This is a genomic window from Pseudoalteromonas sp. D15MCD-2, from assembly GCF_038562745.1.
Lineage (GTDB): Bacteria > Pseudomonadota > Gammaproteobacteria > Enterobacterales > Alteromonadaceae > Pseudoalteromonas.
This window is the reverse complement of sequence record NZ_JBCFQE010000002.1, coordinates 575,365-633,035: the sequence shown is the minus strand read 5'-3', so window position 1 is coordinate 633,035 and position 57,671 is coordinate 575,365. Positions and strand designations below refer to the sequence as shown.

General features: G+C 41.1%; 58 protein-coding genes (2 of these 58 only partly in view). 42 read left to right on the top strand and 16 right to left on the bottom strand.

Annotated elements, in window-relative coordinates; all coding sequences use genetic code 11:
- Nucleotides 1-675: the 3' portion of an AraC family transcriptional regulator gene (locus tag AADY36_RS19585; RefSeq protein ID WP_054552042.1), read on the top strand. The gene continues 51 nt to the left of window position 1, outside the view; only the last 675 of its 726 coding nucleotides appear in the window; its start codon lies off the left edge, out of view; it ends in the stop codon at nucleotides 673-675.
- Here AADY36_RS19585 and AADY36_RS19580 read toward each other — a convergent pair.
- Nucleotides 672-1,541, bottom strand: a complete 870-nt coding sequence (locus AADY36_RS19580; protein WP_055021673.1) for a BadF/BadG/BcrA/BcrD ATPase family protein — start codon at nucleotides 1,539-1,541, stop codon at nucleotides 672-674. The two genes, AADY36_RS19585 and AADY36_RS19580, sit on opposite strands and share 4 nt — an antisense overlap.
- 2 nt (nucleotides 1,542-1,543) lie before the next feature.
- The gene (locus AADY36_RS19575; RefSeq protein ID WP_342409542.1) at nucleotides 1,544-2,272 is read right to left on the bottom strand and encodes a copper homeostasis protein CutC; all 729 of its coding nucleotides are present in this window, start codon (nucleotides 2,270-2,272) and stop codon (nucleotides 1,544-1,546) included.
- 390 nt (nucleotides 2,273-2,662) lie between these two features.
- Between AADY36_RS19575 and AADY36_RS19570 the strand changes: the two genes are divergently transcribed.
- A complete protein-coding gene (locus AADY36_RS19570) occupies nucleotides 2,663-5,452 on the top strand; it encodes a TonB-dependent receptor (RefSeq protein WP_342409541.1) in 2,790 nt (929 codons plus the stop codon).
- A gap of 73 nt (nucleotides 5,453-5,525) precedes the next feature.
- Nucleotides 5,526-5,942: a GNAT family N-acetyltransferase gene (locus tag AADY36_RS19565; protein WP_342409540.1), complete on the top strand. Its 417-nt coding sequence runs from the start codon at nucleotides 5,526-5,528 to the stop codon at nucleotides 5,940-5,942.
- Nucleotides 5,943-5,980: 38 nt separating this feature from the next.
- Here AADY36_RS19565 and minE read toward each other — a convergent pair whose 3' ends face one another.
- From minE to minC, 3 genes are read right to left on the bottom strand one after another with little or no spacing between them, the layout of a single operon-like run.
- Nucleotides 5,981-6,244 carry a cell division topological specificity factor MinE gene (gene minE, locus AADY36_RS19560; RefSeq protein ID WP_054552047.1) on the bottom strand — a complete coding sequence of 88 codons (264 nt, stop codon included), beginning with the start codon at nucleotides 6,242-6,244 and terminating at the stop codon, nucleotides 5,981-5,983.
- Nucleotide 6,245: 1 nt separating this feature from the next.
- Entirely contained in the window at nucleotides 6,246-7,055 is an 810-nt protein-coding gene (gene minD / locus AADY36_RS19555; protein ID WP_054552048.1) for a septum site-determining protein MinD, read from the bottom strand.
- Between the two features lie 5 nt (nucleotides 7,056-7,060).
- On the bottom strand, nucleotides 7,061-7,765 hold the full coding sequence (gene minC / locus AADY36_RS19550) for a septum site-determining protein MinC (protein ID WP_054552049.1): 705 nt from the start codon (nucleotides 7,763-7,765) through the stop codon (nucleotides 7,061-7,063).
- A 156-nt stretch (nucleotides 7,766-7,921) separates the two neighbouring features.
- On the opposite strand from minC, the gene AADY36_RS19545 reads away from it, so the two are divergent.
- Nucleotides 7,922-8,203 (top strand): YcgL domain-containing protein, encoded by a 282-nt coding sequence (locus AADY36_RS19545; protein WP_054552050.1) that lies wholly within the window; start codon nucleotides 7,922-7,924, stop codon nucleotides 8,201-8,203.
- The gene (locus tag AADY36_RS19540) at nucleotides 8,196-9,221 is read left to right on the top strand and encodes a lytic murein transglycosylase (RefSeq protein WP_062565624.1); all 1,026 of its coding nucleotides are present in this window, start codon (nucleotides 8,196-8,198) and stop codon (nucleotides 9,219-9,221) included. Before AADY36_RS19545 ends, AADY36_RS19540 begins: the two co-directional genes overlap by 8 nt.
- Nucleotides 9,222-9,459: 238 nt before the next feature.
- Here the strand turns inward: AADY36_RS19540 and AADY36_RS19535 are convergent, their stop codons facing one another.
- From AADY36_RS19535 to AADY36_RS19525, 3 genes are all read right to left on the bottom strand, one after another.
- Nucleotides 9,460-9,873: a hypothetical protein gene (locus AADY36_RS19535; protein ID WP_342409539.1), complete on the bottom strand. Its 414-nt coding sequence runs from the start codon at nucleotides 9,871-9,873 to the stop codon at nucleotides 9,460-9,462.
- A gap of 367 nt (nucleotides 9,874-10,240) precedes the next feature.
- Entirely contained in the window at nucleotides 10,241-10,630 is a 390-nt protein-coding gene (locus AADY36_RS19530; protein WP_342409538.1) for a hypothetical protein, read from the bottom strand.
- Nucleotides 10,631-10,935: 305 nt separating this feature from the next.
- Nucleotides 10,936-11,493, bottom strand: coding sequence for a GbsR/MarR family transcriptional regulator (locus AADY36_RS19525; RefSeq protein WP_055021667.1), 558 nt, complete (start codon nucleotides 11,491-11,493; stop codon nucleotides 10,936-10,938).
- Nucleotides 11,494-11,744: 251 nt separating this feature from the next.
- Here AADY36_RS19525 and adhP point away from each other — a divergent pair, with 251 nt between their 5' ends.
- The 7 genes from adhP to AADY36_RS19490 all read left to right on the top strand — a co-directional run bounded on the left by adhP (nucleotide 11,745) and on the right by AADY36_RS19490 (nucleotide 15,746).
- Nucleotides 11,745-12,755 (top strand): alcohol dehydrogenase AdhP, encoded by a 1,011-nt coding sequence (gene adhP / locus AADY36_RS19520; protein WP_054563854.1) that lies wholly within the window; start codon nucleotides 11,745-11,747, stop codon nucleotides 12,753-12,755.
- A 245-nt stretch (nucleotides 12,756-13,000) separates the two neighbouring features.
- A complete protein-coding gene (locus tag AADY36_RS19515) occupies nucleotides 13,001-13,459 on the top strand; it encodes an OmpA family protein (RefSeq protein ID WP_239964256.1) in 459 nt (152 codons plus the stop codon).
- A 55-nt stretch (nucleotides 13,460-13,514) separates the two neighbouring features.
- Nucleotides 13,515-13,871: a hypothetical protein gene (locus tag AADY36_RS19510; RefSeq protein WP_239964255.1), complete on the top strand. Its 357-nt coding sequence runs from the start codon at nucleotides 13,515-13,517 to the stop codon at nucleotides 13,869-13,871.
- A 122-nt stretch (nucleotides 13,872-13,993) separates the two neighbouring features.
- Nucleotides 13,994-14,296 carry a hypothetical protein gene (locus AADY36_RS19505; RefSeq protein ID WP_239964254.1) on the top strand — a complete coding sequence of 101 codons (303 nt, stop codon included), beginning with the start codon at nucleotides 13,994-13,996 and terminating at the stop codon, nucleotides 14,294-14,296.
- 129 nt (nucleotides 14,297-14,425) lie between these two features.
- Entirely contained in the window at nucleotides 14,426-14,824 is a 399-nt protein-coding gene (locus AADY36_RS19500) for a hypothetical protein (RefSeq protein WP_055021622.1), read from the top strand.
- Between the two features lie 107 nt (nucleotides 14,825-14,931).
- Complete coding sequence (locus AADY36_RS19495) at nucleotides 14,932-15,351, top strand: hypothetical protein (protein ID WP_055021623.1); 420 nt, start codon at nucleotides 14,932-14,934, stop codon at nucleotides 15,349-15,351.
- Between the two features lie 98 nt (nucleotides 15,352-15,449).
- Nucleotides 15,450-15,746 (top strand): energy transducer TonB, encoded by a 297-nt coding sequence (locus AADY36_RS19490; protein WP_055021624.1) that lies wholly within the window; start codon nucleotides 15,450-15,452, stop codon nucleotides 15,744-15,746.
- Between the two features lie 215 nt (nucleotides 15,747-15,961).
- Here AADY36_RS19490 and AADY36_RS19485 read toward each other — a convergent pair whose 3' ends face one another.
- From AADY36_RS19485 to AADY36_RS19470, 4 genes are all read right to left on the bottom strand, one after another.
- Nucleotides 15,962-16,258, bottom strand: coding sequence for a hypothetical protein (locus AADY36_RS19485; RefSeq protein ID WP_063529932.1), 297 nt, complete (start codon nucleotides 16,256-16,258; stop codon nucleotides 15,962-15,964).
- A 98-nt stretch (nucleotides 16,259-16,356) separates the two neighbouring features.
- The gene (locus AADY36_RS19480) at nucleotides 16,357-17,217 is read right to left on the bottom strand and encodes a ribonuclease E inhibitor RraB (protein ID WP_342409537.1); all 861 of its coding nucleotides are present in this window, start codon (nucleotides 17,215-17,217) and stop codon (nucleotides 16,357-16,359) included.
- A 172-nt stretch (nucleotides 17,218-17,389) separates the two neighbouring features.
- A complete protein-coding gene (locus AADY36_RS19475) occupies nucleotides 17,390-19,801 on the bottom strand; it encodes a TonB-dependent receptor (protein ID WP_342409536.1) in 2,412 nt (803 codons plus the stop codon).
- A gap of 195 nt (nucleotides 19,802-19,996) precedes the next feature.
- Entirely contained in the window at nucleotides 19,997-21,265 is a 1,269-nt protein-coding gene (locus AADY36_RS19470) for a Xaa-Pro dipeptidase (protein WP_239964246.1), read from the bottom strand.
- Between the two features lie 147 nt (nucleotides 21,266-21,412).
- Here AADY36_RS19470 and AADY36_RS19465 point away from each other — a divergent pair, with 147 nt between their 5' ends.
- The 3 genes from AADY36_RS19465 to AADY36_RS19455 all read left to right on the top strand — a co-directional run bounded on the left by AADY36_RS19465 (nucleotide 21,413) and on the right by AADY36_RS19455 (nucleotide 24,322).
- Nucleotides 21,413-23,236, top strand: a complete 1,824-nt coding sequence (locus tag AADY36_RS19465) for a DUF885 domain-containing protein (protein WP_342409535.1) — start codon at nucleotides 21,413-21,415, stop codon at nucleotides 23,234-23,236.
- A gap of 64 nt (nucleotides 23,237-23,300) precedes the next feature.
- Nucleotides 23,301-23,798 (top strand): YcgN family cysteine cluster protein, encoded by a 498-nt coding sequence (locus AADY36_RS19460; RefSeq protein ID WP_054552059.1) that lies wholly within the window; start codon nucleotides 23,301-23,303, stop codon nucleotides 23,796-23,798.
- Nucleotides 23,798-24,322 carry an RNA methyltransferase gene (locus AADY36_RS19455; protein WP_054563794.1) on the top strand — a complete coding sequence of 175 codons (525 nt, stop codon included), beginning with the start codon at nucleotides 23,798-23,800 and terminating at the stop codon, nucleotides 24,320-24,322. The genes AADY36_RS19460 and AADY36_RS19455 overlap by 1 nt, the downstream gene beginning before the upstream one ends.
- A 27-nt stretch (nucleotides 24,323-24,349) precedes the next feature.
- Here the strand turns inward: AADY36_RS19455 and AADY36_RS19450 are convergent, their stop codons facing one another.
- The 3 genes from AADY36_RS19450 to AADY36_RS19440 all read right to left on the bottom strand — a co-directional run bounded on the left by AADY36_RS19450 (nucleotide 24,350) and on the right by AADY36_RS19440 (nucleotide 28,357).
- On the bottom strand, nucleotides 24,350-26,086 hold the full coding sequence (locus AADY36_RS19450) for a hypothetical protein (RefSeq protein ID WP_342409534.1): 1,737 nt from the start codon (nucleotides 26,084-26,086) through the stop codon (nucleotides 24,350-24,352).
- 100 nt (nucleotides 26,087-26,186) lie between these two features.
- Nucleotides 26,187-27,140, bottom strand: coding sequence for a carbohydrate kinase family protein (locus AADY36_RS19445; protein WP_054563796.1), 954 nt, complete (start codon nucleotides 27,138-27,140; stop codon nucleotides 26,187-26,189).
- Complete coding sequence (locus AADY36_RS19440; protein ID WP_055021631.1) at nucleotides 27,140-28,357, bottom strand: AGE family epimerase/isomerase; 1,218 nt, start codon at nucleotides 28,355-28,357, stop codon at nucleotides 27,140-27,142. The genes AADY36_RS19445 and AADY36_RS19440 overlap by 1 nt, the downstream gene beginning before the upstream one ends.
- A 137-nt stretch (nucleotides 28,358-28,494) precedes the next feature.
- Here AADY36_RS19440 and fucP point away from each other — a divergent pair, with 137 nt between their 5' ends.
- The 20 genes from fucP (at nucleotide 28,495) to AADY36_RS19340 (ending at nucleotide 54,464) form a co-directional block, all read left to right on the top strand.
- The gene (gene fucP / locus AADY36_RS19435) at nucleotides 28,495-29,766 is read left to right on the top strand and encodes an L-fucose:H+ symporter permease (protein WP_054563798.1); all 1,272 of its coding nucleotides are present in this window, start codon (nucleotides 28,495-28,497) and stop codon (nucleotides 29,764-29,766) included.
- A gap of 346 nt (nucleotides 29,767-30,112) precedes the next feature.
- The gene (locus AADY36_RS19430) at nucleotides 30,113-32,002 is read left to right on the top strand and encodes a methyl-accepting chemotaxis protein (protein ID WP_054563799.1); all 1,890 of its coding nucleotides are present in this window, start codon (nucleotides 30,113-30,115) and stop codon (nucleotides 32,000-32,002) included.
- A gap of 19 nt (nucleotides 32,003-32,021) precedes the next feature.
- Nucleotides 32,022-33,101 carry a diguanylate cyclase gene (locus AADY36_RS19425; RefSeq protein WP_235575516.1) on the top strand — a complete coding sequence of 360 codons (1,080 nt, stop codon included), beginning with the start codon at nucleotides 32,022-32,024 and terminating at the stop codon, nucleotides 33,099-33,101.
- Entirely contained in the window at nucleotides 33,102-33,707 is a 606-nt protein-coding gene (locus AADY36_RS19420) for a DsbA family protein (protein ID WP_054563801.1), read from the top strand.
- Between the two features lie 176 nt (nucleotides 33,708-33,883).
- A complete protein-coding gene (locus AADY36_RS19415) occupies nucleotides 33,884-34,636 on the top strand; it encodes a DUF3450 domain-containing protein (RefSeq protein ID WP_054552068.1) in 753 nt (250 codons plus the stop codon).
- A gap of 10 nt (nucleotides 34,637-34,646) precedes the next feature.
- Nucleotides 34,647-36,014, top strand: coding sequence for a MotA/TolQ/ExbB proton channel family protein (locus AADY36_RS19410; protein WP_054563802.1), 1,368 nt, complete (start codon nucleotides 34,647-34,649; stop codon nucleotides 36,012-36,014).
- Between the two features lie 3 nt (nucleotides 36,015-36,017).
- Entirely contained in the window at nucleotides 36,018-36,545 is a 528-nt protein-coding gene (locus AADY36_RS19405; RefSeq protein ID WP_054552070.1) for a MotA/TolQ/ExbB proton channel family protein, read from the top strand.
- 45 nt (nucleotides 36,546-36,590) lie between these two features.
- The gene (locus tag AADY36_RS19400) at nucleotides 36,591-37,004 is read left to right on the top strand and encodes an ExbD/TolR family protein (protein WP_036971869.1); all 414 of its coding nucleotides are present in this window, start codon (nucleotides 36,591-36,593) and stop codon (nucleotides 37,002-37,004) included.
- Between the two features lie 12 nt (nucleotides 37,005-37,016).
- The gene (locus AADY36_RS19395) at nucleotides 37,017-37,622 is read left to right on the top strand and encodes an energy transducer TonB (RefSeq protein ID WP_054552071.1); all 606 of its coding nucleotides are present in this window, start codon (nucleotides 37,017-37,019) and stop codon (nucleotides 37,620-37,622) included.
- A 17-nt stretch (nucleotides 37,623-37,639) separates the two neighbouring features.
- A complete protein-coding gene (locus AADY36_RS19390; protein WP_342409533.1) occupies nucleotides 37,640-38,947 on the top strand; it encodes a tetratricopeptide repeat protein in 1,308 nt (435 codons plus the stop codon).
- A 291-nt stretch (nucleotides 38,948-39,238) separates the two neighbouring features.
- The gene (locus AADY36_RS19385; RefSeq protein WP_054563805.1) at nucleotides 39,239-41,992 is read left to right on the top strand and encodes a hypothetical protein; all 2,754 of its coding nucleotides are present in this window, start codon (nucleotides 39,239-39,241) and stop codon (nucleotides 41,990-41,992) included.
- A gap of 78 nt (nucleotides 41,993-42,070) precedes the next feature.
- Nucleotides 42,071-44,704 carry a TonB-dependent receptor domain-containing protein gene (locus AADY36_RS19380; protein WP_342409532.1) on the top strand — a complete coding sequence of 878 codons (2,634 nt, stop codon included), beginning with the start codon at nucleotides 42,071-42,073 and terminating at the stop codon, nucleotides 44,702-44,704.
- Between the two features lie 137 nt (nucleotides 44,705-44,841).
- Entirely contained in the window at nucleotides 44,842-45,753 is a 912-nt protein-coding gene (gene yegS, locus AADY36_RS19375) for a lipid kinase YegS (RefSeq protein ID WP_342409531.1), read from the top strand.
- A 378-nt stretch (nucleotides 45,754-46,131) separates the two neighbouring features.
- On the top strand, nucleotides 46,132-47,274 hold the full coding sequence (gene asd, locus AADY36_RS19370) for an aspartate-semialdehyde dehydrogenase (RefSeq protein ID WP_055021636.1): 1,143 nt from the start codon (nucleotides 46,132-46,134) through the stop codon (nucleotides 47,272-47,274).
- A gap of 61 nt (nucleotides 47,275-47,335) precedes the next feature.
- Nucleotides 47,336-47,947 carry an FMN-binding negative transcriptional regulator gene (locus AADY36_RS19365; RefSeq protein WP_342409530.1) on the top strand — a complete coding sequence of 204 codons (612 nt, stop codon included), beginning with the start codon at nucleotides 47,336-47,338 and terminating at the stop codon, nucleotides 47,945-47,947.
- Nucleotides 47,948-48,232: 285 nt separating this feature from the next.
- Complete coding sequence (locus tag AADY36_RS19360; protein ID WP_054563810.1) at nucleotides 48,233-50,191, top strand: methyl-accepting chemotaxis protein; 1,959 nt, start codon at nucleotides 48,233-48,235, stop codon at nucleotides 50,189-50,191.
- Nucleotides 50,192-50,429: 238 nt separating this feature from the next.
- A complete protein-coding gene (locus AADY36_RS19355; protein ID WP_342409529.1) occupies nucleotides 50,430-51,887 on the top strand; it encodes an EAL domain-containing protein in 1,458 nt (485 codons plus the stop codon).
- A 63-nt stretch (nucleotides 51,888-51,950) separates the two neighbouring features.
- Complete coding sequence (locus tag AADY36_RS19350) at nucleotides 51,951-52,385, top strand: GNAT family N-acetyltransferase (protein ID WP_287202949.1); 435 nt, start codon at nucleotides 51,951-51,953, stop codon at nucleotides 52,383-52,385.
- A 358-nt stretch (nucleotides 52,386-52,743) separates the two neighbouring features.
- On the top strand, nucleotides 52,744-53,427 hold the full coding sequence (locus AADY36_RS19345) for a hypothetical protein (RefSeq protein WP_342409528.1): 684 nt from the start codon (nucleotides 52,744-52,746) through the stop codon (nucleotides 53,425-53,427).
- Between the two features lie 656 nt (nucleotides 53,428-54,083).
- Nucleotides 54,084-54,464, top strand: coding sequence for a VOC family protein (locus tag AADY36_RS19340; RefSeq protein ID WP_342409527.1), 381 nt, complete (start codon nucleotides 54,084-54,086; stop codon nucleotides 54,462-54,464).
- 75 nt (nucleotides 54,465-54,539) lie between these two features.
- Here the strand turns inward: AADY36_RS19340 and AADY36_RS19335 are convergent, their stop codons facing one another.
- Nucleotides 54,540-55,343: an ion transporter gene (locus AADY36_RS19335; RefSeq protein ID WP_200907879.1), complete on the bottom strand. Its 804-nt coding sequence runs from the start codon at nucleotides 55,341-55,343 to the stop codon at nucleotides 54,540-54,542.
- 88 nt (nucleotides 55,344-55,431) lie between these two features.
- Here AADY36_RS19335 and AADY36_RS19330 point away from each other — a divergent pair, with 88 nt between their 5' ends.
- The 7 genes from AADY36_RS19330 to AADY36_RS19300 all read left to right on the top strand — a co-directional run.
- Nucleotides 55,432-55,638, top strand: coding sequence for a hypothetical protein (locus tag AADY36_RS19330; protein WP_054563817.1), 207 nt, complete (start codon nucleotides 55,432-55,434; stop codon nucleotides 55,636-55,638).
- Nucleotides 55,631-55,903, top strand: coding sequence for a hypothetical protein (locus tag AADY36_RS19325; protein ID WP_342409526.1), 273 nt, complete (start codon nucleotides 55,631-55,633; stop codon nucleotides 55,901-55,903). The genes AADY36_RS19330 and AADY36_RS19325 overlap by 8 nt, the downstream gene beginning before the upstream one ends.
- 2 nt (nucleotides 55,904-55,905) lie before the next feature.
- Nucleotides 55,906-56,352, top strand: coding sequence for a hypothetical protein (locus AADY36_RS19320; RefSeq protein WP_239964067.1), 447 nt, complete (start codon nucleotides 55,906-55,908; stop codon nucleotides 56,350-56,352).
- 59 nt (nucleotides 56,353-56,411) lie between these two features.
- On the top strand, nucleotides 56,412-56,606 hold the full coding sequence (locus AADY36_RS19315) for a YwbE family protein (protein WP_036971837.1): 195 nt from the start codon (nucleotides 56,412-56,414) through the stop codon (nucleotides 56,604-56,606).
- Nucleotides 56,603-57,130, top strand: coding sequence for a DUF4240 domain-containing protein (locus AADY36_RS19310; protein ID WP_062565591.1), 528 nt, complete (start codon nucleotides 56,603-56,605; stop codon nucleotides 57,128-57,130). Before AADY36_RS19315 ends, AADY36_RS19310 begins: the two co-directional genes overlap by 4 nt.
- Nucleotides 57,131-57,232: 102 nt before the next feature.
- Complete coding sequence (locus tag AADY36_RS19305) at nucleotides 57,233-57,475, top strand: hypothetical protein (RefSeq protein WP_054563821.1); 243 nt, start codon at nucleotides 57,233-57,235, stop codon at nucleotides 57,473-57,475.
- 15 nt (nucleotides 57,476-57,490) lie between these two features.
- Nucleotides 57,491-57,671, top strand: partial view of a hypothetical protein gene (locus AADY36_RS19300; protein ID WP_342409525.1) — the 5' portion only. Its footprint extends 278 nt past the window's final position; the window shows 181 of its 459 coding nt (coding positions 1-181); it begins with the start codon at nucleotides 57,491-57,493; its stop codon lies off the right edge, out of view.

Here is a 57,671-nt window from a genome sequence, read left to right as displayed (position 1 = left end):
GCATTTGATTTACTGCCAGATATCCTCTTTTGGGTAAAAGACACAGATAGTAGAATCTTGCATTGTAATCAGCATTTTATTGAGCATCAGGGTTATAAAACACTGGAGCAAATATTGCTAAAAACAGACTTCGATTTTTCACCAAAGCACCTCGCGTTTCAATACGTCAATGACGATAAACGGGTGATGGAAGGCTACATAGTGACTGACCGTTTAGAGCTTAACCAAACCCAACAAGGTGAGCTTGGTTGGTTTTCTACATCAAAGCATGCTTTAAAAGATCATGATGGCAATGTGATTGGCACTTATGGAGTGACCCGACATCTACAAAAAACCTCAAAAGCGCTTTCTCATGTTAGGGCAATTGAAGAGCCGGTAAAATTTATTCGCGAGCATTATCATCGTCAGATCAGCATTGATGAATTAGCAGAGCTTGCGCATTTGTCGGTAAGTGCTTTAGAGCGTCGTTTTAAAAAGCACTTAGCAAAAACACCCAATCAATTTATAAACGAAGTACGCCTCGAAAATGCCCGCAAGCTACTGATTGAAACGCAACTGCCAATTTCACAAGTAGCCTACCAGTGTGGGTTTTCTGAACCAAGTTACTTCAGCAAACAATTTCGGCGTTTGTTTGGCGAAATTCCCTCACAAATGCGCTCGCAATTAGGTGATTAAATTGCAGCTCTTGCCATTAAAATAGCCCCTTGCTCTGCACTGGCAAGGGCGGGGGTTAAACGCGCTTTACTGGCATCAGTTAAGTAAGGCGTGATAGCACTAGCAATACCGCCCATCAAAGTAACGTTTTCAATGCCTTGCTTTTCAAAGTAAGCGATATAGCGGGTAATGTATGCGCACGCTTCATTGATTAACTGCTGACAAAAAGCATCGTCAGAATGGCTAAAAACAAGCGGTGCAAATTTGGCAAGCTCAGCCGGGCGCGCCGATATTAAACGCTGACTTAACGCTTGGCTTGAGTAGCAGTTAAGCTGGGTGAGTAGGGTATCTATAGCCGCTGAACTTTGCGCAACACCATCAAGCACTTCAAATGCTTTGCGGCAAAGTTGTAAGCCTAACCAACCACCACTGGCACCATCGCTCAGTAATAATCCGTAACCACCTAATTCGCTAAATTGGTTTTGTTGTTGGTAACCAGCGCAAAAGCCCGTACCAAGAATAATCACCGCGCCATCATGGTGTTGATGTGCGCCTTTACAGGCAATCAGCATATCTGTAGACAGGGTAAATTTAGCAAAAGGGTGCTGCCATTTGATCATAACTTGGTAAGCTGAGTCGATATTAGCTCCAGCAAGTCCTGCATGCACATAGGTGTTTTTCAGCTCGCTTAAGGCAAGCCCTGCTTCATGAAAAGCAAGTTCAGTGGCGTGGAGTATTGACTCTTGGCTTTGTTGGCAGCTGGTGGCCACGTTTGCAGAGCCACTTACGGCTTCGCTAAGTAGTGAGCCGTTTTCGTTTTCTAAACGAACTTTACACTTACTGCCACCGCCATCAATACCTAAAAAATACGTTGCTTTGCTTGCCATGCTTAATCCTTTGAAAGAAGCTTATTGATAGCCTCAGCGTTAATTGCACCATTTTCGTTGTGCACGCATGAGTGTACATGCACAGCTGCCTTTGCTGAATGATTTTTTATTAATTGCCAAAGTGTTGCCGCGTTTTCTAAAGTAACGCCACCACCCATAACAATTTCTATCTGATTAGCGCTGTGTGCTAAGTATGTGTTGAGCTGATTTAGACCATCTACGGCACTTTGACCACTTTGCCATGGCGTGCCTGCTGTTAAGATGCGGTCAACGCCTAAGCTAATGAGTTTATCAAGTGCGCATAACGGGTTTGTAAGGGTATCGAATGCACGGTGAAAGGTCACCATCAGGCCATGCTGTTTGGCTGTGGCAACTAAAGAGTGCGTCACCTCTAAATCAAGTTCGCCGTGTTTTACTGCACCAAATACCACGCCATGTGCCCCCGCATTCGCTGCCATTGTTATTTGTTTTTGCATAACTTGGTGACACTCAGTACTAACAATAAAGTTGCCTGTTTCGGGGCGGATCATCACCACTAATTCTGCGTTATTGGTCAGGCTTTTTACAGCGTAATCAATTGCTTTAACAGTTGGTGTCAGGCCACCTAGGTGTAAATTACTGCACAATTCAAAGCGCTTTGCACCTAAGTTACTAGCCATTGAAATGTTGTTAGCGAGCTGCTTTAAGCACCCTTCGTTTAGGCATACTTCAAGAAATTTACCATTGTTCATGGGCGAGTTTTTACCATATCTATTACACCTACCTTTTAGTTACTCAATCTGTGAGTCATCAATAAATACGCAATATGTTAAATTGTTATTTAGTATCAATGCTTTAAGTGTATTTTTGACTTTATTTTTCTGAGCCAGTTAACTTAAATTCGCTGAGCTTAACTATAATTCAGAAAATATAAAAATGAATATAAAATATTCCTAACGCCGATTTTGTCATATCTCTCACCGAATTTTTATTATCACTTTTTGACCACTCACCCTATTCTGAATTTGAGTTTAACAAGCTGTTAACTACCAATAATCAGTTTAAAAACCGACAACAATAAATCGTTTTTGCAGGGGCTAAAGGCTCTTAAACAAAAACAGAACACACAACTGGAGATAGGCATGGGCAAGCAAACTGTAATAAAAACAAAAGGGCAAGGAAGGCATTTTAAGCGTAATGCAATTTTGATTTCGCTACTGGCGGCAATCAATACAAGTTACGCAGCAGAGCAAGCAAATGAAGATGTAGAAGTGATTGAAGTACGGGGTATTCGTTCTTCAACTGCAGAAAACTTAGCAATAAAACGACTTTCAACAGCGACAGTTGATGCAATCACCGCAGAGGATATTGGTAAGTTTCCTGATAAAAACGTCGCTGATTCATTGCAACGTGTATCGGGCGTTTTGATTGACCGCGACGGTGGTGAAGGTAGCCGCGTGAGTATTCGTGGTACGTCACCAGATTGGACTCTCACCCAATTAAACGGTAACTATATTGCTTCATCAGGTTCTGGTACTCCTACCCGTAGTTTTAATTACACGTTATTGCCTTCAAGCATGATCAAAAGTGTAGAAGTGTACAAAAGTGCAGAAGCACGCATCGATGAAGGCGGTATTGGTGGTACGGTTATTTTACACACCCGTAAACCGCTTGAGATGGAAGCAAATTCAGGGGCGTTAAGTGCCGAGGTGACTTACGATGATGTGTCTGAGGACACAAAGCCGCAAGTTAACGTGCTGTATTCATGGAAAAATGAAGACGAAAACTTTGGTGTACTGGCCGGTTTTACTCGTCAAGATCGCACCGTAACAACCATCACTAACAACGCATCACACTGGCGTTTTCACTCAGATACCGTTGAAGGCGCAGAGCGCCCCGCGCTGGTAGACCAAGCCACTGGCGAAGTGTACAACAATGTGTGGGCACCGCGTGCGATGAGTGTTAATAACTCAAACCAAGACCGTACACGCGATGGTTATCAAGTAGCTGTGCAGTGGGCACCGAGTGACAGACTTGATTTAAATTTTAACTATTTTGGTGCTAAGTTAGGCTACGACCAAACAGGGCAAAGCATTACTTTTGCCGAGTGGAACGATAACCACAACCCGTATTACGGCATTGTGCTTGATGGCGATACTGTGGTTGCCTACGGTAATGGCGATAATGGTTTACTCAATGATAATAACTGGGGTGATGCCGATGTAAATGGTGGTGTGGCTGTTCGCCGTGGTTTGTTATCACCGCAGTTAACAGGGCGTGAGCGTTTTGGCGAATCAAAATCAAATACCTATGATTTTGAAGGCACTTATTATGGTGATACTTACAGTGTTACATTAAAGCTGGGTCATACCGAAGCTGAAGGCGGTACTTCAAAAGAAACCTACGCTAATATTGATGCGCGTTTAGGCTCAGTAAACAGCTGGTTATGGTCAATTGAAAACGGAAAGCCAAGCTACGAAGTGTCGACTGATTTAGCCACCGATAAAGAAGCATATCAATATTATGATTGGTTTGACTCTTACTCATCTGAAAATGAAGACTCAGAAGATTACATTCAAACAGATGTAAAATTTGACCTTGATGGCAACTTTTTCACCCGTGTGTATGTAGGTGCTAAATACCGCGACCACGAAATTAAAGGCATTCGTAACGACTTTCGTTGGGATGACGGCATTGCTGACAACGGTGGCTACCGCGGTTACTTACCAGGGACTGAGTGGTTCCATAATCCAGATTTTCACCCAGATGCGCCAACATTGGTAAGCGACCATGTAGTTGATAACAGCGCGGGTGATACAGGCGCATTTAACTTTTTAGCGTTTGATTTTAGAGCGCTGGATGATTACTTAAAAGAAAACTTTAGCCAGACTGTAGTGCCAACACTTTCGGGCACGTACGCCCTTGAAGAGAAAATTTGGTCTGTTTACACTCAAGCTGATTTTGAGTGGCAAGATTTCCGCGGTAATGTCGGTGTGCGTTATGTGAATACAGAGCTAAGCACCTTGACCTACGATGATGTCATTGGCCAAGATGATGACGACACCGATCCAAACGAGCGCAGTAGCAATGGCAGTGAAGTACTACCAAGCTTTAACCTTGCATGGGATGCAACCGAAGATCTTGTGGTGCGCTTTGCCGCAGCACGCACCATGGCAAGAGTGAGCTATTCAGACTTAAGCCAAGCAGAGTCTTACGGTCCTCCAGTTAATATTAACTCGCCTGATTCATGGACAGGCCGTGGTAATGGTACCTCGGTAAACACAGGCCTTGAACCTATGTTATCTGACCAATTCGATTTAGGTATTGAATGGTATTACGGCGATGGCTCAGCACTGGGTGCGACTTTATTTTCTAAAGATATTTCAAACTTACCAATCTCGACCGTAGAAATTGTAGAGCGAGAACACGATTGTTGTAACGGCCCAATCGAAGTCGAAATGAATACCAAAGTGGGTGGGGGTGATGCAAAATCAGAAGGTTTGGAGCTTTTCTTCCAGCACTCATTTGATAATGGTTTTGGTATTTTAACTAACTATACCTACACAGATACCAGCACCAGCGAAGTCTCGACAGACGGACAAAAAACAGAGGCCGAAATACCAGGCACCGCTAAGCACCAATATAATGTGTCGGTGTATTTTGAGAATGACGGCTTTAGTGTTCGTGCGTCATATAACTGGAAAGATGACCGTGCCAACGGTATTCACCAAGGCTACAACTTATATACCAAAGACTATGGTCAGCTAGATGTGAATGCCTCGTATAACTTAACAGAGGATCTTTCGTTTACCGCGTCAGTAGTGAACCTAACAGAAGAAATAGAAGAAGGTTATTGGAAACAAAGTAATCGCTTTACCTATAACCAATATTCGGGCCGCCGTTTTTACCTAGGCGCAAATTATAACTTTTAACTATAGGCATGTTGTTTGTTGCAACCTAAAAAGGTACTTTTATTTAAGTACCTTTTTCTTTTTTAAGACAATAATGATTAAATTTGTAGCAGCTACAGAGCAAGACAAAGCCTATTTACTCGACTTAAGATTAAATACCATGGTTGAGCATTTAGAGAATCAAGGGTTGTTTTTATCACTTGAGCAGCATCAAGCACGAGTGGCTGAGCACTTTGAGCATAGTCATTTAGTGTTAAATGATGGGCAATGTGTAGGCGCTGCCAAGTTCATCGTGAGTGAGCAAGCAATCAGTTTATTACAGCTACAAATTGCACCTAAAGAGCAGGGTAAAGGGTTGGGCACTAAGGTGTTAGATACACTTAAAGCGCAAGCAGCAGAGATTAATTTAACGGTGCTAAAAGCGAACCCAGCTTATGGGCTATATCAACGGGCAGGGTTTAAAACTCTAGGCGAAGACGACTATGAGTTTCATATGCAGTGGCAGAAATAAAAAAGGGCGCTGTTAAAAAACTAAGCGCCCAATTTTGACTATTTCTTTTCTTCGTCAGGTAAGGTGACGTTTAGCTCAAGTACGGCTAAGTCATCTTCGTTTTGGTCAAACTGCACCTGAACTGCATCAGTGTTTACATTCACATATTTACGAATAACATCAAGGATGTCTTGTTTTAGCTGTGGTAAGTAATCTGGTGTACCACGCTGTGAACGTTCGTGCGCGACAATGATCTGCAATCGCTCTTTTGCTAATGACGCACTGCTTTTCTTTTCTGAGCGGAAGTAGTCAAGTAAAGACACATTAACCTCCAAAAATCCGTTTAAATAAGCCTTTTTTCTCTACGTCTAAGAAACGAAAATCAACAGTTTCGCCTAATAAACGATTTATTGCATCTGTATATGCTTGGCCTGCATCCGATTCACCATCAAGGATAACCGGTTGACCAGAGTTCGATGCACTAAGTACAGCTTGTGATTCAGGAATAACGCCCAGTAGTTTAATCGCTAAGATTTCTTGTACGTCTTCTACCGAAAGCATTTCGCCTTTTTCAACACGCTCAGGATTATAGCGAGTTAGTAGTAGATGTTCTTTTACGCTTTCAAGGCCTTCTTCAGCACGTTTTGATTTGCTGTGTAAAATGCCAAGAATACGGTCAGAGTCACGTACTGATGATACTTCTGGGTTCGTTGTTACAATCGCTTCATCAGCGAAGTACATTGCCATCATTGCACCAGCTTCGATACCCGCTGGAGAATCACACACAATGTAATCAAAATCTTTTTTCAGCTCGTTTAGTACGCGCTCAACACCGTCACGGGTTAGGGCGTCTTTATCACGGGTTTGTGAGGCAGGTAAAATATGTAGCTTATCAACGCGCTTATCTTTAATAAGTGCTTGATTTAAGTTAGCTTCGCCATTGATTACGTTTACAAAATCATAAACAACACGGCGTTCACAACCCATGATAAGGTCAAGATTTCGTAGACCAATATCAAAGTCGATAATAACGGTTTTAAAGCCCTTAAGCGCTAAACCTGTGCCAATCGCAGCACTCGATGTAGTTTTACCAACACCACCTTTACCAGAAGTAACGACAATCACTTTTGCCATGAGATTTATCCTTTAACCAAAGCTGAAATTTCTAATGAATCATTTTTTTGTTGGATTTGTACTGCGCTGCCCCAGTGTTCACCTTGTAGAGAGTCGCTGATCCAATAACTACCATTAATTGAAACAAGTTCTGCTTCTAATTTCTGGCAAAATATATTTGCTTCGTTGTAACCTTTAGCCCCTGCAATTGCACGGCCGCGAAGGGTGCCATAAATGTGCACGTTGCCATCGCTAATCACTTCGGCGCCATGACTTACAGCACCAATTACGATTAGGTCGCGGTCTTTTGCATACACTTGCTGGCCCGAACGTACAGTGCCATGAATAACTTGCGCAGGCAGGTGAACGGTTTTTTCAACGATAGATGTATTTGTTTGTTGTTTAGCGGTTGCACCCTTAACGTCTTGTGAATAATTTAACACCGACAGGCCCGCAGCTTTTGCGCTTTCGTTTTGCTCTTGAGAGCCATTACAAACCCCAACAGGGTTTAACGAAAGGCCGCTTAACATTGATTTTAAGAAAGAGAAATCAAGCGCTTCATCTTGTACGTCGCTTAAGTTGATTACGATAGGCGCACCGGCAAAGAACTTAGGTGCTTGGGCGATTTTCTCATCTAACTGCTTACTTAAAAGGGCTGTATCTGCTGAAAATAAATGTAAAACAGATAACGTAAAAAGGTTCCCTTTTAATTCAAAAATTTGTTCCGACATACACGCTCAATTGAATTGTCTGGATTAGCATCATTTAAGTATAAACACAGGCTGAACAAGGCATATACAGTAAAAATCTAATCTATTTTTTCTAACTTATTATATCACTCATGTTATAGTGTGCGCCTTCGTTAAGCAAGATATTATAGGGCCATAATGCTAACTGCGGTGTATAAAAGTATTAAAAAAGCGGATACATACCTTTTTGTAGAAAAAAGAGATGATTTCTCACGCGTACCTGAACCATTACTAGAAACGTTTGGTCAACCTAAGTACGTGATGATGATTAATCTAGCAAGCCGCGAAAAGTTAGGTGTGGCAGACTTAGACGCGGTTAAGCAAGCGTTAATTGACCAAGGGTTCTACTTGCAATTACCTCCGCCGGAAGAAAATCTGTTAACCCAATTTAAAAAAGACAAGGGAGTTGAGAGTGATTAAAAAACTTGCCGTCATTTTACTCAGTGCTTCACTAAGTACTTCAGTATTGGCAGAACAAAAGACACAAGCTGATTTTGACGTTTACGTTGCAGCATTAAAAAAAGAAGCACTTGAAAAAGGCTATGATGAAGCCTTAGTTGATCAAGCACTTGCAACAGCTAAATTTAAAAAGAAAGTGATCTCAGCTGATAAAAATCAGCCAGAAGTAAAAGAAACCCTCGAAACTTATTTACCAAAACGTGTGCCGCAATGGAAAATTGACCGCGCGCGTAAGCTATACAAAGAAAACCAAGAGGTTCTTGAAAAAGTCGCTAAAGAATACGGCGTTCAAGCACGTTTTATTGTGGCACTTTGGGGCCTTGAAAGTAACTTCGGTAAAATCCAAGGTGGTCACAGTGTAATTGCATCATTAGTTACACTTGCTTTTGATGGTCGCCGCGAAACCATGTACAAAAACCAACTTTGGGCAGCGCTTGATATCTTAAAAGAGGGTCATATTACCCTAGATAAGTTCAAAGGCTCATGGGCTGGTGCAATGGGGCAAACGCAGTTTATGCCAACCTCATTTAACGCTTACGCTGTTGATTACAACGGTGATGGCCGCAAAGACATTTGGACCACAGAAGAAGACGCCTTTGCCTCAATTGCTAACTACCTTAAGCAAGCAGGTTGGAACGATGATTTAACCTGGGGTCGCCAAGTTAAACTACCTGAAGGCTTTGATAACTCAAATATTCTTAAGCGTGGCACTAGAACACGCAGCCAATGGTTAGAGTATTGGAAAGATTCAGAGCGCAGCCTTGCTGATTGGCAAGCAATCGGTGTTCGTAAAATGGATGGCAGCGACCTACCAAACGTTGATGTTACCGCCGCAATGGTAATGCCAGATGACGTAAACGGCCGTATGTATCTAGCCTACGATAACTACAAAGCACTTATGCACTGGAATCGCTCGTATTACTTTGCAACCAGTGTAGGTTACTTATCAGATCGCATCGGTTACCCAGCGATTAAGTAATTGATTAATAAAAGTTAGCAAGGTCCAAGGGTAAAGCTACAAGTTTTACCCGAGCAACTTGCTAACTTATTCGGCGTTAAAACGCCTCCTACGCCGAGAGATTGTATTGATGTAGGTCGTCATTTATGGCGACACAATCTTGAACATTTTTTGTAGGAACGGCTTCAGCCGTGAATCTCAAATACTCGGCGTTGAAAAGCCTCCTACAAACTCGCAAACTTTCCCCTCGATACAATTTTTAAACCTTTACTTTGAGTGCTTGTTGCAGTGCACCAGCGTCTTTACAGCCAAGGTATATGTTTTTTCCGTCAGTTAAAGTTATTTTAACGGCTTGTCCAACTGACGCATTGTATAACCAGCCATCATTTAGCATACGAATGCCAATCCCTTGATACCACTTTGTTTTGTAAGCTGAGGTCTGTGCAATCTGAGATAATTCAACATCTTTGCTAATAATCCCAAACCCAAAATACCAACGAAGCGTTTGCTCATCGATGACTATTGTGAGCGAAAAGAACAGCAAAGTAACAAGCAGGTTTATCGATAATATAATTATTTTGAGGTCAGCCAGTTCAGGCGAGAAAATTATAAAGGCACTAATTACTAATAAAATAATAATTAACGAGTAATTTATTTCTGTCTGTTTATACATAGCCTAAGATCCATTTAAGTCAGAACGTAAATAAACGTTTAGTCATTAGTATAGCAAAGGTAAGTGTAATTATGATTATCCAATCAAAACGTGCTAAAGCACGACCTACAAGAGTGCGCGTGAAACAAGTTTCATGCCTACGATGAATCATGTAGGAACGGTTTCAGCCGTGAATCTTTAAATATTCGGCGTTAAAACGCCTCCTACAAACTTTACTCTTGTAACTTGCTAACTTCCCCCTCAATCGCGCTAAAGCATGACCTACAAGAGAGCGCGCGAAACAAGTTTCACGCCTACGATAGAAAACACTAGGCTCTAGGATTTAGGCTATGGGACGCGATATGAAATCGCTGCTACATGTTCGGCGTTAAAACGCCAGATTTCCTTTTCCTGTGATTACACTTTTACAAACAACGTCATAAATCTCATCATAAAACATTATTTGAAAATGCTTACACCCAGCGATTTTGTCTTGATTGAATGATAGTAGCCAATTCGAATTAAGCACTTCAAATATGGCTGCCACACACTTTGTATTCGCTAGAATACAGTCATGAACATCATCCGTTGCCATTGAATATGCTTTTACGTTATCTAATCTTATATGCTTAAGGTTAGCTAATGAATATTCATCATCAGGATTGAAGTACTCAAAGCCTAAAAGGTCTTTACCATTTCTTTGCCAAATAACCTTTTGTAGTTCAGGTCCTCTGCCATCATGATAAAAGTGTTTTTCTAAAATTGGTTTGGCAGTCATAGTGACCTTTTAAAAGCTAAAATAATTTAAGTTTGTATAGTATTAAGAGCCCAACACCCGTACTCAATAAATGCAGTCTATAGTTTAAAATCGAAAAGGTATTACTCGACACTATTTTTAAATAAGAGTCTTCTTTGTTAGCAACCCCGACAGGTAAAAAGTCATATAAGAATAGAAGTATGCCTGCCAAAATTAATACAATACTGATTATCAAAAGAAGCTTATTCACATGATTATCCTTATTTTTAGCTACTTGTTCGGCGTTGAAACGCCTCCTACAAACTTTCCCCTAGCAACTCGTTAACTTATTCCCCTTTCCCCGGCTTTTTCAAAATCTTATCTTTAAAATCAAGCACCTTGCCAATACCAGAACCTAGTTTCATTAGGCTTTGAAGTTGTTCAGGGCTTAAGCGTTGTAGCTCTGCTGACCATTTGGTTACGGTTTCGAGTAGGTCGTGAATTTCTTGCATTTGCTGCTGAGCAAAGCGCTCATCATCTGTGTGGGCTTCTTCTAAAATGTTATCGCGAAGCAGGCTTAGGGTTGGGTCTATCTCGCGTTTTTTACGCTCTTCGAATACGCGGTTGGCCATATCCCAAATGCTGCCAGCAGGGCCGTAGTATTCTTTACGGTCACCCGGAATATGATGCACTTTAATTAAGCGCCAAGACTGTAGCTCTTTAATGCCCATACTTACGTTTCCGCGCGAGATACTTAAGGTATCGGCAATTTCATTGGCGGTCATAGGCTCTTTAGTAATGGTTAATAATCCACACATTTGACCAATGGTGCGGTTAAAGCCCCAACGGCTACCCATTTCACCGCAGTGCATAACAAAAGCTAAGTTTTTTTCAGATAGGCTCATAATTTTTAGTATTCAAAAATTTCAGAAATTAAATGCTAGCACGCTCGGGGTATAACTAAAAGAAATAGCCACTATGCAATCTGCTACTACTAAAGTGTAGATACGCCATTATTTAAATTTAAGTTATTGAATTTAAATAATAGTTTAATTAAATGCCGCAGTGGTTAGCTATTTGATGTGGATCAATAATAGTGACAGTTAATGAGTTTATCGTATAGGCTGAATCGCAATTAATACCATGGAGGAAGGTTATGAAAGCTGCAGTAAATAAAGAGTACAAAGGTAAATTAACTATCGAAGATATCCCATGCCCAGAGGTGGGAATTAACGATGTGCTAGTTAAAATTGCCGCGTGTGGAGTGTGCCACACAGATTTACATGCTTGTCATGGAGATTGGCCAGTTAAACCAAAAATGCCATTAGTACCGGGCCATGAAGGGGTAGGTACTATCGAAAAAGTAGGCGCAAACATTAAACACTTATCAGTAGGCGACCGTGTCGGTGTTCCTTGGTTATATAGCGCATGTGGTCACTGTGAGTTTTGTTTAGAAGGTAAAGAAACCTTATGCCTTGAGCAGCACAACACTGGGTATTCAGTTGATGGTGGTTACGCCGAGTACTGTGTAGCTCATGGCGATTACGTGGTTAAAATTCCTGAAGGATTAGGCTTTGCAGAAGCCGCACCTTTGTTTTGTGCGGGGGTTACAACCTATAAAGCGCTTAAAGTGACTGATGCAAAAGCGGGCGACTGGGTTGCAATTGTCGGTGTTGGCGGCCTTGGCCACTTAGCAGTGCAATACGCAAAAGCAATGGGTTTTAATGTAATTGCCGTTGATACCGGTGAGAGCAAGTTGGCACTAGCCAAAGAGCTTGGCGCAGACATCACCATAGATTTTATGAAGCAAGTGCCTTCAGAAACCATTTTTGAACAAGTGGGCGGCGCACATGGTGTTGTGTGTACTGCCGTTTCAAAACCCGGTTTTGAGCAAGCTTATAAAAGCGTACGCCGTGGCGGTAAATGTGTGCTTGTAGGTTTACCACCCGAAGATATGCCACTGCCAATTTTTGATACCGTATTAAATGGTGTGTCTGTTGTAGGCTCTATCGTTGGAACGCGTAAAGACTTACAAGAATGCCTCGACTTTGCAGCCAAAGGTAAGGTTAAAGCCATTATTGAAGAAAAACGCTTAGAAGATATCAACGATATTTTTGACGACATGCTAAAAGGCGATATCACAGGCCGAATCGTAATGACGCTTTAAGCTGAGTCAGTTAATGCTGTCAGGTTTGGTTGAGTGACTCAATTGAATCTGACAGTTTTCATATGCTAAAAAGCAGGGTACAGTAACTCGTTATTGCCTTAATACGTGTTTAGGCGAATTTCTCAAAAGAGCGAACTTCGGCCGTTCACAATTGTATTTCTATTTCGTCAAAGTTTATTACTGCATAGTCAGGAAATGACCCAATCGCTCGCTATAAACATGTTATGTAAGCCCAAGGAGTTGATGTGAAATTTAAGATTTTATTTATATTCACTCTATTATTTGTTTCGACTCGGCTAAGTGCGGAATCTGTTTCTGGAAAGCTCTCGATTGAGCCTGAAGAAATGAGAGTTATAGAGTTTGAGGTTGGGTATTCAGACCTAAATGCATCAAACCAATTGAAACTGGATGAGCATGTAAAGTTCTTAAAGAAATTTCCTTCAGTAGTTTTGCATATAAAGGGAGTTGCCAGTGAAACTGAATCCAATGGAGTAAGTTCAATCTCTTTAGCTGCTGATAGAACAACTGTCGTATCTAATTACTTAATCGAAAACGGTGTTTTACAGGCTCAGCTAATTTTCAGTGCTTCAGTAAATGACTTTAAACTGTCAAATAAAAGTAGTAATGAAAAGCAAAGTATTAAAGGTTATATAAAAAGTTGTAAGCACGGACTAAAAACAGCTGGCTTTGTTCGTTCATCATAAATTATAGTCAACTTTTTAAGCTGTTTATTAAGGCCTTATGTGCTTCGGTAGAAATATGGATAACCTAAAAAATTCGATTATGGCACTTGCTGCATCAGCAAAAGCCCAAAAGGCACTATATCCAAGTTTCGCGGCTATTGGTGATGAGTTGGTTCTTGAGTTTGGTGAATGCTTAGGCAACTTGAAAATTAGCGACTTAACACCCAAACAAGCTGCATCTATTGAAGCGTTAGAAGTTTTCATTATTCAACATTCAGGTAAGCAATTCTCAGCAATGTACCTTGAAAATAGTGCTCTATTTGAAGATCCAAATTGGGATGAAATCAGGTTACTTGCCAAGTTGGTTGCTAAAGAAATGGGGTGGTCACCAACCGAACCAGTGAAACAAAAACATAGAGTTGTAACTGGTTAGTTGAGAGTACATAGCAAGCGCATCAATGAGTGGACGTCTAAAGCTTGGCTTGTGCTCCTTCGTCGCTGATTTTTAGCCAAGAATTTTCAGCTCCTTACTAGGGTGCTATAAGGAACAATGATTTGGAAATTATTCTTTTCTTTCTATTTTTTAGCATTGGATTTGGACTTTGGATAAGGGCTAGTATAAGTTTAGGTCAGTTGTTTAATAAAGCTCTTGGAGAAGAGGAACTTGTTAAGCAAATCGAGAACCAATTGAAATACTTTGACCAGTTTTGGGGTTTGATTTTCGGAAAACCAGATAATTATAGCATTTATCGACCAGAACTAGACCCGTATATTAAAAAAGCGAAGTCAGATCTAAAGCTAGCTTTCGTGGTAATCCTCTTTATTGTGATTTGTCTGGTAGTTAGTAGTGCCTTATAACAAACAGGTTATTGTACTCGCTACCGCTCGTTGGGACGCAAAACCTTGGCATGCGCTCTCGTGACTAATTTTAACCAAGCACAACAACACATAGTTTTTCGTTATCTACCTAGAGAGAGCCTGAGTTAAATGGATGCATTGAGCAAGCTTCAAGAAAAAAATAAAATCCACTCTAAGCATCAGCGTAATGGTAGCTGGAGCGCAGTTTGGGTGTTTTTACTAATGAGCCCATTATTGTCTAGCTATGGGAGCGAATTTTACTTTTCTGTGATAAAAAACATTCAAATTGAGGCTCCGCACCCATTTATAGTCTTATTTGGCTCGTTATGTTTTGGTTTACCTTTATTAGCTATCGGTGACTGCATTCTTTTCAAGCGCGTTAATAAATTACTTCTTTTAATTATCGCAGAAACTTGGTTCATCTGGTTTTGGGTTGTTAATCCATTATCTTGGTTGGCTTTTTTACCATTAATTCCTGCATTTGTTATATTGCAAATACAACTCCCTCAAATAAGAACAGGTAAGTAAAGGGTATATAACAAGACAGTAAAGTGCGTAAATTAACAGTTTGCTGTTTTCATTGTGTTCAACAGTGTCAGCGAACTATAAATTTATTAATTAGGAGAGAGTTATCCATGGAAGCACTAGAAAGAATCACTGAAAGAGTATGTCGCAACGGTCATCCAGATGACCCGGAGACACCAAGACCATTACTTTCAATTGATGAGTTTTTCGAGGGAAACGATGTAGTAGGAAGCATAGGATGCAATTTAATTGATATTCCGCATCCCAATGAATTTTTCAAAGTATTAAAGGCTATTATCAACCGACCTGATGTAAAGGATATTAGAATCCAAGTGTCTGCTTTTGATGATCCAGATTGGCCATTTTCGGATACAGTGTACATAATGACCTCTGCTTCTGAATCTGAGATAGGTTCATGTTTCCCTGAACACTTAAAACCCGACGAAATTTGGGAGGGCTTTGTTAATCAAGATTACGAGGCTTATGAAATACCCGCTGAAACCCGACCAGTAGCAGTTTGGTGGGATTAATAAGCAATTTATCAAACGTTGATTATGTGCTTAATTATTAGAGCGTAAGATCCCGTTGTATTACTTACAACCTAAATGGGTCGTTTACTGTCAAAAGGATGTTCAAAATTAAAAAGTTAATATTGATTTGTCTTATCTATGCTTTATCGGGGTGTGCTTCTTCTGATGTGGAACCTGTTCCAAAAGGCTGGGTTTTGCTTTCGTTCGATATTGATAGCAATGGAAGCCCAATTAATATCAAAGTTCTTGAGTCAAATCCGTCTATCGTTTTTGATAAAGAAGCTGTTATTGCCTTGGAGAAATGGAAATTCAAACCTAAAGTTGTAAATGGTGTTCCAGTTGCTCAAAAGGAAATGCAAGTCAGATTGGATTTTGAGTTGAATGACGAAAATTAATAATCCAATAAAAGCTCATATTACTCATTCTTTGTTTTAAACAATCACAATAGGCTAAAGCGGGTGCTAATCTTGAAATTGAAAAGGAATTTCTTTTTAAATTCGACGATACTCGTTTCAAGCATATAAATGCTACACCAGTTAGAAACTATCTAACCTGTCGGGTTAATTTATAAATGAGACTATACATACTCAAATTTATAAAACTTGAATGCTTACCAACCATCCAAATATGTACCTAGTTCTTTACCCTTTTCAATATCCTCTTTAGCTAAATAGCTGATACGACTTTGTTCATTTCGCATACTAAATCGATGAAATGAAATACATAAAAGCAAATACATCAACCAGAAAAATAACAGAAACCCTGTGAATAATAAGGCTTTTTCAATGAGATCAAGTCCATCCCTAAAAAACACTATTGGAATACCGATTAATGCAACTAGCCAAGAGATATAAAAGAACGATGCTTTTGCTGCAGTCTTTATAATTGTCGAATTGTAGTATTTCAATGGCAGACCTTTTGGTATTTCATAACATGTATAGCTAAAGTTTGGCTGTTATCCTATCAACTCTCATCGAAGTTACAGTACAGACTGTAATAGCCTATCTAACTCTTGCAGTATTCCGCTAGTAGTGCATTAACGTAATCTGCACCAAGCTCTTTTGCTTTTTTCCAATTCTGACAAGCGGCTTTTAAATCGCCTAAAGCTTTGAAAGAGTTTGCCATATTAGCGTAAGCGCGCTGCAATGTAATTTCATCCTTCGGGATAATTTCAATTACAGAACCATAATCAGCAATTGCCCCCAGATGATCGCCGTTGTCATCTTTTAACGCTCCTCTATTTAATAATGCGCTAGAAAAGTTTGGTGCAATCTCTATCGCTTTATCATAATCAATCATTGCAGCATTAGAAGCATATAATTCATTCTTTGCTATCGCTCTCGAATAAAGAGCGTCTACGTCTTTGCTATTCACTTTAAGTGTATTTGTCCATTGCGCAATGGCAGCAGAAAGATTGCCTTGATTATAGTAATCAAAACCTTTGTTAAAAAATTCGTCTGCTGTTGTTGCCTCAAATGGCGGAAAAAATTGATTGTTTTTATCGAATGGCGCTCCAAACCCATCAAATTTCGCATCAAACTCGTATCCTCTTTTGTACATATCTAATGTCCAATACACCAAGTTATCTGCAGTTACAGGAAAGGGACTCGTTTTTCCTGATAAATGCCATACACCATTTTCGGTATTAACTGGCTCTAAAACTTTATATCCGTAACTATTTTTCAGAAGTTCAGCCAAATTATTTAATTTGGCTTTACTATCAGAAAGAAAATGAAAATCGAAAGCAAGCATTGAATACGTTGTTAAGCCATTCGACTCCATGCTGAAATAAACAGAATCTGCACTATTAATTTCATCGTTATAATTTTTAGAGAACTCCGCCCATGTGAAGTATGTGTTTTCCATTGTAATTCCTTTAAATGAAACTAGCGTTGTAACTAGAAAAATTGTCTTAAAATTCACAAAATCCCTGCAAAATTATCTGTCATTTAAAATCTATCATCTTATGTTTAATATCAAAAATCCAAACAAAAAAGCGCGACCCAACTAAGCCGCGCTTTTTGCTATCAATTCACAATTAAAGTGTGTAGCTAAAGGTTAATTTAGCATTACGCTCTTCACCTGGCATACCGCCTAAGAACATTGCTTTTGAGTAATAGGTTTTGTTAAACAAGTTATTTAAGTTTAACTGTAGTTTCCAATCATCTGTTTGGTATTGAATTGCGGCGTCGTAAACCGTGTAACTCGGTACGTAGCCATCAGGAATACCAAACGAGGTTGAGTTTGTGCTGCGGTCATCAACATATTGCACGCCTGCGCTAATTGTCAGTGGCTCGGCTAAATCAAACCATTTAGCGTCATAGCTTAACCAGCTGCTTGCTGTTACATAAGGCACACCTTTTTGGCGAGTATCGAAAGATGATGAGTTAGGGTTTTTCTTATCGCGGGCGTCTTGATAAACCGCGTTTACGTTAAGTTTCCACTGCTCGTTTAAATCGGCATTTAAATCAAGTTCAACACCTTTGGTTTGCTCTTCACCATCGTAAAAGCTTTTTGGTACTGAGGCATCAGATACACCGGCTTCGTAATCTGGGTTGGCATACTCAAGGTTTGTACGAGCACTATCAAATACCACAAGTGATGCTAGTAGTTGATCGTCAAACGCTTTTACACGCATACCAATGTCGTTACTGACTGACTCGGCGTCATCGCGGTCTGCTTCGTTACCCGACACGCTACCAAGTACGCTGTAGGCAGTTCGACCTTTAGAGTGGTTTACAAAGAACGAAATATCATCGCTAAGTTTGTAAGTTGCACCTAGGTTGTAGGTCATACCGCTGTCTGATGTATCTGCTTCTGGTGTTGGCTCGGCGGCACTAGCACGGTAGCGCGCATCAACACCAAAGTGTTCGTAGCTTTGTTTAATACGGTTAAAGGCAACGCCTACACGGGTTGTGAAAGTGTCGTGAATATAGGCAACATGTTGAATACCTACACCCCAAGCTTGAACTTTTTTGTTGTAATCGCTGGTTTTTAGCGGATCGTAGTCGTAAAAGCTACCTTCGCCCCAGTTCGGGTTGCGAATATCAAAAATGTAAGGTAATTGACCTTGGTAAATAACCTCTCCATCTTTGTTTTTAATGACCTTGTCGGCATCGTAAATTGAGTATTGTTTAAAACGAATATCTCGGTCTTCGTAGTTGGCGTTTACAAGTAGCTCGTTATCGATTCCGGCAAAGCTAAAGTCATAACGCAGATCAGCAAAGTATTGCCATGATTTTTCGTCAGCTTCTACTTGGCGGTACTCTTGGCGACGAGCAGCAAATGGGTAAAGTACGTCATCAACCACTAAAGGAGCGCGCGGATCAGCATTGATCACGCCTCTGCGGTTCCAATAAACATAGTTATAAGCACCCGTTTGGCGGGCAAAGCTTGATTCGTAATTACGGTATTGTAGTTGCTGATTTAAAAATAAATTATCAGTAATGAAGTAGTTATGGGTTAACTTAAAGCGTAGTTCTTCGCCTTCGTTATCATTCGCCATTGGCGAGATAATACCGTTATGACCAAAAGTGTAAGGTGTTAGGCCATCATTTGCTGCCAGTGAATCTGCTAATTGCTGGCGTTGCTGTTCAGTTAGTTGCAGCCCTTGTGCCGTTGCATCGTTAATTAAATCGGCAGCGGTTACTTCACCTGCGGTTTTGCCATTCACTGAGTCGCTGTTAAAAATACGAATAGGGTGGCCAATTGAATCAACGGCAATGGCATCTTTGATATAAGCGGCCGAAATCATGATGTCTTGTTTGTCGCTTAATACGTATTTTAAGGCGCCATAAATTTCATCACGGTCGTCTTTTAAGTCGCGGTAACCATCGCTGCGAGCGGTTTTTGCGTTAACGCGATAAGCAATGTTGTCGGTTAATGCTGCTGTGCTATCAAAGCCTAATGAGTAGCTATCCCATTGACCAAGCTCGGCATTAACTGTGTGTTTTTCAGTAAATTGTGGTTTCTTTTCGATTAGGTTGATAACACCACCTGCGCTACCCATACCATATAAGCCTGTAGCAGGGCCTTTTAGTACTTCAACAGATTCAACGTTGGTCATTGAGCGTGTTGGGTTAAAGGTGTTACCTAGGCCTGCACCGCCGTACATGCCATCGTAAGTATAGTTTGCACCTAAACCGCGGATCACTAAGTTATCGCCAATACCGTAGTTGTTACCGGCTTGGGTTACACCACTGATGTTACGCACTAAGTCTTGTAAGTTTGTTGCGCCTTGCGAGTTGATAAGCTCTTGATCAACAACTACAACCGGGGCTGGCGTTTCCATTAGGGTCATATTTGATTTAGTGGCAAGGCCAGATTCAAGTACTACATGGTTTTGTTTGTCGTAAACGGTAATACGTTCAACTGAATCTAAATCGTTGGCGGTTGCATTGAATGCGCTTAAGCAGGCTAGGGCTAAAATTGAGTATTTATGTGTCGTCATTATAGGTAATTTGTCGAGATTTTTCGGCAATGATAATGCGAGCTATTTTCATTTCAAGTTTTATTTATCTATTTTGGGTAATTTCTTTATTTAGATACAAGTTGCTAACAACTAATTTATGATTGGTAATTTTGTTTACGATATAGATACAAAGAAGGGTTGCTGACTTCACTCATGCAAAGCCAGCATAATAGCTTATTTAAAAACTTTACCGTCTTTCATAACAAATTGTACATCTTCTAGTACTGCAATGTTTTCAAGTGGGTTGCCTTTAACGGCGATAATATCGGCTAAGAAACCGCTTTTGATTTGGCCAAGTTGATCATCAGCTTTAAGTAGTTTGGCACTATTGATGGTGGCAGACTGCAATGCTTGCAGCGGTGTCATACCAAACTCAACCATACGCGAAAACTGCTTCGCGTTATCGCCATGAGGGTAAATCGCTGCATCGGTACCAAATACCATGTTTACGCCTGCTTTTACTGCACGGCTAAAGCTATCGCGTTGCTTTTTAGACACTTGGCGCTCTTTATTGAGGTTTTCTTCTGCAACCCCGTTTTGTTCGCCAAAGGCAAGAGTGTACTCAGTGTTGTAAATATCCATTGAGAACCAAGTGCCGTGTTTTTTTGCAAGTTTAATGGCTTCGTCATCGACAAAACTAACGTGCTCAACACTGTCTACACCAGCAACAATGGCTGCTTTAATACCACTGGTACCGTGCGCATGGGCTGCTACAGTAAGGCCACGTAAATGAGCCTCGTCAACGATGGCGTTCATTTCGTCTTGGCTATATTGTTGAATACCGACTTTTGTGCCTTTTGAGAATACCCCGCCTGTTGCACAAAACTTAATGGCATTGGCACCGTACTTAATGTTTTCACGTACTTTAGCGCGCACGGCCCATGGGCCATCAGCAACGCCTTCGGCGGTGTATTTCATTTCTGGTGGTAAACGGTTGTTATCGCAGTGACCGCCAGTAACACCTAATGACGGGCCTGCAGCCCAAATACGTGGGCCAACAATGTCGCCTGCGTTAATGCCATCTCGTACTGCAATCACGCTGTAGCCTTCTGCGCCTAAGTTACGCAGCGTTGTAAAACCCGCATACAGTGTTTTTTCGGCAAAATGCGCCGCTTTAATTGCTTTGCGCGGAATCGATTGACCAATTCGCTCACTGCGCGGCACGGTAGGGTCGCTCGTTAAATGCACATGCATATCCATTAAACCTGGCACCAGAGTCAGTTCTAGTAATTGAATGTGCTTATCGCCATCTTTTAAGCTAGGCTGTTTATTACTTTGTACAGCTGTAATTTGACCGTTATCTATACTAATAAGTGGTGATTTAATCAGTTTACCTGAATTTACATCTACCATGGCTTTTGCCGATAAGTAGGTAGTTGCGTAGGTATTTAAAGAGGTTAGGCAGGCTAGGCCTAGGCTAATAGCAAGAACTGTCTTTTTCATTTTTATTCAAAATTGGTAAGTCGAGCCGCCACTCTAGCAATCAGCTTACAAAGTGTAAATAAACTGCGATAAGTTGCAGCGATACTTGCTAAATAGGGAACTAAACCCTCATAATTTACGCGTACTTAATATAAGGGCAGGGAAAGAATGAAAAACGTAAAACTAGCACTACTTAGTTCAGCGGTGATGTTTGCATTACTTGGTTGTAATGAATCAACGCCAAGCAACGAAAAACCAACTCAAGAAGTAAGCAAACAAGCACCAAGCGCAACGTCAGCCACAGAGCAACTTGATACATTATTAGCAGACTACTTTGAAGCAGGCTTAAAATTTAATCCAATTGGTGGTACTTACATTGGCCGTAGCGAATATAACGACCAATTTATTGCACCTATTAGTAAAGCAAACCGCGATGAGCAGCTTAACTTTGTTAAAGAATACAAAAACAAACTAGCAAATATCGACAAGGCGCAATTAACAGGTCAATCATTATTGAGCTACGAAATTCTAGCCCGCGATTTAGACCTTGCGATTGAAGGCGCTCAGTTTCCAAGTTACTTAATGCCAATAAATCAAATGGGCGGGGCGCACAATACCTTTGCTGCGTTAGGTTCTGGGCAAAGTGCACAGCCTTTTAACACGGTTGAAGATTATCAAGCATTTGAAAAACGTGCTGATGGTTTCATCGCGTGGTTAGACAGTGTTGAGCAATCAATGCGCCAAGGCATGAAAGACAAAGTGGTTCTTCCTAAACCGCTTGCTGAAAAACTATTACCGCAATTTCAAACTCATATTTTAGAAAAACCAGAAGAGTCATTATTCTGGGGGCCAATTGCTCAGTTACCTGAGTCTTTCAGCGACGAGCAAAAAGCACAGCTAACAAGCGCGTACACGGCAATGATCAGCGAGCGTTTAGTGCCTGCGTATCAAAAAATGGCTGACTTTTTAGCGAATGAATACATTCCAAATGCCCGTGAAAGCATTGGTTACAGCGACCTGCCAAATGGTAAAGCATGGTATGAGTATCAAATTAAACAGCATACTACGCTGAGCCTAAACGCCGATGAAATTCATGACATTGGTTTAAGCGAAGTATCGCGCATTTTATCTGAGATGAAAAAAGTCAAAGAAACGGTCGGTTTTGAAGGCGATTTAAAAGCGTTTTTTGAACACCTAAGAACCTCAGATGAGTTTTACTACGATACGCCTGAAGAGCTAATTGCTGCGTACGAAGCAGTAAAAGAAAAGATTGATGCTAAGCTGCCGCAAATGTTCGATATTGCGCCAAAAGCGCCATACGTTGTAAAAGCAGTTGAAGATTTCCGCGCTGAATCTGCTGCGGGTGCATCTTACCAGTCGCCAGCGCCAGATGGCTCACGCCCAGGTATTTTCTATATCAATACCTTTAATCTAAAAGCGCAGCCTAAGTTTTTACTTGAAACCTTATCTATTCACGAAGCCGCGCCGGGTCATCACTTTCAAATTGCCTTGCAGCAAGAAATTGAAGGATTACCGCTGTTCCGTAAATTCGGTGGCTACACGGTATTTGCAGAAGGTTGGGCATTGTATGCAGAAAGCTTAGGTAAAGAGCTTGGCTTATTTACCGACCCTTACATGTGGTACGGCCGTTTATCAGATGAGCAATTACGTGCAATGCGCTTAGTGCTTGATACTGGTTTCCACGCAAAAGGTTGGACACGTCAACAAGGTATTGATTACATGTTGGCTAACTCATCAATGGCCGAAAGCGACATTATCGCCGAAGTTGAGCGTTACATTGCATGGCCGGGCCAAGCTCTGTCGTACAAGTTAGGTCAGTTCAAAATTCAAGAACTACGTGACTATGCGAGCAAAGAGCTAGGCGATAAGTTCGATATTAAAGCTTTCCATACGCAAGTGCTGATTGATGGCGCATTACCGATGCCAATTCTTGAAGAGAAAATTAAGCGTTGGGTTAACGAGCAAAAATAGCACCTTTGCGCGCATGCTGGCTTTACGCTAGAATGCGCGCTGTTTAGGGGCTTTGAGTAATACCATGTTAGAAGATCAATTTTGGCTTAAGCGCTCGCTTGAGCAAATGTCACAACCCGAATGGGAAGCCATTTGTGACGGCTGTGGTAAATGTTGTTTAAACACATTTATCGACAGTGAAGACGAAGATGAATTTACCGCAACGGATCAACTTCGCGAGGGTGAAGAACTTATCTTCACTAATATTGTTTGCCAATACCTAGACAACGACACCTGTGGGTGCAGCGAATATGCGAACCGCCAAACCTTGGTGCCTTCATGTGTAAAGCTCACTAAAGAAAACCTCAAAGATATCTTTTTTATGCCGCAAAGCTGTAGCTACCGCCGCCTTTACGAAGGCCGTGGCCTTGCGTCTTGGCACCCGCTACTGAACGGTGGCAGTAAAGATATGATGCATGAGCTGGGTATTTCTGTGCGTGACAAAACAGTGAAAGACTGTGATGTAGACCTTGATGACTTTGATCTGTACGTGGCCGAATGGCCAACCAGAGACATTGATTAATGAGCACACTTAAAGCAAGCATTGGCTTGTTAAACCCAAAAAGCCCAACCAATGTGGGTGGGGTATTACGTGCCGCGGGTTGTTACAATGCTAAGCAGGTGTTTTTTACTGGTAGCCGCTATTTACGCGCTAATAAGTATCACACCGATACCAAAAATGTGCTTGAACATATTCCGCTCACGCAAGTTGAAAGCCTAGAGCAAGCAAAGCCTGAGGGTGCCACAACGGTGGTGATTGAGCTTGTTGAAGGTGCAACGCCGCTGCCTGAATTTAAGCACCCTGAAAACGCATTTTATGTATTTGGCCCTGAAGATGGCTCGGTCAGTAAAGACGTGCTGAAATGGTGTGATGAAGTAGTGTATGTGCCAACCATAGGCTGTATGAACCTAGCCGCAACCTGCAATGTGGTGCTATACGACCGACTTGCCAAACTCGGTGGTATTGAGAGTTCAAACGACACAATTTGTAACAGCCGTGACACCAACAACTCACTAAAATGGCAACAAAAAAAGAGCGCTAAATAGCGCTCTTTTTAGATTCAAATTCAAAAGCTACTTTTTAGTAATTTGTACGTTACTTTCAAGGCCAATGCCGTTGTCAGTAATGTCTGTGGCAAAATAAACACCGACAGGTTGCTCGCGTAGCGAATCAAGCTCAGCCATTTCTTCATCACTTAATTGACCCGTTGCAGCAATCGTATCAAGCAAAGGTAATAAGATTTTTTGTACGTCGAATGCCATGTTCACAAAGCCATTTTTAGTAACACTTTGCGACTCTAAGGTTTCGGCAATCTGCGCTGACTTATCACCCGTAAAAATCACAATATGATTGCCTTTAAGGGCCATTTTTATATCAAAGTTAAGTGGCACAGGCGATGGAATGTATTCATTGATCAACACTGCATCACCATTGGCTGGTAGTTTTATGTTAGCAAGCGGCGGTACAAAACCTTGCGCAATTGAATACAAACCATGGGCATCAGTCGCCGATAGGGTAACGATGGCATCAAGCTTGTCTATTTGTGGGCCGTTGTAGTCATCAATGGTCAATGCAGCGTCTTGAACGCTTACACTCATGCCTTGTACGCCATTTGCAAAACCCGACACCATAGCAAGGCCAGCAGTGCTCACTTCTTGCATTTCATTTTGTAGTGCGACAATTGGGCCACAGTTAAACTCAGCTGATTTAATTGCACCGGTTAGTGTGTTGGCAAGCGGGAGGACTTTTGCTACATCAATACCATAGGCAATACTCATCATTTGCCCATCAAGCTCAGTGGTATGTTTTGGTACAAAACCACGCACAGCTTGTAGCGTATTTAGTAAGTCTTGATCTGTGCTTTGCAGTACTGCTTTTACGTCAAAGTCAGCGTAGTCGGCTGTAATACGTGTTTTTGTTGTGCCTGATACTGTTGCAGGCCATTTAGCGGCAATGGCGGCAATATCATCTTGGCACTCAGGAGTTGAAATCATTGCTAACGCATTTGCTTGCTGGGCTTTATCAAGTAGCTCTTTGAGCATCTGGTGTAAGCGAGAGTCTTCTTTGCCTGTTACAGCATTGGCGATACGTTGATGATCAACAAAGCCAACCGAGTTGCCATCAAGCGAAAAAGTTTTAATAAGCTCAGGCAGTTTTTTAGTCTCAGCCAGTGATTGAGCCGGTTTTTCTACGCCAAGGGCAATACGTAAATCTTGTTCATTAGAAAGCGCAGTGGTTAGCGTGATGGTAGCCCAATTGTTGTGAGTTGATGCAATTAGGTTGAAGTTATCTAAGCCTTCAAGCTCAATGGCAAAGCGTGTGTAGCTTACGCCTTCAAGGCTTTCAGTTGTATACGCAATACCGGCTTCATCAGCAGATTGTTTAATGCTATTGATAATGCTGCTTTGATCAGCGACCTGAAAGCGCACAATCGGCATTAAACCTTGTGCGTACATCATGCCTTTGTAGTCATCACCAAAGCCCCAAATCGATTTGAAGGCATCGTAAGAGCTCAGTGATTGTTGGTATTTTTCCATCAGTGATGCAAGGAATAGGGCATTCTTATCATCAACAGTTTTAAGCTCAGCAATGATGGGCGTTAAATCGCTAGTACCTTTCATTGCATCTGGCATAAGCGCAAAATACTTGCTATACGGAAAGGGTTTAAGTTGACCATAAAAAACTGCCGTATCGGCAGGTACGTAGGCTAGCTCTGGTAAATCTACATCAACACTGGCTTTATTTTGTGAGTACAACAACGCACCTGCAACAATGGCAATCGCGCCCCCAGCAAGAAGCTTATTATTCATAGGATGAATTCCTTTTTCTTTAATTAGTTAAAAAACATACCATGAAATTTAAGCACTCTCCACTAGAGTGCTTAATAGATTTGTAAGCAATTATGAGCTGTTATAAAAGATCTTCGGCGCTAGGTAATGATGCAAATGCACCATAACGGCTTACAGCAAAAGCGCCGGCCTTCGCTGCGTAAGCAATGGTTTGTTCGATATTATCTGGAGTTTGACAAAACGCTTTAAAGCTTTGTTTGTTTTCACAGTGCTGACCAATCTTTGACAGCATGCCGCCAATGAACGCATCGCCTGCGGCTGTGGTATCAACCACTTTTGTAGCTGGTGGGCTAACTTGGCCTTTAAAGTCTGCGTGGTAAAAGCTGATTGCTTCGCCGCCATTAGTAACTAGCAAACAGGTTACACCCGCCTTTAAAATGGCATCAATAGTATGCTCAAGTGGCATTTCTTGATGGCTTTTTTGATTTAAAAACTCAAGCTCTTCAAATGACAGTTTCACGATATCTGAAAGTGATATAACGTGCCACATTCTATCAAGCGTATGGCGCATACTTGGCCAAAGGTTTTCGCGCAGATTCATATCAAAGCTACAAATTGCACCGGCTTTTTTCGCCTGAGTTAAACCATAAATTGTGGTTTGATAGATGTTGTGCTCAGTTAAACTGTTGCTGCATACATGCATGATGGCGTGATTTGCAAACATTGCATGGTCAAAGTCGTCCACTCGATACAGTAAATCTGCGGCTGGTGGGCGATAAAAGCTAAATGAGCGTTCGCCACTGTCATCAAGTGATACAAACGCCAATGCTGTTTTAGCCGCATCGGTGAATGTACAGTACTGGGTGTTTACTGCATGCTGGTCAAGCTCTTGTTTAATAAAGTGACCGAACATATCATCGCCTAACATACCGCAAAAACTGGTGTTTAGGCCTAGTTTTGCTGCTGCAACAGCCACATTAGCTGGTGCGCCACCTGCGTATTTGGTAAATGATTCTGGTTGTTTACCATCAGATAAAAAGTCGATTAATGCTTCGCCAAAACACACTAAACTCATTATGCATTCCTCAAGGTTAAGGTTCTTAATACTTCGTAGCAGGCACCCATAGTATGGTAGTCGGTTTTGCCTGCTGGCGATTTTTCGTCACTGTATGGTTGGTTTTGTGCTGATAAAATGCGATACCACGCACCATATTGGTGATCTACCATATGTTGCCAACTGTACTGCCAAATTTTTTCGTACCACTGCCAATAGCTTTCGTCATTTGTGGCATCAGCGAGTAGGGCTGCTGCGGCTAATGATTCGGCCTGCACCCAAAAGTATTTATCGCTATCACAAATTTGTTTATTTGGTGCAAAGCCATAGAAAATGCCCCCATGTTGCTGATCCCACGCGATGCTCAGGGTTTCATCAAACAGGCTTTTAGCGCGCGTTACCAGCCAAGGTTCATCAATATGGCGGTTTAAAATAAGTAATAGTTTTGCCCACTCAGTTTGATGACCTGGTTGAAATCCCCAAGGTCTAAATAAATGCTGCGGGTCATCTTTGTTGTAATCTAAATCGATTTGCCAATTTTTAGAGTAGTGCTCCCACACCAACTGCTGGCTGTGGGCTGCCAGTTTTACGGTAAAAGTTTCGGCAAGTTGTTTAGCGCGTTTTAAATAACGGGTCTCGTTAGTTGCTTCAAAACACATGAGTAAGGCTTCGCATAAATGCATATTGGCATTTTGGCCGCGATAGTCATCTGCACAGCTAAAATCGGCATTTTGCTCATCTAAATAGGCATTATGCTGTGGTTCAAAGTAGTGCTGCTCTAATAAATCCCATACCTGTGAAATAGTTTTTTTGCAGTCGTTCACCCCTGCTTTTAAAGCAACCGCGTTTGCAAGCATAACAAAGGCAAGCCCATAGCAATGGTTGGTGTCGTCTAACACTGTTACTGTGCCGTTATCATCTTGCTCAATAAGCCAAGCATAACCACCAGATGCTTGTTTATGCGCATGTTCAAGGTGGGCTAAACCATGTTTAGTGAGGCTTAAATATTCTGGATCTTTAAACTCGATATACGCCATCGCGTAATTAAAAACAAAGCGGGTGCTCGACACTAAATGCCGAGTGTGTTTTTCGTAAACCGCGCCATTATTTTTAAAGAATTGATAAAAGCCCGCTAAGCCATGGGCTGAATGATCAACACAATGGGGGTGATAAAAAGCAAGAGTATCTTGGATATGCTGCTTAAGAAAATCAGGGCTTTTAAAGTTAACTGTGGCCATGCGTTATTAATAAATCTGTGTTCATCTTGCAACTATAGCAGGAAATAAAAATATTGGAACGTTCCTAGTAAATCTTTGTGCTATTTTTACTTCAATGTGTAGAATCAAAGGTAACTTGTTAACGGAGTGAAAACCACGTGAGTGAAATAAATACAAACCAATCGTTTGTCGCCGATGGTTCGCAGCAAAATAAAAACTACCTGCTACCACTGACAGCAATGACAACCTTGTTCTTTTTATGGGGTTTCATTACAGTTTTAAATGACGTGTTGATCCCGCGCTTAAAAGGGGTATTCGATTTAACCTACACAGAGGCAATGCTTGTTCAGTTTTGTTTCTTTGGTGCTTACTTTATTGTTTCGCTACCTGCGGGTATGTTGGTTAAAAAAATGGGCTACAAAAATGGCGTACTAACCGGCTTAGTCGTAGCATCAATTGGCTGTATGTTATTTTACCCAGCAGTTGTTGTGCATGAGTACTGGTTATTCTTAGGTGCGTTATTTGTTCTAGCAGCAGGTATTACCGTATTACAGGTATCTGCTAACCCGTATGTTGTGGCGTTAGGTCCTGAAAAAACGGCGTCGTCACGTTTAAATTTAGCACAAGCACTTAACTCACTAGGTACCACAGTTGGTCCATATGTGGGTGGTATTTTATTCTTTGGTACAGCAAGCACATTAGCTGCAAACGCAGCAACTGCAGAATCTGTAAAAGTGCCTTACCTTATGCTTGCAGCAGCACTACTGACCATTGCTGTTGTATTTGCTTTCTTTAAATTACCAGTGATTGCAGAGCATACAGAAGAGCAAGACTGTAAAGCGAAAGGCCACAGCCTTGCCGAAGCACCTCATTTAATGATGGGTGTTATAGGTATCTTCTGTTACGTAGGTGCAGAGGTTTCAATTGGTAGCTTCTTAGTAAACTATTTTGGTGAAGAACACATCGCTGGCCTTGAAGAGCATGCGGCTGCAAGCCTAATTGCTTATTACTGGGGCGGTGCAATGGTGGGTCGTTTCATTGGCTCTGCAGCTCTGCAAAAGATTGCGCCTTCAAAAGCGTTATTCTTCAATGCCATGATGGTTATTGTATTGCTGTTAGTGACTATATTCACTGAAGGTGATGTGGCGCTTTACTCAGTACTTGCAATTGGTTTATTCAACTCAATTATGTTCCCGACTATTTTCTCTGTTGCTATTGAAGGTTTAGGCTCACTAACTAGTAAAGGTTCGGGTTGGTTATGTTTAGCAATCGTTGGTGGTGCCTTAGTACCATTAGTACAAGGTGTAGTCGCTGATACAGTAAACATCCAACAAAGCTTCTTCGTACCAGTGATTTGTTATGCATTTATCGCTTGGTATGGCTTAAATGTTGTACGTTTAGCTGATAGCTGGAAAAAACGCATCGGCTAAAATTACTATCAATAAAAACCCCGCACTGAGTTGCGGGGTTTTTTTGTGCCATTTTTTTGCTAAAGCGAACAAAACTAGATGACAAAATGATTTAATGAATACGTATTCAGGGACGGTTTAAGTAATAATTGATAGGAACGTTCCAATTGGTTTTTGCTGCTTTTTTATTAATGTGACTTAAGAAGTGGAATTGGCTGCCGTTAACAAAGTAATTGATTTTCAAAGAAAGCGTACTTTAATAAAAGGAACGTTTTTCTAGTTTTAGCTTAATTTTATAAGACAAAGAGCTTTAAATTTGTTAAATATAATGAGGCTAACAACGAAAAAAATAACAAACAGGTTTGTCATGCAAAGCACTCTTAAATTTACCACCAAGGTAACTGTGGCTGCATCACTGGTTTTAGTGATAGTGCTCGGTTTATTCACCATTAATAACTTCATCTCTATGCGCAGCCAAACGCAGGAGCAGCTTTCGCTCGTTCTTCAAGAGATTTCTCAGTCAGTGTCGCAAAACATAGCTAACTGGTTAAATGCTAAATTAGCGATTGTTTCGTCAGTTGCTGATACCTATCAACTTGGTGATAGCAAAGAGCTTACACTTACGCAGCTGAATACAGCCGACAAAGCGGGGAGTTTTAAGAATACCTATATTGGTATCACGGATGGCACCTTTGTATTGAATGACCAATCTGTTGTCTTACCGCCAGACTACGATGCAACAACACGCCCGTGGTACAAGCTTGTTGAAAACAAAACAAACACTGCCTTTACTGCTCCTTATATTGACGTAACCACCAATGAACTGACTATTTCAGCTGTAGCGCCTATGCAAGCCAACGGTGTGTTTAGTGGGGTTGCAGGTGCCGACATCGACATGAAAACCATTACTAAAATCGTCAACGAAATTGACTTTTTAGGCTTTGGTTATGGTTTTTTACTAGATAGTGAAGGCCGCATTTTAAGCCACCCAGAAACTAAATTTAACGACAAAAACATGAGTGACTTATTTGGTAAAAGCTTGTCGTTACAATCTGAGTTTGTTGAAGTACAGGTAGGTGGCTTAGACAAATTGGTATCGTTTACCAAAATCAAAGGAATTCAAAACGTTGATTGGTATTTAGGTGTGGTGATCAACGAAGAAATTGCTTACTCATCAGTTGCCTCATTTAGAAATATGGCGGCTATTTACATGCTAATGGGTATAGTGGCGATTGTATTAATGATGCAGTTTTTACTTCGCTATTTAATGCGTCCAATGCAGCGTTTAAACGATGCAATTAAAGACATTGCCCAAGGTGAGGGGGATTTAACCCGCCGACTTGAGGTTGAAAATAATGACGAGTTTGGTGAGCTAAGCCATTACTTTAATGCGTTCATCGAGAAAATTCATACATCAATCGAGCAAGTTAAAAATACCACCGTTGAGCTTGAACGCTTAGTTGAGAGTTTAGTTAATCAAACTCAAGGCACGCTCGACATGTATGCTGACCAAACAAAACGTACTGATAACGTGGCAACGGCAATCAATGAACTGACATCGAGTGCGGTAGAAATCTCAAATAGTGCAAGTAATGCGTCAACGTTAGCAACCAGTGCTAACAGCCAATCATTACAAAGCCAATCTGCATTAGCTGACAACTTATCAGCTATTAATGCTTTATCTCGTAATATGGAGCAGGCGCAAAAAACCATTAATAGTTTAGATGCACACACTGTGAGCATTGGCCAAGTGCTTGAAGTGATCAAAGGTGTGAGTGAGCAAACTAACTTGCTCGCTCTTAATGCAGCGATAGAGGCGGCCCGTGCCGGTGAAGCAGGTCGTGGTTTTGCGGTTGTAGCTGACGAAGTACGCCAACTTGCGCACCGTACACAACAATCAACACAAGAAATCGAAGACACCATTTCTCAGTTACAACAAGGTTCTGCAACTGCCGTTGAAGTTATGACGGCCAGTATTCGCGACAGTGAAAAGAGTGTTGAGCAAGCTCATGTAGCAGGCGATAAAATGGCTGAGGTAACCCGTGCCATTGAGTCAATCGATGAGGTGAACCACAGTGTTGCTAATGCCACGACTGAGCAAAACCAAGTGATTCAAAGCCTAGACAGTGATATACACTCAATTAGTGAGCTTTCAAATCAAGGTCAAAGCAATCTTAATAATACATTGAATGAGTGCACTAAATTGAAAGCCCAGTTCTATGAGCTTGAGCAATTGGTACTTAAATTTAAAGTTTAGTTGTTAAGAGACTGCAATTTTGGATCAAAATTGGCTTAATGCCATTACGTTAAACAGTGTCGACACGGCGGATAAACAGCGTCGTGCCTTCACGTTATTTGCCATGGCTTTTTTTGCCATCGTATTAATCACTTCGTTAGTGTTATCTAACTATCAAATTTACGCCTTACCGCTCACTATTATGTTAGTGGTGAGCGATATAACTATTGTGCTGTGCATGCTCTATTACTTTCGCACTGGTGCTTTAGTCTCTGTAAGCTGCATTATTTTATCGATTATTTTGCTTCTCTGTGTGGCCTTGGTGTACACCGGCGGCAAAGAAAACACCGCTTTATATTGGCTCATGTTTTACCCTATTGTGGCTTATGTCACTTTAGGGTTAAAAGTGGGCAGTGTGTTGGTTGGTATTATGTACGCTAGTGCAGTTGCACTGCTGTTCAGCCCCAACTTTGGGCAAGCGCATTACGGGCAAGTTGAAACCTCACGGTTTTTAGCCTCTTTCACTATGGTAATTTTGTTTTCTGGGATCAGTGAATATTTTAGGCAAAAAAGCCATCAAAAAATTGCTGATATTACCTTAATAGAAAAACGCGATGCATTAACAGACCCACTAACAGGCCTTGCCAATCGTCGTTACATTTATGAGCATATTCAGCCGCGCCTTGAAGCTGAAGCGGCTAATTATTTACCTATGTCGGTATTATTAATTGATTTAGATAACTTTAAATCACTTAACGATACTTATGGTCATGACTTTGGCGATCAGGCATTAATAGCCTTTACCTCTATGCTGCACGATAAATTACGTGGCACAGATATAAAAGCCCGTTATGGCGGCGAAGAGTTTATTATTTTGCTGCCAAAAGCCGGGCTTAACATTGCCCATGCGGTGGCTGAAAAACTGCGTAGTTATGTCGCCGAAAAACAGATCCCTTATGATGTTGGGCAGTCTGTAACCATTACCTGTAGTATTGGCATTGCCAGCCTAGAACGTGGTAGCCAATTTAGTAAAGCGATTAAACAAGCCGACGACAACCTCTATAAAGCCAAAGCGAAAGGGCGTAATGTAGTGGTCTCTGATTTAACTGAGATAAGCTAAATGGCCAAGCTAATTTATGTATACGACCCAATGTGTAGTTGGTGCTGGGGCTACAGAGAAACCTGGTTAAAACTAAAAGCTGCCCTTGACGATAAACTGGCTATTGAATATAAAGTGGGTGGCCTTGCGCCTGATTCAGATGAGCTAATGCCAATAGATATGCAGCAGTTTTTACAGCAAACATGGCAACGTATAGAACAGCAGCTTGGCACTCCATTTAATCATGAGTTTTGGCATACCGCGCAACCACGTCGCTCTACTTACCCTGCATGCCGTGCTGTGCTTGTTGCAAGGCAGCACAATAAAGAATGTGAAATGCTTTACGCCATTCAAAAAGCCTACTACTTAAATGCACAAAATCCATCTGACATCAGCACTCTTGCAAGCCTTGCTGAGCAAATAGGGTTAGAAAAAAACGCATTTATAAACGAAATTGAAAGTGAAAAAATAAATTCATTACTCATGGCCGAAATAAACCAAGCCAGAAGCTTACCTATTCAAGGATTTCCATCTTTAGTCCTTGAAAATAAAGGGCTATACACTGCTATCCCGGTTAATTATCAAGACTGGCAAAGCACTTATCAGCAAATAACATCTCATATTTAGTTCCCGAAACCCTCCAACTTTTGCCTTATCTTTGCGCAATATAAACTAATTGTTACAGCTGTCATATTTTTGTATTTTTTGCGCAACATGCTTGTCATTTTTCATCGTTATCCTTTCGCACAATAAAACAACCCAACTAGCAAATTAAGCTAACTTAACGAGTAAAGGTGTATGCGATGAAAGGCGTTAAACCACTGATTTTAGCAGGTATTGTAGCGGCATCTGCAGCAGTACATGCAAACGATCTAGATAAAGTAATTGATAAAAGCAGCGAGATAAACAAATCTGCAGCGCAATCACAAACTAAAATCGACAAGATTGCAGATTCAATGCAAGGTCGTTTACAACAATTCAAAGCCCTTAATAAAGAAATTGACGGCTTAACTGTTTATAACGCGCAACTTACTAAGCAATTGAATAACCAAATTGCAGAAATGGACGCGTTAAACGAGTCAATGGATCAGGTATCGGTTATCGAGCGTCAAATTACGCCGTTAATGATGCGTATGATCACAGGTCTTGAACAATTCGTTGCACTAGACGTGCCTTTCTTAACTGAAGAACGTAGCAAGCGTATTGCATCATTAAAAGAAATGATGGATCGCGCAGACATCACTTCAAGTGAAAAATTCCGCCGCTTACTTGAAGCTTACCAAGTAGAAGTTGATTACGGTCGCACTATCGAAGCGTATACATCATTACTGAATGTAGATGGCCAAGAGCGCGAAGTAGATTTCTTACGCATCGGTCGTTTAGAACTTATTTATTTAACACGCGATGGCAAAAAAGCAGGCAGCTGGGATAAAGAAACAAAATCGTTTGTTGAATTACCAGATTCTGCAATCAGCCAAATCAACAAAGGCTTACGCATTGCACGTAAGCAACTTGCCCCAGATATGTTAACACTGCCAGTCCACGCTGCTGAATAAGAGGTTTGAGATGAAATTATTTACGAAAATGACAAAAATGGCCGTGTTTGCAGCTGGCCTTGGTTTTGCTGGTAGCAGCCTAGCGGCTGAGCCAATGGATTTAGACTCATTACTAAAAACATTAGAGCAAGGTAAAGCACAGCAAAGCGCCGAAAATAAACAACGTGAACAAGAGTTCATGGCACGTCAAAACGAACAAGTACAAATGCTTAAAGATACACAAGCAAAACGTACTGCAATGCTTAACGAATCAGAGCGTTTAGAAACTCAGTTTGAAGAAAACGAAGTAAAGCTAGCTAACTTAACAGACACACTTTCTAACCGCATGGGTTCACTTAAAGAACTATTCGGTGTGTTACAACAAGTTGCGGGCGATTCAAGCAACAAATTCATGACGTCAGTTGTTTCTGCAGAGCTTCCTGGTCGTAGTAACTTCATGGATGAACTAGCACAAAAAATGGGTTCAACGTCAAAGCTTGCTTCTATCGATGATATCGAAAAAGTTTGGTTTGAATTACAACGCGAAATGACTGAGCAAGGTAAAGTATCTCGCTTTACAACAGATGTAATCGTTGAAGGTGGCAGCAAAGCACAAAAAGAAGTGGTGCGTGTTGGTGCATTTAACTTAATCGCAGACGGTAAATACCTTGAGTACACACCGGCTACAAATACAATCAGCCAGCTTACGCGTCAGCCTAGCAGCCGTTACACAGCAACTGCAGCTGATTTACAGCAAGCAAATTCAGGTGTTGTACCGTTCGCACTTGACCCTACAGGTGGTTCAATCTTAGGCCTTTTAGTACAAGCACCAGATACTGAAGAGCAAGTTCACCAAGGTGGTACGGTTGGTTACATCATCTTAGGTGTTGGTTTAATCGCTTTACTAATTGCACTTGAGCGTTTTGTATCTCTGATGATTATGGGTAGCAAAATCCGTCGTCAGCTTAAAGACACAGTGGCACGTGATGACAATCCACTTGGTCGCGTAATGAAAGTGAAAGATCAGTACCCAGATGTAGCGTACGACACGCTTGAGCTTAAATTAAGCGAAGCAATCATTCGTGAAATGCCAAAAATTACTCGTAACCTGACGCTAATTAAGATTATCTCTGTGGTAGCACCACTACTTGGTCTACTAGGTACGGTAACCGGTATGATTAACACCTTCCAAGCAATTACCTTGTTCGGTACAGGTGACCCTAAACTAATGGCGGGTGGTATTTCTCAGGCACTTGTAACAACGGTACTTGGTCTGGTTGTGGCTATCCCAACAGTATTCTTATACACACTTCTTAACACGCGTTCTAAAAATATGCTGTTGATTTTACAAGAGCAAAGCGCAGGTATCATCGCAGAGCGAAGCGAGAAAGGAGCATAAATCATGGTGCTATTGATTGATGCAATCAATGCTCTACGTGATTTCCTCGACACAGGTGGCCAAGTTCTCTTGGTCATCGGTGTCCTCATCTTCGCGATGTGGTTATTGATACTTGAGCGTTTTATGTATTTCTTTGGTGGCTTTAAACGCTACAAGAAAGACGTAAAAAGTACTTGGAGCAATAGAGCAGAGCGTAACAGCTGGAACGCAGAGCAAATTCGCCAAGCGATGATTTCACGCGCTGGCATGCAACTAAATAATAACCTTGCGCTAATCAACGTAATGGTTGCGTTATGTCCACTTTTAGGTCTGTTAGGTACCGTAACCGGCATGATCGAAGTATTTGATGTAATGGCAATCACAGGCACAGGCAGTGCACGTTCGATGGCATCAGGGGTGTCTAAAGCCACTATCCCAACAATGGCCGGCATGGTGGGTGCACTTTCAGGGGTTTTCGCATCAACGTTCTTACAACGTCGTGCAAAACGCGAAGTGCAATTACTTGAAGACAACATGGTCTTAGACCACTAAACGAATTTTAGGGTGATGTGAGCATCACCCACTAGGAGACTAACAATGAGAGCGCCACTAGGTAACTTATTTCAAGAAGACGACGCTGAAGAAATCAACATGACGCCAATGCTAGACGTTGTTTTCATCATGCTTATCTTCTTTATCGTAACAGCATCATTCGTAAAAGAAGCCGGTATTGATGTAAACCGCCCAGAAGCGGCAACGGCAGTGAAAAAAGAGCGTGCCAACATCTTAGTTGCTATTTCTGACAAAGGTGAAATTTGGATCAACAAACGCCAAGTAGATGTTCGTGCAGTACAAGCAAATATCGAGCGCTTAAAAGCTGAAAATCCACAAGGTAGTGTGGTTATTCAAGCTGATAAGAAAGCCACAACCGATGTACTTATTAAAGTAATGGATGCATCACGTGCTGCAGGCGCATTTGATGTGTCGATTGCTGCGCAAGAAGCATCATAAGGAAAGTGAGCGATGCGTTATATAGTTGCATTAATCATCGCTGGTATCGTGACTGTCATGCTGTTTTTAGGCATGCAGGCACTGATCACCGGTGGTGAAGGGGCCATGTCTGAGCCCGTAAAAGGAAACGTACTTGATTTTGTTCGTCTGAAAAAAGAAGAGACAGTGCAAAAGAAAGAACGTAAACCGCAAAAGCCACCAACGCCAAAAGAGCCACCTCCGCCAATGGAATCACCGCAAATGCAAAACAGTGATCCTAACGCGAGCAATGCCAACTTTGACTTTGGTGCCAGTGTTGAAGCCGACGTTAACTTAGCTGGCGGCTTAGCCCTTGAATCAAGCGACGGTGAATACTTACCGATTGTAAAAGTAGCGCCTGTTTATCCGCGCCGAGCTTTATCACGTGGAATTGAAGGCTATGTGATTGTTGAGTTTACAGTAACCAAGCAAGGCACAGTACGTGACCCGAAAGTTATTAAAGCTGAACCAGAGTCTTTGTTTGACCGCGCTGCGATGGATGCAGCACTTAAATTTAAATATAAACCGCGCGTTGTTAACGGTGAAGCTGTTGAAGTAGCGGGCGTACAGAACAAAATTTCTTTCCAAATTAACGGTTAGAAAAGAGGAATGCGATTATGAAACCTTTAAAAGTTGCCGTGATTTGCGCGGCTGCTTTCACAAGCAGCCTTGTAGTCCCAAGCGTTGTTAGCATGTTACCAGGTGTCACACTGGCAACGGCTTACGCACAAGAACAAAAAACTAAACGAGTACCTGCACTGCGCGAAAAAGTGTATAGCCAATTAGCACGAGCACAAAAGCTGGCTGATGATGGAGATGCAAAAGCAGGGTTAGAAGCTCTTGATAGTATTCAAGAGCGCTCTTCGAGCATGAACTCGTATGAAATTGCCATGATGCATAATTTCTACGGTTTTATTTACTACAACGAAAACGACCTTGATAAAGCAATTGCATCGTTTGAAAAAGTAGTAAACGAAGATGCGATTCCAGAAACCTTACGTGTAAGCACCACGTTTAGTTTAGCGCAACTTGCAATGGCTAATAGCGATTACGAAAAGGTAATCAAATACTTAGCACAGTGGGATGTGATTAACGACAAGCCTAAAACAGATGCTTATTATGTATTGAAATCTCAAGCGTATTATCAGCTTAAAGATTACCAAAAAGGCATTGAAAACATTAACCTAGCTATCGCAGAAGCCGACAGCAAAGGTGAAATGCCAAAAGAAAACTGGTTAATCTTACAGCGTGCAATGTACTACTCACTTAATCAGTCTGACAAAGTGGTCGAGGTACTTGAACGTTTAGTTAAGCTTTACAACAAGCCAGAGTACTGGGTTCAGTTAGGCGGCATGTACGGTGAAACGGGCGCAGAGAAAAAGCAATTAGCGGTTTTAGAAGCGGCATATCAACAAGGTTTCATGAAATCTAAATCAGATCTACGTCAATTATCACAAGTGTATTTATACAACGGCCTGGCTTTTAAAGCGGCAAATGTGATGAGTAAAGCTATGCAAGACGGTGTCGCTGAAAAATCAGCGAAAAACTATGCCTTTGTTGCAGAAGCAATGGTACAAGCAAAAGAGGCTGAAAAGTCACTTGCTTACTTTGCAAAAGCCGCTGATTTAGTAACGCATGGTCAGTACGAACAACGTATTGCAGAGGTAAGCATTAATCTTGAAAAATACGAAGAAGCAGCGGATGCAGCACGTAAAGCACTAGATAAAGGCGGCTTAGAGTTTGAATCAAATGTGTATGTAGCCCTTGGTATGGCGCAATACAATTTACAAAACTTTGATGCCTCGATTTTAGCGTTTGAACAAGCGGAAAAACACAAAAAGTCGCAGCATTTAGCTGAGCAATGGATCAAGTATGTGAAGCGTGAAAAAGTGCACGCCGAAACATTACGTACCGCTTTACTCTAAAATGGTATTCAACAGGTAAGCGTACAAAAGAACTAATTTATAATCGCAACACCAAAGCTGCCTTCGGGCGGCTTTTTTCCGTTCCTAAAATAAACTAACTTACTCTTTTTTATATAATTAATATTGTCATTTTATGTTTATTAAAGTGTAACTAGTTTGTCATACAGCTCCCGTAAGGTAGTCGCAGTTTAAAACTCAAGTGACCCAAAAGCATTAAGTTTCAGTGCTTTTTGGTGACTTGAGTTTATGCGCTAACACAATAATTAAATATCTATCTTAACGGAGTGAACAATGAAATTATCTGGCTTATTCAAGGTTAGTCTTGTAGCTACAGCAATCTCACTAGCAGGTTGTGGCGGTGGTGATATCAACATCAACGTAGAAGAAACAGTTGAGCAACCAACTACACCTACTAACCCAACTACACCACCAACAACTGAAGAGTTACCGGGTGTATACAGCCAAAGTCTTTCGAACGAAGTGTCTGCTGCATTAGGTCGTGATGTGACAGTACAAGTTCTTTCAGGCGTAATCACTGAAGATACAACATTATCAACAGACGCATTTTGGGCGCTTGATGGTGCTGTATTCGTTGGTAACGATAAAGCAGACAGTGCAACGTTAACAATTGAAGCGGGTGCGGTAGTATTCGGTAACAGCGGTTCTGATTACCTAGTTGTTAGCCGTGACTCTAAAATTGAAGCTACAGGTACTAAAAACGACCCTATCATCTTTACTTCTAAGCAAGACGTAGTTGGTGAAGAAACATCTGCAGGCCAATGGGGCGGTATGGTGCTTCTTGGTAACGGTATCTCTAATAAGTGTCCTGCTGAAGGCGATTGTGCTCTTCAAGTTGAAGGTGTTGAATCTGGTGCTGTATTCGGCGGTACAGACAATACAGATAGTTCTGGTACTTTAAAGTACGTTGTTGTTAAAAATGCTGGTTATGAAATTGCCCCAGATAATGAACTAAATGGTATTACATTTGGTGCTGTTGGTTCTGGTACAACGGTTGAGTACTTACAAGTTCACAACAACTCAGATGATGGTGTTGAATTCTTCGGTGGTGCGGTAAATCTGAAGCACGTTGTATTAACAAGCATCGACGACGATAGCATCGACTGGGACAATGGTTACCAAGGTAAAATGCAATTCGTTTACGTTGAACAAGATCCAGATTCAACAGATGCAAACCGTGGTATCGAAGCAGATAACGACGGTAGCACACCTTCTAAAGAACCAAAATCATTACCAATCATCTCTAACTTAACAATCATCGGCAACAACTTCGACGGTGAAGACGATGCTGAGGGTATCTACCTTCGTGAAGGTACAGGTTTACACCTTTACAACTCTGTGATCACTGGCTCTGACGAAATGGGTGAGTGTTTAGAAATTGAAGGTGCTGAAGACGGTGTAAGCGAAACAGTTAATAACGCTAACGATGGTACTATCTTAATTCAAAACACATTCATGTCGTGTACTAATGGCGAAAACTTCAAAAACCCAGTTGATGGTAGCGGCAATTCATTACTAGAGCTTGAAACGTGGTTTACAGCACAATCTGGTAACGTAATCAATGATAAGCCAATGCTTGGTGCAAACGGTCAACCAATTGCAGGTTCTCCATTACTAGGCGCGGGCCAAGATGTAGCAAATACTGTTGATGCGTTCTTCGATACAGTTGACTTTGTTGGTGCACTGAATGATTCAGATGACTGGCGTGAAGGTTGGGCATTTGGTTACGGTGGCGGTGAAGTAACTGCACCACCAGCAGTAGCAGGTTGTCCATCAGGTACAACGTCAATTTCTCCAGTTGATGGCAGCACAACAACATGTGAAGTGTCTGGTCGTATCACCGCTGATTTAACTCTTACTGCGGGTAACTACTACGCATTAAGCGGCGCAGTATTTGTAGGTGAAGATAATGCAGATTCAGCTACTTTAACAATCGAGCCAGGCGTAACAGTATATGGCCGTACAGGTGATGATTACTTAGTAATTAGCCGTGGTTCAAAAATTAATGCTAACGGTACTAAAGATGAGCCAATCTCGTTCACTTCAAGCCAAGATGTGATGGGTGGTACTACAGCCGCTGGTCAATGGGGTGGTTTAGTACTTCTTGGTAACGCACCATCAAACAAGTGTCCAGCAGAAGGTGATTGTGCACTTCAAGTTGAAGGTGTTGAGTCAGGTGCGGTGTTCGGTGGTACTGATACAACGGATAACTCAGGTACACTGCGTTATGTTCGTGTGATGAATGGTGGGTACGAAATCGCACCAGATAACGAATTAAACGGTATCACGTTCGGTGGTGTTGGTTCTGGTACAACTGTTGAGTATGTACAAGTACACCAAAATGCGGATGACGGTGTTGAGTTCTTCGGTGGTAACGTTCAAGCGAAGTACTTAGTACTAACAAGCATTCAAGATGACAGCATCGACTGGGACAATGGTTTCCAAGGTAAAATGCAGCACATTCTTGTTAAGCAAGCAGCTGATAACTCAGACGCGAACCGTGGTATTGAAGCAGACAACGATGGTTCTACACCGTCTAAAACACCTAAGTCAAACCCAACAATTGCTAACTTAACAATCATCGGTAATACCTTTGATGGTGAAGATGACTCAGAAGGTATGTACTTCCGTGAAGGTACGGGTGCGCAAATCTATAACGCAATCGTAACGGGCCCTGAAGGTATGGGCGAATGTCTAGAGATTGAAGGTGCTGCTTCAGGTGAAAGTGAAACAGTTAAGAATGCTCAAGATGGTACCTTAATGATTAAATCATCAGTGATTGCATGTTCTGAAAACTTCAAAGACCCAAGTGGTGTAGATTTCAGTGTTGAAAACTGGTGGACAAACACATTAGGTAACTTAGTTGCTACAGGTCAAACGCAAGTTGTAAATGGTATCTTCACTATCGATACAACAACAGCGACAGACGTTAAAGCAATCGACGGTTTCTTCGATACAACAACGCACATTGGTGCAGTATCTGCTGATAACAACTGGACTGAAGGTTGGACAGTAGGTCTGGAATAACACAGTAAGCGAGGTGCTAAACAACGTGTTTAGCACCTTTAAACAACTTTCTGTAACTTATTTCAGATAGAGGTAAACATGAAACAATATTCAAAACAGTTCAGCTTAACAGCACTAAGCGCAGCTATCTTATGCGGATTGAGTGTCTCAGCACACGCAGCTGAAGCAGACGAAGAAGCTGTTCTTGAAGAAATTGTTGTAAGTGCAAGTCGTTTAAAAGGCACTGCAACAGCTGTTCTAGAAGAGCGTAAACAGCAAGCATTCGTTGCTGATATTATGGGTGCAGAGCAAATTTCACGTAGTGGTGATAGTGACGCTGCTGCAGCGCTACGCCGTGTAACAGGTTTAACACTTGTTGATGGTAAGTTTATTTACGTTCGTGGTTTAGGTGAGCGATATTCAAGTACACAGTTAAATAACTCTGCTGTACCAAGTCCAGATCCAACACGTTCTGTATTACCACTGGATTTATTTCCATCAGGTATTATCGAAAGTTTATCAGTACAAAAATCGTATTCACCGTCAATGCCAGCGTCTTTTGGTGGTGGTAACGTTGATATTCGTTTGAAATCAATTCCAGATCAATTTGTATTTGATGTGACGGGTCAGCTTGGTTATAACAACAATAACTTTGATGATGGCCTTGAATACAACGGTGGTTCGGACGATTGGTACGGTGTTGATGATGGCACACGCGAAATTCCGCGTCCTATCCTTGATGTGTACCAAAGTGGTCAATCGCTTGATGATTTAACACCTGAGCAAAGCCGTGCTTTAGCACTGTCGTTAAATCGCGATTATGATCCAAAATCAGCAAAGGTTGATCCGAATACGAAGTTCACTGCCACATTAGGTAACAGCTTTGAATCGGATAAATGGCGCTACGGTTTATTATCGTCGCTTAGCTACGATAATAAACACGTTGTTTCAGATGAGTATCAAGGTCAAGGTTTCTTGATTGGTGAAAACTCAACAACCATGATCCGTGGTTATGACCAAGTACTAAGTACAGAACACACGGTTAAGACATCAGGAATGGTTACGGTTGGTGTTGAGTATGACAAAGCGCATAAAATTGACTACACAGCTTTAATCTTACGCGATACTGAAGATAAAATTTCAGACCGTTTAGGTATTGACCAAAACAACAATACCTCTGATAACAAGCGTGTACGCTCGTACGATGTTCGTTATGAAGAGCGTGAGCTGATCGTTAATCAATTAAAAGGTATGCATACTTTTGATTGGTTGAATTACGCGGGTTTTGACTGGAAGTATTCAATTGGTCGCTCAAACCGTTACGCACCAGGTAACATGGAAACTCGTTTCATTGTTACTGATGCCAATGAAGATGGGTTTTACGATACAGTAAACGAAAGCGCATTAACCAATGCAACAACAGCTGCACGTTACACTTTCCAAGATTTGGATGATGAAGTAGAGAACTACGGTTTTAACTTTACGTTGCCTATTATGCTAGATGGCGTGGATGTTGAGCTTAAATCAGGGGCTGACTTTATCTCTAAAGAGCGTTCAGCAACTAACCGTCGTTTTGATATCAATACACGTGCATTCTCAGATGTTGACTTAAACGGAAATGAGTTAAACACCATTTTATCTGATGATGTACTTACAAACGCGTCACTAACGCAGCCAATCTTAAACGATACAACGGTTTCAGGCGATGACTATAAGTCAGCGCAGAAAGTGGATGCATACTACTTCGAAGCTGATTTCTTCTTCAATAACACATGGCGTATTACCGGTGGTTTACGTTGGGAAGATTTCCGTCAAGTATCTGTTCCTCTTGACCCATTTACTGGTGGCCTTGCATCTTCTATCGATTATGATGAGTTAGATCAGCTCGCATTCCGTGAAGACGACGTTTATAGCGCACTTGCATTAACTTATGTACAAAGTGACGAAACGCAATGGCGCTTAAGCTATGGTGAAACTGTTGTTCGCCCAGATTTACGTGAGATTTCTGACGCAACTTACATCGATCCGCTTACAGAATACCCTGTAGGTGGTACGCCAGGTCTACGTACAACCCAAATCAAAAACTATGATTTCCGCTGGGAAAACTATTTTGATACGGGCGAGAACTTCTCTGTTGGTGTGTTCTATAAAGACATGGTTGACCCAATTGAGTCTGTTCAATCACCTGCACAAGATGGTCCACCTCTGGTACGTATTGCTAATGCAGAAGATGGCTATGTTGCTGGTGTTGAATTTGAATACCTGAAAGATTTCGCTTTCTTAGGTGGATTCTGGCAAGACGTATTCATGACAGGTAACGTGACTTTAAGTGACTCAGAAATCAACATGGACCGTCAGGCGATTGTTGAACAAACAGGGGTTTCTGCAGCGGTTACAAATACAACACGTCGCATGACGGGTCACTCAAAATATGTTGTAAACATGCAGTTAGGCTATGACGCACCTAGTGGGCAACATGCTTCAACGCTAATCTATAACGTATTTGGTGAGCGGATTATAATTCCTGGCATTGAAGGTCAAGAAGATTGGATGGAGCAACCTTTCCACTCTCTAGACTTTAACTACACCTATTTCCCTGATTTCAACTCAAGCTTGAAGTTTAAAGTGACGAATATTTTGGGCGCAAAATCTGAAATAGAGTCAGCGGGTACCTTAACTCGCTCTAAAGAGAAAGGCACTGAGTTCTCAATTGAGTACAAATATCAGTTTTAAATCTCTGACCAAGGAAGGATACAATAATAAATCCTAACGTTGATTTAGCCCTGCACTAGCAGGGCTTTTTTGTTTCTGTATTGTCTATAAACCATTGCGTGTTATGGTAGTTCTAAGTGTTAAAACAGGGATTTAAAATGGACTTACGGTTAATTATAAATGGCAAAAAAGCGGCTGATGAGCAGCTTCGTGACGCCATCGGTCAATTTCGAACTAGTCAGCAACTTGCGGTGCGTGTTACCTATGAAGGCGGTGACATTGAGCGCTTTATCAATGAAGCCGTGGCAGAGGGTGTAAAACGTGTTGTAGTAGCTGGTGGTGATGGCACCGTTAATGAAGCCGTTAATGCATTAATGAAACTGGAAAAGTCACAACGTTTAGAGCTTGCAATTTTACCTATGGGCACAGCAAATGATTTTGCAACAGCCGCTAATATTCCTCACGGGTACTTGCCAGCGCTGAAACTTGCCGCACAGGGTCAGCCGTATGCAATTGATACGGTAGAGGTTGATAAGCGCTATTTTGTGAATGTAGCCAGTGCTGGCTTTGGGGCAAAAATTACCGCAACCACACCGCCTGCACTGAAGAACTTACTCGGTGGTGGCGCGTATACCTTGGCTGGTCTTGTACAAGCGCTGAGTTTTGTACCTTACAGTGGCGAGTTAACGCTGCCTGATGGTGAACGTACTTCGGGAGATATTATTGCCGCCGCCGTATGTAATGGCCGCCAAGCGGGCGGTGGCCAGCCACTTGCGCCACATGCGTACATAAATGATGGCTTGGTTGATTTAGTGGCGTTTACATCATTTGCAATTTCAGATGTACCAGCGGTTATCGAAGAGCTCAGCAATTACCCTAATTCATCGCAACAATGGGTAAAACGCTTTCAAGTGCCTTGGCTTGAATGGCAAACACAAACAGAAATGCCAATAAACTTAGATGGCGAGCCAATTACCTCAAAACAACAGCGTTTTGAAGTGCATGCTGGCGCGCTAAACATGGTGCTACCAGACGCTTGTCCGATGCTAGGGCGTGCTGACCTTTTATGATTGATTTTGCAGCAGTGTGTTTGGTATTTAGGCAAGGCAGAGCCTATGTAGTGTGGTTGTTCCACATAAATAGGCGATAACGCAGCATCAATGCCAAACACGCGCTGCCCTTCGGGTTCTTCCTAGGGGCGATTAACTCTTTGTTGCTCGATTTTTACTTAGCCCACTAGGTTACAAATCTCGCGCCGCGATTAAATCGCCCCTAGAGTGAACAAATTTCAATCCACAAAGGTTAGCACGCCCTAATAAACGATGATGAAAAATTTTGATGTTACTCGGTTAGCGCTGGTTTTGCTAAGGCCGCAATGCTAGATTACTTCTGTAAAAATTAAACTCTCACGCAATGGACTTTAATTTTTAACAGTTTAGGTAATTTGAATGAATCAAACAGTGGAACAAACAATGAAAAAAGTAGGATTAGTCGGTTGGCGGGGCATGGTTGGCTCTGTGTTATTAGAACGTATGCAGCAAGAAAATGATTTTTCTAATATCGACACGACTTTTTTCACCACCTCACAAACCGGTCAATTAGGTCCTGATCTTGCGGGTCCTGCTAAACCGCTTTTAGATGCCAATGATATCGCAGAGCTTGCGAAGATGGATATTATTGTTACTTGCCAAGGCGGTGACTATACCAAAGCCGTTTACCCGCAATTACGCGAATCAGGTTGGCAAGGTTATTGGATTGACGCGGCATCGGCACTGCGTATGAGTGACGACAGTATTATTGTGCTAGATCCGGTAAATAAAGACGTTATCAGTGCGGGCTTAGAGCAAGGTGTTAAAACCTATGTGGGCGGTAACTGTACCGTATCACTAATGCTATTAGCGCTAGGCGGTTTATTTGAGCAAGACTTGATTGAATGGGTAAGCCCAATGACATATCAAGCGGCTTCTGGTGCAGGCGCACGCAACATGAAAGAGTTAATTGCGCAAATGGGTGCAATTCACGAAACAGTGGCAGACAAGCTTGCAGATCCAAATGCTGCGATTCTTGAGATTGATAAGTTAGTCACCGAAAAAATTGCCTCAAGCGATTTACCACAAGACCAGTTTGGTGTGCCTTTAGCTGGTAGCCTTATCCCTTGGATTGATGTACCAATGCCAAGCGGTCAAAGTAAAGAAGAGTGGAAAGCGCAAGTTGAAGCAAACAAAATTTTAGGTAGCAGCGAACAACCTGTCCCTGTTGATGGTTTATGTGTTCGCATTGGCGCAATGCGTTGTCACTCACAAGCGATGACAATTAAGCTGCGCAAAGACATTAGCGTTGAGAAAATTGAAGAAATTCTAGCTTCTCACAATGAGTGGGTAAAAGTGATCCCGAATGATCGTGACATTACCGCTACAGACTTAACACCTGTAAAAGTAACTGGCACGTTGTCTATTCCGGTAGGTCGTATTCGTAAATTAGCGATGGGCCCAGAATACATCAGTGCATTTACAGTGGGTGACCAACTATTATGGGGTGCAGCTGAGCCACTTCGTCGCATGTTACGCATTATTGTTGATGGCCAACATTAATCACACAACTCAATATTAAGGCTAGCAGTTTGCTGGCCTTTTTTAGCACTAAAGGAAAGTAATGCACACCCCCAATAAATGGAAAATGACACCAGAGCGAGTATCGCAGTTCATTAAAACCTACAGCTTTGCACTGATGGTTGATAGTGAGTTTGAGGCAACTCATTTACCTTTAGTTTATAAGCCCGATGAGGGCGAGTTTGGTACCTTATATGGTCATGTGTCACGGGCTAATAGTCACGGCAAAAGCTTGCAAGGTACCCGTGTATTAGTGGTCTTTAACGGCCCGCATAGTTATATATCTCCCACTTGGTATAGCGAGAAGCCAGCTGTATCAACTTGGAACTACGCTGTGGTGCATGCCAAGGGCAAAGTAGAATACCTCAATGATGAAAACACCTTAGCCTGCCTAGATGAGTTAATTAGCCAATACGAGCCGAGTATTTTAAACGACACCAGTTTATTGCCAGCTGATTATCAAGCCAAGTTACTTCGTGGCATTGTTGGTATTAAAATCGAACTTGATTCAATTCAGGCAAAAGAAAAGTTAGGCCAGCATAAATCGGCAGCGGATCAACAAGGTGTTGTAACAGGGTTAAAATCAGATAAACACCCAGATGCCCAAGCCTTACTTAGCTATATGCTTAAACATGAAGTAGGAATAGGCAGCTAATTTGCATCCCGCAAATGCTGCCAATTGGTTGGAAAGTATCAAGCACTGCTTTGTTAAAAGCATGTTAACTACTAAAACTAAAGTTAGTACATTCCATGTATCTGTCAACTAAATGTCATATTTAGAGACGGTAAGTTTCGAGTTAAAGCAATCTTAGAAGATATGTAAAACTGATTGATTTTATTTATCCTAATCTACTTTGCACCGAAAAAATAAACACTTAATTATTTGCCGAACTTCCAAGCCCTCACTATATTTTCTTAAGTGCTTAGTTGGAAGTTGGCTATGAACATTTCAAAAAAATTAAAACTCGCCTTTGCGTCAGCCATTGCGCTGCCACTCATTATCATTGCTGTGCTTGTAATTACACAAACAAGACAGCAAGCCCTCGATAGTTTTGCCGAGCTTAGTGAAAGAGAAGCAAGACAAGTCGATAATGGTATCAGTATGTTTTTTGCCGAAATCGAAAAAAACGTCGATTACCTTGCTTCCCATGCCGCTATCTTAGATGCCAAGCAAGGTGTTAAAACCCATATGCAGTCACCTAGTGCAGAAAAGCTTGATCATTTAAGTGGTAGTAACATCGAACAAAACGCCTTTAGTTTGTTTGATCACTTTGGCGCCACCCACCCGGGACTTGCATATATTTATATGGGTAATGAGCAAGGCGGTTATATTCAATGGCCAGAGGGGGAAGTTACAGCGAATTATGACCCTAGAGTGAGGCCTTGGTACGAAACAGGCAAAGCAGCAGATGGTAAAACGGTAAGAACCAATGCCTATTATTGGGCAGCCGATGACATGGTAATTGTTTCTACTGTTAAAGCGATTAAACAAGCAGGAGAGTTTATTGGTGTGCAGGGCATGGATGTATCCTTGCAGGGCCTTACCGATATTATTGCGAACATTAAACTTGGTGAAACTGGCTATTTAATGTTGATTGAAGATAGTGGCAATGTACTCGTTGACGTTAAAAATGCTGATTACAGGTTTAAACAGTTAGCACAAGTCAATAACGGAAAATACAAACAGCTCGCTGAGAATAATCAGGGGCAATTTGAAATCGACATTAATGGCAAAGATTACTTAGCAAATATTTACACCTCGCAAAAATTAGGCTGGAAATTTATAGGTTTAGTTGAAAAATCTGAAGTGATGAGTGCTGCAAACGCAATGACGATTACCATTTTAGTCATCAGTGCAATCTTGATTGCTGTGTTCATTTTAGTTGCTAGCTATATTTCTAAATTAATTTCTGCACCTATTGTTGAAGTAAGTGATGGTCTTACCGAGATATCGCAAGGTGGTGGTGATTTAACTAAACGTTTAGTGATTAAAACACGGGATGAAACGGCCAAACTGGCTAACAGCTTTAACTTATTTTTGAATCTAATATCGGATTTAGTCACGCAAATTAATGATTGTGCGCAAAATGTTAGTGATACCTCAGCGCAAACATCATCACAGGCGGCGCAATTATCTGGCTCAACATCACAGCAACAACAAGCCCTTGAAATGGCGGCCACAGCAATTAATGAAATGGCAGCGACTGCTAATGAAGTCTCTGCTAGTTGTGCCAATGCAGCAGAGCTTGCATCGCAAACACAGCAGGCCTCTGAGCTTGGGCAAAGTGTTATATCTGAAACGGTTGATAGTGTTGTATCTTTGTCTGAGGTGATAACCAAAGCAACCCAAGATATAAACCAACTCGACGCTGAAAGCGAAAACATCATGTCGATATTAAGCGTGATAAGAGGCATTGCAGAGCAAACCAATTTGTTAGCCTTAAATGCAGCAATTGAAGCGGCGAGGGCAGGCGACCATGGTCGAGGTTTTGCGGTAGTTGCAGATGAGGTGCGTGCGTTATCACAAAGAACCTCAGAATCAACAGAAGAAATAGCAAGTCAGTTAGATACGTTACGTAAAATGTCTGATCAAGTGTCAAAAGAGATGACAACCAGCTTAAACCGTACAAACAAAACGGTTGATTTAGCCCATTCAGCACAGCAACAATTTAGCGAAATAACCGCGTCCATCGTCAATATTAGCGATTTAAATACACAAATTGCCACCGCAGCCGAAGAGCAACAGCATGTAGCTGAAGACATTAACCGCAATGTGGTTGAAATTAAAAATGCGGCTGATGATGTAAGCGAAATTGCCGATAGTGCAAGAGGTAATGGAGAGAAACTAAACCTGTTATCGAATACACTGACTGATTTAGTGGGTAAATTTAAAGTGTAAGTGAGGCATTATTGAAACTTTGTTGTTATTTTTTTAAGTAGACTTACGAGCTGGATCAATTTATCAAAAAATAATTACCCGTTTTAGGTTCTAGGACTTGATTTGATAATACAATATGATTAAGTTTTAACAGCAACCAACTACACAGTAATGAGCTATGCAGGGAAGAACATTCAACTTTAACAAATTGCCACTTATTGTTTGTTTACTAATGTTCTTTCTAACCTGCGTTTTTCATGTGTCTGTAAGTTATTTTCAGGTAAGACACCAAAAGCAATTTTCGAACGTTTTATTAAATAAGGCTGAGCATATCTCTGCAGATATCTCATCAGCAATAAATGCCGCTTCACAGATATCATCTCGTCAATGTGACACTCAAACCATTAATAAATTACGGGTGATTTTGGCCAATTATGAATACGTTCATGATCTAGGTTTAATTAGAAAAGGTAAGGTTAAGTGCTCTGCAAATTGGGGTAAGTTAGACAAAACAACTTTACTTACTCAGCAATTATATAATTCATCTTCAGGGTATGATTTTGCAGCAGAGGTTGCAGGTGTTTTTCCTGTAGAAACAAAGTATGACGTCACTAAACGTGACGATATCATCGCATTCACTGTAAACAAGCCTTTTAAACATATTGATGAATTAAACAAGCACTTTGAATTTAAAATTATTTCTAAAAATAAAGAGTATGTTTTTCATCACTATGAAACCCAATATCAATTTAACAGCAAAACATTATTGCCAACTCAACAGGTAGAAACGTGTAGTACACAATTTTCTTATTGTGTTGTCACTGAGAATAATCGCCCAGGTATTTTGTATTTCCCGCTGTACATATCTGTATTGATCATATGTATGCTTGGTTTAATTAGCTTTTTAATAGCGTATTCTTTGAGCTCATATTTTGATATACAAAACTCCATGGAATTCAGACTTCGAAGGGCAATCAAAAATGCACAGTTGTATCTTGAGTATCAACCAATCATAGATGTTAAAACTAACAAAATAATTGGTGTTGAGAGTTTAGTCCGCTGGAAAGACGAAATACATGGCCAGGTTTCACCGGAACTATTTTTAGGTGTTGCTGAGCAGTTATCTTTGTATCCTATGTTGGCCTATGAATGCGCGACGAAGGCCCTTCAAGAATTAGCACCAATTATGAAAACCGATCATGGTTTTTCTGTCGCAATTAATGTTAATGCATATGAAATTGAAAACCCCGAGTTTTTAGATTACTTACATCAGTTTTGTAGTAAGTATGAGCTAAGGAATGAGCAAGTAAAGATAGAGATCACAGAGCGCATTGGCCTGCCATTAACTTTATTAGCTTGCTTCGCTTTAAAGGCTAAAAAATATGGCTTTAAAATAGCGCTCGATGATTTTGGAACCGGGGTATCTAACCTTGTGTGGCTTACAGAAATCAACTTTGATGTAATCAAGATAGATAAGGTATTTACCCAATCAATTACAGATGGTGTTAAGCAAAAAATGATTTTGGCGATAATGTCATTAGTCTCAGAGCTCAACCGAACTGTTATCTTTGAAGGGGTTGAAACTGAGGACGAGTACAATTTTATCGAGAGTCATAACGAGGATTACCAAATACAAGGTTGGTATTTTTATAAATCATTGTCTTTGCGAGAGTTACAAAGTGCTTTGGTTGATAATGACAATGCTCAAACGCTCTAGACTTATTTTGCTGTTACACATTAGTATGTAACCGGCAATCGCTGTAGAACAAAATGGAAAATAATGAAAGTAGACAATGCGAACGCTGAAGATTACCCAGAGCTACTCGCTGTATGGGAAAACTCAGTTCGATCAACCCATGATTTTATAACTGAAGACGACATCGCTTTTTTTAAGCCAATTATTATTGAACAGGCATTTCCTAATGTGACTTTAAAGTGCATTAAGGATGAGCATCAGGCCATTTTAGGCTTCGTTGGCGTACATGAGTGTAAAATAGAAATGTTGTTCATTTTAGATGCCGCAAGGGGTATGGGGATAGGTAAAACACTCTTGAACTATGCGGTTGAGCAATTAGCAGCCAACAAAGTGGATGTTAATGAGCAAAACCCACTTGCAGTGGGGTTTTATCAGCATATGGGGTTTAAAGTTACCTCACGCTCGCCATTAGATGATATGGGCAAGCCTTTTCCAATATTACACATGGAACTCGCGTAGGAATGACTGCAGCCGTGTAGGTCGTCATTTATAGCGACAATAACCGTGAACGATGAATGTACTACGTTGAAACGCCTCCTACATACTTTCAGCTTGTGTCTCACTAACTTCTTTTTAACGCGCTAAAGCACGACCTACAAACGCGCGAAACAAGTTTCACGCCTACGAAAGAAAACATTAGGCGCTAGGATTCAGGCTCTAGGACGCGATGTAAAATCACTGCTACTTGTTCGGCGTTGAAACGCCTCCTACAAACTTTCCCCTTGTATCTTATAAACAAAAAAATCATTACTTGTCATACAAAATAATCTATTGTATTTTCAGGGAATTAAGGTTTAAAAATAAAAGGATTTTAGTAATGGTTAAACTAAATGGATTCACAGTTTTAATTTTGATTGCTATCAGTTCGCTAATAACTTATTTGGTTACTTCATCGAGCAACAATAGTGAGGTGACGGCTACCGTAATAGAGAGTCAAGTTAATAGTGATTCTAATAAAGAAGTGATCTCGGCGAATAACAAAGATATACATCAAAGCACTATTCAAGTTAAACAATTAGCCAATTCAGAGCCTGAAGGTAATAAGGTGAGTGAAGAGCAAGGTCAACAAACGAATTTAGCTGATAGACATTTTTCATCATCAGAATCTGTTACCAATTCATTCATCACTGATAATGGGCAAATTAAACAGCAAAGCGTATTTGGCGCAATCACAATTCCTGAATTTCATGACTTTTTGAATAATGTACGAGGTGCAGAAGAAACCGATAATTCAATAGTAAGAGAAGTTAAGCTGCTCGAGATGTTGAGTCAAATTCGCACAAACGACGTTTATGCTGAAGACTTTGCTTGTAGAGGTAAAGTCTGTGCTATGTCATTTCACCATGAGGCTAACTCTGATTTTGATCTTGATAAGTTGAGTACTTTTGATGAAAACTACCTTTTCACAAACACATCAAAAGATGAATCAGGTTCAACAGTGACAAGAGTCTTGTTTATTCAAACAGACAACCCATCTCAATTAGTTTTTACCAATGGATAGTCTTTGTAGATCGTCATTTATGGCGACAATAACCGTGAACATTCTTCAAATTACGTGCTATAGCACTATCTACAAGACAACGCGCGAAACAAGTTTCACGCCTACGAAAGAAAACATTAGGCGCTAGGATTTAGGCTCTGGGACGCGATGTAAAATCGCTGCTACTTGTTCGGCCTAGAAACTTTCAACTTGTAGCTTGCTAACTCGCTAACTTTCCCCTTAATCGCGCTAAAGCACGACCTACAAACGCGCGAAACAAGTTTCACGCCTACAATAGAAAACATTAGGCGCTAGGATTCAGGCTCTGGGACGCGATATAAAATCGCTGCTACTTGTTCGGCGTTGAAACGTATCCTAGAAACTTTCACCTTGTAGCTTGCTAACTTTCCCCTCAATCGCGCTAAAGCACGACCTACAAACGCGCGAAACAAGTTTCACGCCTACAATAGAAAACATTAGGCGCTAGGACGCGATGTAAAATCACTGCTACTTGTTCGGCGTTGAAACGCCTCCTACAAACTTTCGCCTTGTAGCTTGCTAACTCGCTAACTTTACTCTCGCAACTCGCAACTCGCTAACTCATAACATATCTTTTGCTTAATTTAATGAACGCGATATGCTGAAGCAACGAATAAATCACTTCATGGGAGTAGCAAATGAATCTCAATCAGGTGACGTTACCTGTAAAGGATATGAATGAAGCGGTGGCTTTTTACTTAACACTGGGAATGATTCAAATAGTGGATACCCCGCATTACGCACGATTTCAATGCCCAGATGGTGATGCCACATTTTCGCTGTCATTAGAAACTGAAGAGTTTAGTAATAGTGCGGTAATTTATTTTGAACATGAGCAGCTCGATGAGCTCTACGAACGCCTTGTTGAAAAAGGTATTCGCTTTGAACAGCCGCCTACCGCCCAGCGTTATTTATGGACGGAAGCAATTTTAAAAGACCCATCAGAGAATAAAATTAAATTATATTGGGCGGGAGAAAACCGCTTAAACCCACCATGGAAGGTAGAAAAGCGAGGGTAAAAAAGGCGCTAGAATCTAGGTCCTAGCGCCTAATAGCAAAAAACTATTATCTAAAAGCTATTATCTAAAAACTTTCTACTTTTCTTTCAGTAATTGTTTTAGTTCAGCCATTTCAGCTTGAAGCTGAGCAATTTGCCCTTTGGTTGCTGGCATGTCGGCATCAGATGTTTGCTCTTCACGGGCGTTACGATGCTCTTCAGACATGACCTCTAAAATCGCACCAACCATCATGTTTAAAAATACAAAGGCTGTTAAGAAGATAAACGTTAGGTAGAAAATCCAGCTGAGTTCATACACAGCCATAGTTTCATACATAACATCGGTCCAATCCTCAAACGTGGCAATCCTAAATAATGTGAGCATAGAAATAGACACATCACCCCACAGTACTGGATTTATATCAGCAAACAGCATGCTACCCATGGCGGCATAAATATAGAAGATCACGAACATGAGCAGGGCAATATAGCCCATTTGTGGAATGGCTTTTAAAAGCGAGTTAACCAGCAGTCTAAGCTCTGGGATCATAGATACAAGTCGCAACACGCGGAAAATACGCAGTAATCGAGCGATAAAAATCGTAGAGCCAGCTGCAGGGTAAAGGCTTCCCACCACGATTATAAAATCGAAAATATTCCAACCTTTGGTGAAAAAGTCTTTAAAACCACGACTGGCGATAAAGCGGATCACCAGCTCAACTAAAAAGAATACCGTGATACCTAAGTCCATCCAATGTAAGGCAAGCTCAGCAGTTGGATGTAAAGAGTAGGTGTGTGCACCCACTGTTAGCGCTGAAATAACAATGACAGCAATAACAAATGATTGAAAAATTTTACTTTTATCGATACGCTGAAACAGCTGTTGTAACTGCGACAACATCATATAGAACCCTTTGGTAATAATATTTAAACCCACGCAATATACAGGAAAACGCAGCACCAATGTATAACTACATAAAGGAAATTTAATGTTTTTAAATGCCTTAAAATTGGCCGTGATTGCGACCCTTGCAATACTTTTATCAGCTTGTAGCTCAGATGCCCGTTATCATGAAATTCAATCGGCGCGTTTAAGTGAATGCAATCATATGGCAGATAAAGAGTACCATGAGTGCGTAAAGCGCCAGCAAGACAGCTACGAAGAATTTAAAAAACAACAAGCAGAACATGACTAAAACTGAAAAACGTCTAGATAAGGCTATTCGAGTTGCATTAACGCAAGCGTGCGAACAAGCAAAAGAACAAGTACAGGAATTTTCATGGTTAACGCATACTGCTGACCTAAAAAAGCTACCTCAATCACTAAAAGTAAGTTGTTATTGTAAAGAGCTGCCGATAACCGCTGAGCAAACCCAGTTAATTTCCAGTTTAATTATCAAAGAATTGAGCGCTATAGATTTCGCTATCAATGCAAAAGCAATTGCGTTTTTAAAGGAATAATAATGTACGTAAATTTAACCCCTAAACAGATGGTTAGGTTAAATCTAGCCCTTGCTATGTTATTTATTTGTATAGGTGTGTACAGCTTGCAATCAGACTCATTACCTATTTCAAGTTTTACCGGTTTTATATTTGCAATCGGTTTTATGGTACAGGCCTACCGCTCAACAGAGAAATTTGCTGCCAAATCAGCCCTTAGTAAAACACTCACGGCAACAGACAGAAGCTTAACGGTTAAGCAGGTTTATTATGGCGATAAAGAAGAGACTCTTGAATTAAGCCGTATTACGCAACTGAAAGTTGCTGATAACTATTTAGCCGTCATATTAGATGGCAACGGCCAAGGTTATGACTTTCAAATAAAAGGCAAAGCTGAAGCAATCACTAAACGTTTAAATGAGATATTGCCAAAGGCGCTGCTTAAAAACAGCCCAATCAAACAGGTTTAATTTGGTAAGCCAGCCGCAAATGGCTATAATCGGCAAAAATTATTGAAAGAGATATAGCAATGGCAGTGCCTACGCGTTCACAAATTTCAATTGGCTGCGAAGTCAACATTGTTTTAAAACAAGATCAACGAACAGGTCAGTTAACTCAAGGTGTGGTGTCACGTATATTAACTAAATCACCAAACCACCCGCATGGTATTAAAGTTCAACTTGATGATGGTCAAGTTGGGCGCGTGAAAGAGATTTTATCATGAGTGTTTTAAGCGAAAGTGAATTTTGGCAACTCGTGACCGCCGAAGACAAAACTGCCGAGCCTGAGTCTGTTTGTAACGCATTAAAAGCAAAGCTGACTGATTTATCTGACCAGCAGCTGATGGAATTTGATAAGCAGTTTAACCTACGTATGCGTAAAGCCTATACCTGGGACTTATTTGGTGCCGCTTATGTAATGGCCGGTTGTAACGATGATTATGGTTTTTCTGAGTTTTTATGTTGGCTTATTTCACGTGGTGAACAGGCTTTTTTAAAGGCGCTTGAAAACCCGGACTCAATTGCCGAGTGTACGCCGGTTTATCATTTAAACGAACAGCCTTACCCGTATTTAGATGAGTACGATTTAATTGCCGGTATGCTTTACGAAGAACGTAATGATGACGAATTACCCTTTGTACCATCAGGCCTTGAGCAACCAAAAGGTAAACGTTTTAAAGATAAAGCTAAGTTTTTAAAACAAACCTACCCAAATTTATATGCTAAATATTGGCAGCAACCGAGTTAATTAAAAGCACCTAAGGGTGCTTTTTTTATGTCTTTAGGTTACTTGCTTTTACCATGACAACTCAGTAAGTTATTAAATAATATTAATAAAGTGAATGCTAACATGCGTCAGGAGCTTATTGAGCTAAAGCAGTATTTAATAAAAAAAGGCATTAAAAGAGAAACCTATGCAATTGATACTTTACCAAGAATTGAAGGGCATTGTATTTACGACGCAAAGAGTCATATTGAGGTCTTTTACTTCGAACGAGGGGTTAAGTTTCAGCAAAAAACATTCTCTGATGTTGAAGATGCGATAAGTTATTTTAAAGCAGAGTTACTTTCAGACCCCTTTGCAAAAAGTTAAGGACACGCTATGCGAATGGAAAATTTAGATATCAAATCAGAGCTTCACGGAGATGATGCCGCTAAAGTCGCATTTCAATGGTTAAAATGTTTTTGTCCGCATCTAACATCATTTTCCGAATTTGTTAAAGGGAAAAGCTATGTGTGGGATGAGCTCAAAGAGTTTACAAGCAATGATGAAGCATTGACTGACTTTA

Coding starts and splice junctions, on each gene's coding strand:
- AADY36_RS19380 (WP_342409532.1), top strand. CDS start 42,071: ATGAAACAATATTCAAAACAGTTCAGCTTAACAGCACTAAGCGCAGCT.
- AADY36_RS19535 (WP_342409539.1), bottom strand. CDS start 9,873: ATGTATAAACAGACAGAAATAAATTACTCGTTAATTATTATTTTATTA.
- AADY36_RS19440 (WP_055021631.1), bottom strand. CDS start 28,357: ATGGCCACAGTTAACTTTAAAAGCCCTGATTTTCTTAAGCAGCATATC.
- AADY36_RS19345 (WP_342409528.1), top strand. CDS start 52,744: ATGGTTAAACTAAATGGATTCACAGTTTTAATTTTGATTGCTATCAGT.
- AADY36_RS19415 (WP_054552068.1), top strand. CDS start 33,884: ATGAAAGGCGTTAAACCACTGATTTTAGCAGGTATTGTAGCGGCATCT.
- AADY36_RS19565 (WP_342409540.1), top strand. CDS start 5,526: ATGATTAAATTTGTAGCAGCTACAGAGCAAGACAAAGCCTATTTACTC.
- AADY36_RS19495 (WP_055021623.1), top strand. CDS start 14,932: ATGGAAGCACTAGAAAGAATCACTGAAAGAGTATGTCGCAACGGTCAT.
- asd (WP_055021636.1), top strand. CDS start 46,132: ATGAATCAAACAGTGGAACAAACAATGAAAAAAGTAGGATTAGTCGGT.
- AADY36_RS19475 (WP_342409536.1), bottom strand. CDS start 19,801: ATGACGACACATAAATACTCAATTTTAGCCCTAGCCTGCTTAAGCGCA.
- AADY36_RS19410 (WP_054563802.1), top strand. CDS start 34,647: ATGAAATTATTTACGAAAATGACAAAAATGGCCGTGTTTGCAGCTGGC.
- AADY36_RS19450 (WP_342409534.1), bottom strand. CDS start 26,086: ATGAATAATAAGCTTCTTGCTGGGGGCGCGATTGCCATTGTTGCAGGT.
- AADY36_RS19320 (WP_239964067.1), top strand. CDS start 55,906: ATGTACGTAAATTTAACCCCTAAACAGATGGTTAGGTTAAATCTAGCC.
- AADY36_RS19305 (WP_054563821.1), top strand. CDS start 57,233: ATGCGTCAGGAGCTTATTGAGCTAAAGCAGTATTTAATAAAAAAAGGC.
- AADY36_RS19350 (WP_287202949.1), top strand. CDS start 51,951: ATGAAAGTAGACAATGCGAACGCTGAAGATTACCCAGAGCTACTCGCT.
- AADY36_RS19455 (WP_054563794.1), top strand. CDS start 23,798: ATGAGCACACTTAAAGCAAGCATTGGCTTGTTAAACCCAAAAAGCCCA.
- minD (WP_054552048.1), bottom strand. CDS start 7,055: ATGGCAAAAGTGATTGTCGTTACTTCTGGTAAAGGTGGTGTTGGTAAA.
- yegS (WP_342409531.1), top strand. CDS start 44,842: ATGGACTTACGGTTAATTATAAATGGCAAAAAAGCGGCTGATGAGCAG.
- AADY36_RS19575 (WP_342409542.1), bottom strand. CDS start 2,272: ATGAACAATGGTAAATTTCTTGAAGTATGCCTAAACGAAGGGTGCTTA.
- AADY36_RS19310 (WP_062565591.1), top strand. CDS start 56,603: ATGAGTGTTTTAAGCGAAAGTGAATTTTGGCAACTCGTGACCGCCGAA.
- AADY36_RS19335 (WP_200907879.1), bottom strand. CDS start 55,343: ATGTTGTCGCAGTTACAACAGCTGTTTCAGCGTATCGATAAAAGTAAA.
- AADY36_RS19365 (WP_342409530.1), top strand. CDS start 47,336: ATGCACACCCCCAATAAATGGAAAATGACACCAGAGCGAGTATCGCAG.
- AADY36_RS19545 (WP_054552050.1), top strand. CDS start 7,922: ATGCTAACTGCGGTGTATAAAAGTATTAAAAAAGCGGATACATACCTT.
- AADY36_RS19570 (WP_342409541.1), top strand. CDS start 2,663: ATGGGCAAGCAAACTGTAATAAAAACAAAAGGGCAAGGAAGGCATTTT.
- AADY36_RS19340 (WP_342409527.1), top strand. CDS start 54,084: ATGAATCTCAATCAGGTGACGTTACCTGTAAAGGATATGAATGAAGCG.
- AADY36_RS19400 (WP_036971869.1), top strand. CDS start 36,591: ATGAGAGCGCCACTAGGTAACTTATTTCAAGAAGACGACGCTGAAGAA.
- AADY36_RS19430 (WP_054563799.1), top strand. CDS start 30,113: ATGCAAAGCACTCTTAAATTTACCACCAAGGTAACTGTGGCTGCATCA.
- AADY36_RS19420 (WP_054563801.1), top strand. CDS start 33,102: ATGGCCAAGCTAATTTATGTATACGACCCAATGTGTAGTTGGTGCTGG.
- AADY36_RS19580 (WP_055021673.1), bottom strand. CDS start 1,541: ATGGCAAGCAAAGCAACGTATTTTTTAGGTATTGATGGCGGTGGCAGT.
- AADY36_RS19330 (WP_054563817.1), top strand. CDS start 55,432: ATGTTTTTAAATGCCTTAAAATTGGCCGTGATTGCGACCCTTGCAATA.
- AADY36_RS19480 (WP_342409537.1), bottom strand. CDS start 17,217: ATGGAAAACACATACTTCACATGGGCGGAGTTCTCTAAAAATTATAAC.
- adhP (WP_054563854.1), top strand. CDS start 11,745: ATGAAAGCTGCAGTAAATAAAGAGTACAAAGGTAAATTAACTATCGAA.
- AADY36_RS19360 (WP_054563810.1), top strand. CDS start 48,233: ATGAACATTTCAAAAAAATTAAAACTCGCCTTTGCGTCAGCCATTGCG.
- AADY36_RS19525 (WP_055021667.1), bottom strand. CDS start 11,493: ATGAGCCTATCTGAAAAAAACTTAGCTTTTGTTATGCACTGCGGTGAA.
- AADY36_RS19460 (WP_054552059.1), top strand. CDS start 23,301: ATGTTAGAAGATCAATTTTGGCTTAAGCGCTCGCTTGAGCAAATGTCA.
- AADY36_RS19465 (WP_342409535.1), top strand. CDS start 21,413: ATGAAAAACGTAAAACTAGCACTACTTAGTTCAGCGGTGATGTTTGCA.
- AADY36_RS19490 (WP_055021624.1), top strand. CDS start 15,450: ATGTTCAAAATTAAAAAGTTAATATTGATTTGTCTTATCTATGCTTTA.
- minC (WP_054552049.1), bottom strand. CDS start 7,765: ATGTCGGAACAAATTTTTGAATTAAAAGGGAACCTTTTTACGTTATCT.
- AADY36_RS19510 (WP_239964255.1), top strand. CDS start 13,515: ATGGATAACCTAAAAAATTCGATTATGGCACTTGCTGCATCAGCAAAA.
- AADY36_RS19390 (WP_342409533.1), top strand. CDS start 37,640: ATGAAACCTTTAAAAGTTGCCGTGATTTGCGCGGCTGCTTTCACAAGC.
- AADY36_RS19325 (WP_342409526.1), top strand. CDS start 55,631: ATGACTAAAACTGAAAAACGTCTAGATAAGGCTATTCGAGTTGCATTA.
- AADY36_RS19315 (WP_036971837.1), top strand. CDS start 56,412: ATGGCAGTGCCTACGCGTTCACAAATTTCAATTGGCTGCGAAGTCAAC.
- AADY36_RS19500 (WP_055021622.1), top strand. CDS start 14,426: ATGGATGCATTGAGCAAGCTTCAAGAAAAAAATAAAATCCACTCTAAG.
- AADY36_RS19385 (WP_054563805.1), top strand. CDS start 39,239: ATGAAATTATCTGGCTTATTCAAGGTTAGTCTTGTAGCTACAGCAATC.
- AADY36_RS19395 (WP_054552071.1), top strand. CDS start 37,017: ATGCGTTATATAGTTGCATTAATCATCGCTGGTATCGTGACTGTCATG.
- AADY36_RS19445 (WP_054563796.1), bottom strand. CDS start 27,140: ATGAGTTTAGTGTGTTTTGGCGAAGCATTAATCGACTTTTTATCTGAT.
- AADY36_RS19470 (WP_239964246.1), bottom strand. CDS start 21,265: ATGAAAAAGACAGTTCTTGCTATTAGCCTAGGCCTAGCCTGCCTAACC.
- AADY36_RS19405 (WP_054552070.1), top strand. CDS start 36,018: ATGGTGCTATTGATTGATGCAATCAATGCTCTACGTGATTTCCTCGAC.
- AADY36_RS19530 (WP_342409538.1), bottom strand. CDS start 10,630: ATGACTGCCAAACCAATTTTAGAAAAACACTTTTATCATGATGGCAGA.